The following is a 53,406-nucleotide window of genomic DNA, read 5'->3' as shown; positions in this document are numbered from 1 at the left end:
CGTGATGCCGACCAGGCGCGAATCCTTCGCCGCCATGTCGCACAGCCACTGGCCGAAGACCTGCGTGAACGTGAGCTTGCCGCTGGCGCTGGGCGTGAGGCCCACCTTGGGGTCGAACTTGCCGGGGCCGTGGTAGGCCACCGGGTCGGCCTCGGCCAGCTTGTAGCCCTGGCCCTTCTTCGTCACCACGTGCAGGAACTGTGGGCCCTTCAGGTGCTTGATGTTCTCGAGCGTGGGCACCAGCGAGTCGAGGTCGTGGCCGTCGATCGGACCGATGTAGTTGAAGCCGAACTTCTCGAACAGCGTGGCGGGCACCACCATGCCCTTGGCGTGTTCCTCGAAGCGCTTGGCCAGCTCGAACAGCGGCGGCGCGGCCTTGAGCACCGTCTTGGCGACGTTCTTGCCCGCGGCGTAGAACTGGCCCGACATCAATTGCGCAAGGTAGCGGTTGAGCGCGCCCACCGGCGGGCTGATCGACATGTCGTTGTCGTTCAGGATCACGAGCAGGTCGGCGTCGGCCACGCCGGCGTTGTTCAGCGCCTCGAAAGCCATGCCGGCGGTCATCGCGCCGTCGCCGATCACGGCGATGGCCTTGCGGTTCTCGCCCTTGCGCTGGGCCGCCAGCGCCATGCCGAGCGCCGCGGAGATGCTGGTGGACGAATGCGCGGTGCCGAACGCGTCGTACTCGCTCTCGGCGCGCGCCGGGAAGCCCGCGAGCCCGCCCAGCTGGCGCAGCGTGGGCATGCGCTCGCGCCGGCCCGTGAGGATCTTGTGCGGGTAGGTCTGGTGGCCCACGTCCCACACGATGCGGTCGTAGGGCGTGTTGAAGACGTAGTGCAGCGCGATGGACAGTTCCACCGTGCCGAGGTTGGAGCTGAGGTGCCCGCCGGTCTTCGACACGCTGTCCAGGAGGAACTCGCGCAGCTCGTCGGCCAGCGGCTTGAGTTGCGTGCGCGGCAGCTTGCGCAGCTCGGCGGGGTCGTGGATGGTTTCGAGCAGGGACATCGCGTTCAAGGGCTCAATTGTCGCGGGCGACGACCATGGTGGCGAGGGCTTCGAGCGCGCGGGTGTCGGCAAGACGACTCGCGGCCAGCGCCGCGCGCGCTTCCTCGAGCAGCTCGCGTGCATAGGCGCGCGAGCGCTCCAGCCCCAGCACGGACACATAGGTCGGCTTGTTCTGGTCGGCGTCCTTGCCCGCCGTCTTGCCGAGCGTGGCGGAATCGGCCGTGACGTCGAGGATGTCGTCCACCACCTGGAAGGCCAGGCCGATGGCGGCGCCGTAGGCCTGCAGCGCGCGCAGCGCCTCGGGCGGCGGGCTGCCGCAAGCGGCGCCCATCATCACGCTGCCTTCGAGCAGCGCGCCGGTCTTGCGGCGGTGCATCTCGCGCAGCTGGTGTTCGTCGAGGGCGAGGCCGACGCTCGCAAGGTCGATGGCCTGCCCGCCCGCCATGCCGAAGTGGCCGGCGGCGCGTGCGAGCAGGCGGCACAGCGCGGCCTGCACGCGATCGGGCACGCCGGCTTCGGGCACCAGCAATTCGAACGCGAGGGCCTGCAACGCATCGCCGGCGAGCAGCGCCTGCGCCTGGCCGAACTTCACGTGCACCGTGGGCTTGCCCCGGCGCAGCACGTCGTCGTCCATGCAAGGCATGTCGTCGTGCACCAGCGAGTAGGCGTGGATCAGTTCGACGGCGCAGCCCGCGCGCAAGGCGGCTTCGTCATGGCCGCCGACCGCTTCGCTCGCCGCCAGCACGAGCAGGGGCCGCAGGCGCTTGCCGCCATCGAGCACCGCGTAACGCATCGCTTCGCCCAGGCCGGCGGGCGCATCGGCCACGACCCAGTCGGACAGCGCCCGCTCGATGCGCGCGAGCCGCTCGCCGCTCCACGCGCCCAGGTCGAAGGGGGCCGGCACTCGCGCGTTCACTCCTGCGTCCACGGCTTGAGCACCCCGGCGTCGAGCACCTTCACCTGGTTCTCGACGGCCTGCAGCTGGTCACGGCAGTACTGCAGGAGCTGTGCGCCACGCTGGTAGCCGGTCAGGAGTTGTTCCAGCGGCAATTGCCCCGACTCGATGCGGCCCACGAGCTGGTCGAGTTCGGCCAGGGCCGCTTCGTAGCTGGCGGGGGGCTGTTGGGGAGTGGAGGACATGCGGTTGCCGGGGGAAAACGCCCGATTTTAGGCTTCGAGTTGCAACACGGCTCTGGAATTCCGCCGATGGGGCGCCAAGTGGACCCCGGGGGTACAATCGCCTTCCCTTTTTCCGGGCTCGTGGAGACCCGGTTTCCCCCCGTTCATCACCCAGTTCGCGCCCGTCTCCTCGGAACGCCAGCGCAAGCCCTGCCCCTTCATAGGGGGAGTCTCTAGGTCAGGTTCATGTCTGATTTAAGTCTTCAGCTACAGCAGGCCGCAAGCCAACTTTCGGTTTCCAGCTATTTCGACGAGGCGCTCTTCAAGCGCGAGATGGAGGTCCTCTTCCAGGGGGGGCCCCGCTACGTCGGCCATGCCCTGGCCGTCCCCGAACACGGGGACTACTACGCACTGCCCCAGGAAGGCGAAGGGCGCGCGTTGCTGCGCACGCCCAACGGCGTGGAGCTCATCTCCAACGTGTGCCGCCACCGGCAGGCCGTCATGCTCAAGGGGCGCGGCTCGGTCGCGTCCAACCGCGTGGGCGGAGGCAACATCGTGTGCCCCTTGCACCGCTGGACCTACAGCGCGGGCGCCGGCGCCCCCGCGGGCCGGCTGCTGGGCGCCCCGCATTTCGCGCAGGACCCGTGCTTGAACCTCAACAACTACCCGCTGCAGGAATGGAACGGGATGCTGTTCGAGAAGAACGGCGTCGACGTGGCGGGGCAGCTCGCGAACATGGGCCCGCGGGCCGAGCTGGACTTCACCGGCATGGTGCTGGACCACGTGGAGCTGCACTACTGCAACTACAACTGGAAGACCTTCATCGAGGTCTACCTTGAGGACTACCACGTGGGCCCGTTCCATCCGGGCCTGGGCAACTTCGTCGCGTGCGACGACCTGCGCTGGGAGTTCAAGGAAAACTACTCGGTGCAGACGGTCGGCGTGGCCAACCGCCTGGGCAAGCCGGGCAGCGACGTCTACAAGCGCTGGCACAAGGCGCTGATGAACTACCGCAACGGCGAGCCGCCGAAGTACGGCGCCATCTGGCTCACCTACTACCCGCACATCATGGTGGAGTGGTACCCGCACGTGCTCACCGTCTCCACGCTCCACCCCCTGGGGCCGGGCAAGACGCTGAACATGGTGGAGTTCTACTACCCCGAGGAGATCGCGGCGTTCGAGCGCGAGTTCGTCGAGTCCCAGCGCGCGGCGTACATGGAGACCTGCGTGGAGGACGACGAGATCGCCGAGCGCATGGACGCCGGCCGCAAGGCGCTGATGCTGCGCGGCGACGACGAGATGGGCCCTTACCAGAGCCCCATGGAAGACGGCATGCAGCACTTCCATGAGTGGTACCGCAAGAAGATGGCGTAGCCCAGGGCGTGCAAGCGCTCTGGATGATCGCCGGGTCGTTCCTCTTCTCCACCATGGCGGTGTGCGTGAAGTACGCATCCGCATGGTTCACCGCTTCGGAGCTGGTGTTCTGGCGCGGCCTGATCGGCATGGCCTTCATCTGGGCCATCGCGCGCAACCAGGGCATCCCGCTCGCCACCCACTACCCCCTGATGCACGGCTGGCGCAGCCTGATCGGCGTGGTCTCGCTGGGCGCGTGGTTCTATTCGATCGCGGCCCTGCCCATCGCCACGGCGATGACGCTCAACTACATGAGCAGCGTGTGGGTCGCGGCCTTCCTCGTCGGCGGTGCGCTGATCGCGTGGAACCCGCGCAGCGGCGAGCCCTGGCCCGCGCGCCAGGGCATGCTGGCGGTGGCGGTGATCGCGGGCTTCGCGGGCGTCGTGATGATGCTGCGCCCTTCCATCGAGCAGAACCAGGTGTTCGGCGCGATCATGGGATTGCTGTCGGGCATCACGGCCGCCTTCGCGTACATGCAGGTGATGGCGCTGGGCAAGGTGGGCGAGCCCGACACGCGCACGGTCTTCTACTTCGGGGCCGGCTCGGCGGTGGGCGGTGGCATCGGCATGCTGGCCGGCGACTTCTCGCCGTGGGAATGGGATCACGCGTGGTGGCTGCTGCCGATCGGCGTGCTGGCCGCGCTGGGCCAGCTGTGCATCACGCGCGCCTACAGCCGCGGCGCGACGCTGGTGGTGGCCTGCCTGCAGTACTTCGGCATCGTCTTCGGCGCGATCTACAGCATTGCGCTGTTCGGCGACCGCATCCCGCCGATCGGCTGGGCCGGCATGGCGCTGATCGTGGCCAGCGGCGTCGGCGCGACCATCCTGCGGGCCCGCGCCGCACCGGATGCGCCTGCGGAAGAACACTGACCGGCCGATAATTGGCGTCATGTACACGACGCTGATCTCCGCGGAAGAGCTGAAGTCACTGCACGCGAGCGGCGCGCGCCACATGGTGTTCGACTGCAGCTTCGACCTCACGAACCCCGCCGCCGGCGAAGAGGCTTATCGCAAGGCGCACATCCCGGGCGCCGTGTATGCGCACCTGGATTCGGCACTGAGCGACAAGGGCGTGGTCGAGCCCGATGGCACGCACCACCCGCATCCCGACGCGGCCTCGGGCGGCCGCCACCCGCTGCCCAGCCGCGAGAAGTTCGCGATGTGGCTGTCGAGCGTGGGCTTCGCCAACGACATGCAGGCCGTCGTCTACGACCGCAACAACAGCAACTACTGCGGGCGCCTGTGGTGGATGCTCAAGTGGGTGGGCCACGACGCGGTGGCCGTACTCGATGGCGGGCTCAAGGCCTGGCAGGCCTCGGGCGGCGAAGTGACGGACCGCGTCGAGCCTTCGCACTTCCAGAGCAACTTCGAGTTGGGGCCCGAACTGCGCAAGCTGGTGACGACAAAGGACGTGCTCGCGCACCTGCCGAAGAAGGACCAGACGATCGTCGACGCGCGCTCCGGCCCGCGTTACCGCGGCGAGACGGAGCCCTTCGATCCCGTCGCGGGGCACATCCCGGGCGCGCTGAACCGGCCCGGCACCGAGAACGTCGACGCGGATGGGAAATTCAAACCGGCGCAGCAACTGCGCGCGGATTTCGAGAAGGTGCTCGCGGGCCGCAACCCTTCGAGCGTGGTGCACCACTGCGGCAGCGGCGTGAGCGCGCTGCCCAACCTCATTGCGATGGAACTCGCAGGCTTCGGCCCCACCGCGCTGTACGCGGGGAGCTGGAGCGAGTGGTGCAGCGACCCGGCGCGGCCGGTCGCCACGGGCGCCTGATCAGCGGTTGCCGACCGATTTCTTCGGGGTCGAGTTCGTCGAGCCTTCCGACACGCCAGTCGCTTGCCCCGGCGCGGGATTCATCCCGCCCGTGAGGCCCGTTCCCGGGCCACCCATGGCGTTGGTTCCGCTGCCGCCGCCGCTCGTGCCCACCGGCGTATCCGGTGATGCCGTGGCGGACTTGTCGGCAACGCGGTGGCACGCAGCCAGCCCCAGCGACGCTGCCGCCGCCAGGACCAGGGTCCATTGACGCAAGCCCATCAGCGGCTCGTCGTGGAACTGCCCGTCGTGCCCGTCGCGCCCGTCGCGCCGGTGGCGCCGGAGTTCGGGTTGTTCGACGGCGTCGTGGACGGTGCGGTCGACGGCGTGGTGGACGATGTGCTCGAGCTCGTGCTGGGCGTCGTCGTCGACAGCGTGGCGCTGCCGCTCGTCGTGCCCGTGGCGCCCATCGACGACGTGGACGAGCCCGGCGTGGTGCTGCCGGTCGTCGTGTCGGTGGTGGTGCTGCTCGTGCTGGTGCTGGGCGTCGTGCTGCCCGAGCCGGTCGTCGTCGTGGCCGGCGTGGTGCTGCTCGAGGACGTGGCGCCGGTGCCGCTCGTGCCCGTCGTGGACGACGTATCGGCGTTGCGGTGGCAGGCGCTCAGCGAAAGGGCGGCGGCGATGGCCAGCGCGACGGCGGTGTATTGGGTCTTCATCAGAACTCCTTGTTCGGTGTGTCTTGAAAGTGGCAAGGGCAGTCGCGACTGCCCTGGGGTGACTCTAGGCCGCGTGGGTGCCGCGTTTGTCGGCTCGGGCAGCAAACGCGTGTAGGACTCAGCGGCGCTCGGGCTTGCCGCTGCCTTCCGCCGAGGTCTTGCTCGTCTGTTTCATGGCGCCTTCGGCCGCGTTGCCGCGCCCGCCCATGCCGCTGTTGCCGCTGGCCGGCGTGCCGGCGTCTTCCATCTGCACTTCGGGGCTGGGCGTCACCTTGTGCTTGGTGTCGTTCTCGTGCTGGCTGGGCTTCAGGTCGCGCCCGCCGGTGGAGGCCTGCTTGGGCTTCATGCTCATCTCCTGTGACAATGGCGATGCCGCAGTGTGGCCGCGCACCCGTGTGCACGCTGTCGGCCAACGCCTCTTTGTGAAGGACCCGCCCATGGCCTACCACTTCGGCAAGTTCGCCTGGTTCGAGCACGTGTCCAACGACGCCCCGAAAGCGCGGCAGTTCTACGAGGAACTGCTCGGCTGGAAAGTGAAGGCGATGGCGCCGGGCAGCTACGAAGTCATCCACAACGGCGCCGACTTCATCGGCGGCGTGGTTGCGGGCACGCCCCACCACTGGCGCTCGTGGCTGTCGGTCGCCGACGTGGACGACCGCTACCGCGCCGCCCTTGCCGCCGGTGCGAAGCCCGCAATGGAGCCCGTCGACTATCCCGGCATCGGCCGCGGTGCGACGGTGCTCGACCCGACGGGCGCGCGTGTGTCGATCTGGAAGGGCCTGCAGGGCGACCGCCCCGACGCCGAACACGTGGCCAGCGGCGACTTCGACTGGAACGAACTTGCCACGCCGGACCCGCAGAAGGCGCTGGCCTTCTACGAGAGCGTGTTCGGCTACACGCACATGGACTGGGACATGGGACCCATCGGCATGTACCGCGTCCTGCAGGACGCCGCCGGCAAGGCGCGCGGCGGGATCATGAAGACCGAGAAGGACGGCGACCCCGCGCAGTGGGTGCCTTACGTGAAGGTGGAGAACGCCGACGCGATCGCCGCGCGCGTGGCGCCGCTGGGCGGCACGCTCGCGCAAAAGGTCCTGGAGGTCCCGGAGGTGGGCCGCGTCGGGATCCTCGTCGACCCCGTCGGCGCGGCCCTGGGCTTCATCCAGCCCGTCGTGAAAGCCTGATCAGAGCGCGCCGAGCGCACCGGCCAGCGTCGTGCGGTAGCTGGGGTGCTTGTGCACGTCGCCGTGGCCCGCGCCTTCGAGCAGGTGCAGCGCCGCATCGGGCATCACGCCCTTCAGCGCGTGGCTGTGGTGGATGCCGATCAGGTCGTCCTGGTCGCCGTGGATCAGCATGACCGGGCCCTTCAGGCGGCTCGCGTGCTCCACGGTGTGCAGCGGGTAGCGCAGCACGCCCTTGGGCACCCACGGATAGAGTTCGTCGGCCAGCGCGCGCATGCTGCTGTACGGCGACACGAGCAGCGTCAGGTCGGGTTCGCGGCCTTCGGCGCACAGCTCGGCGCCCAGGCCCGCGGCCAGGCCCGTGCCCAGCGACTGGCCGGCGATCACGATGCGCTTGCCCTCGTATTGCGGGCCGTAGTGGTCCCAGACGTGGCGCACGTCGCGGCGCAGCTGCTGTTCGCTTTCGATGCGGCCCGAGCTCTTGCCGTAGCCGCGGTAGTCGAACATCACGACGTCGAAATTCAGTTCGCGGAAGGCGTCCAGGTCCACCAGGCAGTCGCGCAGGTTGCCCGAGTTGCCGTGCAGGAAGAACATCACGCCGCGCGGGTTGGGCAGCTTCAGCTGCGCGCACGACAGCCGGGCGCCCGGCACGTCGATCCAGCGTTCGTGGACGTCCTCGTCGTCGACGAGTTTTTCGTTCGGGTCGAGCGGCACCGGTTCGAACAGCAGGCGTTCCTGCCGCACCCACAGGTAGCCGATCGCGGCCGAATACACCGCGGCTGCCGCCGCGAGCACACCCAGAGAGAACAGCGCGTAGACCAAGTTGCCCTCCCGTTTCGGTTTCATGGTCAGCCCCGGTTGGAGCGGTCGCTGGGTCCGTTGTTGTTGGACAAGCCGGCGCCTGGCGGTCCGAGCGGTGCGCTGTCGCCGCCCTCCGCCTCCCAGGTGCCCCCGTTGGCGGTCGTCTTCCCGCGCGGGTGCTCCATGGTTTCGTCGTCGAGGTTCACCGAGCCCCCGCCCATGGGCTTGTCGTCCGCGGCGCCGTGGTCGCGCTCGTTCACGCCGCTGGGTGCGACCAGGTCGGGCTGCTCCTCGCTGAGGATCCCGACCTTCTTGTCGCTGGGTGCTTGGGGTTTCGACATGGGGCAATCGTGCGCCCCCGCCGAAGCTCATCGATGTAGGAACCGGACGGTGCGCGCGGTAGGAACCCCTTGGGACAGCGCGCAGGATGCCTGCTTGGGCGCGCTAGCCCGCTGCCAGGTACAAGTCGCGCAAACGTTGCCTTTCGCCTTCACCCAGGCCCAGGCCCACGCGCAGGTAGCCGTCCATGCCGCCCCAATGGGCGTCGATCTCGGCGAGCGCCGCCTCGAGGAACGCGGGCTGCACGCCATAGAGCACTTTCGCCGCATGTTCGGGCAGGGCCCAGTCGCCGCGGATGCGCTCGGGCTTGAGCAGCTCGTTCGTGAGCAGGTAGTCGCGCATCACCTCGTCGTCGCGCGCACCCAGCGCCCGCAGCACCAGCACCGCGGCGAACCCCGTGCGGTCCTTGCCGGCGGTGCAATGGAACACCGTGGGCTCGCTCGATTCGAGCAGGTGCGCGAAGAACTCGGCGAAGCGGTGGGTGCTCGTGCGCACGAAGCCGCGGTAGGTGTCCTGCATGTGCGCGACGACGTCGGACTCGGTGAGCGAGTGGCCGGCGTTCATCAGGTCCGACAGCACCTGCACGATGGTCGGCTCGATGGCCAGCGAATGCACCTGCACCCCGGGCAGGCGGCAGGCGGCGGCCGTGCGCTCGTGCACGCCGCGGAAGTCGAGCACGCGCTTCACGCCCAGCGACTGGATCGCCTGCGCGTCTTCCGCGTCGAGGGCGCCCAGGTGGTCCGAGCGGTACAGCACGCCGCGCCTGAGCGGCGCGCTCACGTTGGCCGCGAGGTCGCGGAAATTGGTCGCGTTCTTGAGAGCCACATCGCATTGTCGCAGGCGCGTGTGGCGGGGCCGTGTCGCCGCCGTCAACCCGAAAGGGACGCCAGCGCGCCCTGCGCCATCTGCAGGTGCATGCGCATGGTGGCCAGCGAGCGGTCGACGAACTCGCGCAGTTCGCGGTCCTTCACCTGCCCGCGCGCCTTCTCCAGCATGGCGATGGCGTTGCGGTGGTCTTCAACGCCGACGACGCGGATGTAGCCGTTGTCGAAGGCGTCGCTGCGCGGCAAGGCCGCCAGGCGGTGCAGCTTGGTGGCTTTGTCGGCGGCCAGCCCCCTAGGCGGCGCGACGCCGCGCGCGGCCATCAGCGCGATGACCTCGTTGTTCATCTGCGTGTGGTGCGTGACCATGGCTCGGGCGAAGTCGCGGATCGCCGGGCTCATGGCCTTGTCGGCGGCGAGCTTCGACACCTCCACCTCGTACATGCCCTTGGCGGCGATCTTCGTGACCAGCTCGCGCTCCACCGGCGTGAACGGCGTGGCGGCGACGACCGCCGTGGGCGCGGCGCCCATGCGCATGTCCGGCATCTGCAGGTTGCCGCAGGCCGCCAACGCGCATGCGCACAGGGCCATGAAGACGCTCCGTGTGAATCGTTCTTGCATTGCATGTCTCCCAACAAATCGATGAGCCGATTGGAACGCGCGGGCACGCTGCTGTGCCATCGCTGTTGGAAAATGTTGGATGTGTTTCAGCGCCAGGCGGCGCGCGCGCGGGCGCGCACCTGCAGCACCGGCGCCTGTGGTTGGGCTGCCGCGCCGCTTGGCGCCTCGACCTGCGGCCACGTCACTTGCTCGAACTTGTCGAGCATGGGCTCGGCGATGAAGCGCGTGCGCGCCGCATACATGTGACGGTCGCCGGATTGCTGCGTGACATAGAACCGGTGCGGCACGATGAGCTGCAGGTGTTCCTTGGCGCGCGTCATCGCCACATAGAGCAGGCGCCGCTCTTCCTCGATTTCTTCCGTCGTGCCCGTGGCCATGTCGCTGGGGATGCAGCCGTCCACGCAATTGAGCACGTAGACGCACTTCCATTCCATGCCCTTGGCGCTGTGGATGGTGGAGAGGATGAGGTAGTCCTCGTCCAGGTGCGGCACGCCGGACTGGTCGCTGGTGGACTGCGGCGGGTCGAGCGTGAGCTCGGTCAGGAAGCGCTCGCGGCTCGCATAGCCCGCGGCGAGGCGCGCGAGCTGGTCGACGTCGAGCTTGCGCACCACCGCGTCGTCGTGCAGGCGTTCGAGCTGCGGCAGGTACCAGTCCTTGGCGCGCTCCATGTCGGCGGGCCAGGCCAGGCCGGGCTCGCGCAGCTGTTCATACAGGCGCGCGAACTGCACCCACTCTTCGCGCGCGGCGGCCGGCGCTTCGAAGGTGCGCAGCGTCTCGATGGGGTCGGCGGCATCGCCCATCGCGTCAAGCAGGCGCGTGGCCGTGGCCTGCCCGATGCCCGGGATCAGGTTCAGCACGCGGAAGCCCGCCATGCGCCCGCGCGGGTTCTCGGCGAAGCGCAGGATGGCCAGCACGTCCTTCACGTGCGCGGCCTCCAGGAATTTCAGGCCGCCGAATTTCACGAAGGGGATGTTGCGGCGGGCCAGCTCCAGCTCCAGCGTGGCGCTGTGCGTGCTGGTGCGGAACAGCACCGACTGCGATTTCAATTTCGTGCCGGATTCGCGGTGGCGCAGCACTTCATCGGCCACCCAGCGCGCCTGCTGCGCCTCGTCGGGCACCAGCAGCAGTTGTGCGCGGTGGCTGGAGGCCTTGTCGGTCCACAGGTTCTTGGCATGGCGCTCGCGCGCCGCGCCGATCACGGCGTTGCTCGCCTCCAGCACCGGCTGCGTGCTGCGGTAGTTGCGCTCCAGCGTGACGATGCGCGCGGGCTGCGCGAACTGGTGCGGGAAGTCGAGGATGTTGCGCACGGTGGCGCCGCGGAAGGAGTAGATGCTCTGCGCGTCGTCGCCGACGACGGTGACGCCCTGCCCCGTGGGCTTCATCGCCAGCAGGATCTCGGCCTGCAGCATGTTGGTGTCCTGGTACTCGTCGACCAGCACGTGGTCGAAGCGTGCGCCGATCTCCTGCGCCAGCGCAGGCTCGGCCATCGTCTCGGCCCAGAAGGACAGCAGGTCGTCGTAATCCAGCACGTTCTGCTGCTGCTTGGCCTCGACGTAGGCACCGAACAGCTTCTTGAGCTCCGCTTCCCACTGCGCGCACCACGGGTAGATGTCGGCGAGCACCTTCTCGAGCGGGTCGCGGGTGTTGAGCACGCGCGAGTAGATGCCCAGGCACGTGCCCTTGAGCGGGAAGCGGTTCTTCGTCTCGGACAGGCCGATCTCGTGGCGCACCATGCCCATCAGGTCCTCGGCGTCGCCGCGGTCGTGGATGGTGAACGATTCGTCCAGGCCGATGCGCAGCGCGTACTCGCGCAGCAGGCGCGCGCCGATCGAGTGGAAGGTGCCCGACCACGGCAGGTTGGGCAGAGGCTGCGTGGGGTTCAGGCCCAGCGCCTTCTGCAGCACCGAGCCGACGCGCCGCTCCATCTCCTGCGCGGCCCGGCGGCTGAACGTGAGCAGCATGACGCGCTGCGGGTCCGCGCCGTGGCGGACGAGGTTGGCGACCCGGTGCGCGAGGGTGTTGGTCTTGCCTGAACCCGCCCCGGCAATGACGAGCAGCGGGCGGGCGTCGCCGTCGGCTACGCCGTGCTGAACGGCCGCCAACTGCTCGGGGTTCAATTCGGTCATGGAAGCTGTATATTAATCCAGTGGGTTCGATTCTCATAGGTTCGGCCTCCTGGACGGACAAGACCCTGATCGACTGCGGCCGCTTCTACCCGAAGGACTGCAAGTCGGCGGAGGCGCGGCTGCGCTTCTACGCCACGCAGTTCCCCATCGTCGAAGTCGATTCGAGCTACTACGGCATGCCCACGCCGCAGAACTCGCTGCTGTGGGCCGAGCGCACGCCGCCGGACTTCACGTTCAACGTCAAGGCCTTTCGCCTCTTCACCGGCCACCAGACGCAGCCGATGGTGATGGGCAAGGACATCGCGCAGGCCTTCGGCCCCGATGCGCCGCGGCAGGTGTATTGGCGCGACACGCCGCGGGAGATCCAGGACGAGCTGTGGCGGCGCTTCGTGCTGGCGCTTGCGCCGCTGAAGGACGCCGGCAAATTGGGCGCCGTGCATTTCCAGTTCGCGCCCTGGCTCATTCGCAACCGCGACGGCATGGCGCACGTGCGGCATTGCGTGGAACGGATGGAGGGGCACACGGTCGCCGTGGAGTTTCGCAACAAGAGCTGGTTCGAGGGCGACAACCTGGAGAAGACGATCGATTTCGAGCGCGACCTGGGCGTGGTGCACACCATGGTCGACGGCCCGCAGGGCTTCACGAACAGCGTGCCGCTGGTGTCGGAGGCCACGCACCCGAAGATCGCGCTGCTGCGCCTGCACGGCCGCAACAAGGACACCTGGAACATCAAGGCCGAGGCGTCGTCCAGCCGCTTCAACTACTGGTACTCGCCCGAAGAGCTGTCGGCGATGGTTCCCGAGATCCGCGACGTCGCGTCGCGGGTCGATGCGATGCACATCCTCTTCAACACCAACTACGAGGACCAGGGCCAGGCCAACGCGAGGCTCATGCGCCAGCTCCTCGGCTAGACTGCCCGCATGCGATTCATCACCGCGGCCCTCGCCGCCTCACTTTTCATCGCCGCGCCCGTCTTCGCGCAGACCGCGCCCGCGGCGCCGGCCTCCGACCCCGCCATCGCCCAGAAGGAAGCCGACGCACGCCTGGCCGCGCAAGGCTGGCTGGTGCTGCTGGACCGCCGCGACTGGGGCCGCTCGTGGGAGACGACGAGCTCGGTCTTCCGCGGCATGGTCCCGCTGGGCACGTGGATGGATGCGGTCCCGAAGGTGCGCGAGCCGCTCGGCGCGTTCGTCGAACGCAAGATCGTCGAGAGCGCCTACAAGACCACGCTCGCGGGCCAGCCCAACGGCGAGTACGTCACCGTGATCTTCCAGAGCAAGTTCGAGAAGCGCGAGGGCATCGAAGCCGTCACCACGGTGCTGGACCGCGACGGCAAGTGGCGCGTCACCGGATATTCGCCACCGGCTCAGTGACCTTCACGGCGACCGGGCGCACGGGGCCCAGCAACATGTTGCCCTCGCCCAGGTCGCCCGCCGTGTTCGACAGCGTCGCCGGCGGCGCACCCATGTAGCGCGTGGCGGCTTCGGGCGCCTTGATCACGGCTTGCGGCGACGGCGCGATGCGCGCGTACCTAGTGCCTCCGTTCACGATGCGCTCCGCCGCCTGCAACTGCCAGCGCAGCGTGGGCAGCACCTGCTCCACCCACGAGCGCAGCGCGGGGTCGCGCGCGGCTTGCGCGGCCCGCTCGTAAGCGACCACGCCTTCCTGCTGCGACCGCAGGCCCACCGCATCCATCCACTCGCGGTCGAATTTCGCGCCCTGCAGCTTGCCCAGGCGGTTGAGCGCCTTGCGCTGGTCGTTGGAGAGCATCGGCGGCGCCATGCTGCGCGCGCTGAGCATCTGCTGCAGGCGCGGCTGCGTGCCGCTGTGGTGGTTGACGAGCGTGGCGGCGAGCGAACGCACGCGCGCGTCGCTCGAGCGTGACAGCGCCAGTTTCGACGCGTCGAGTTCGAAGCGCCCGCCGGCCGCGGCGTCCTTCAGGAAGCGCCACTCGTCGCGCTGCTCGGGCGACAGGCGCTTGACGAAGGGGGCGGAAGCGGCGGCGAACATGCCGGGGCGCGCGATGGGCGCGCTGGCCGCCGGTGCGGCGGGCATGAGGGCGCGCGGCGCCTGCAGGGCCTGGGATTCGCTTTCGACGGCGGCGCAGGCGATTCCCGCGCACAAGGTGCCGACCAGGCCCAGACTCCAGCGCTTCATGTGAAATTCCCCCGCGGGTGGCGCACGCTACAGCTTGCGCGCGCGAGCCTCATCTTTTCACCGTGCGCCTGAGTCACGCTGTCGGACGGCGCCTCACGGCGGCGTCGGACCGCGTGCGGGCGTGCTCAGCCTCCGGTCTTTTTCCCCGTGGCTGTGTGCCCCATCGCCGCTCCGTCGGCCTTCGCACCGCCCTGGATCTTCTGCGCCATCGCGAGGTGTTCTCGCAGGTGCGGCAGCGTCTTGTCGATCCAGGCCTTCAGCTGGGCATCCTTCACGTCCTTCGAGGCCTTCTCGAACTTCGCGATGTCCTTCTCGTGGTCCTTGATGCCCACGTCCGCGATGAAGGCCTTGTCGAACGCGGCGCCGCTCTTCTTGCCCAGCTTCACGATGGCGCTGCGCTTGGCGCGCGGCGGCGCGGCGGGGAGCTCCACCTTCTTCGCGTTGGCCATTTGCACCAGCTCGTTGTTGGCCTGCTGGTGGTCGTCGGCGAGCTTGCTCGCGAAGGTCTTGACGTCGGGACTCGACGCCTTCGATGCCGCGAGTTGCGCCGCCTGCACCTCGAACATGCCGCCGCCCGCGACGTCCTGGATGAACTTGCGGTCGCCGCGCGCGAGCTGGTCGTCCTTGCGCGTTTCGGCGTTGCGCGTGCCGGCGCCCGGCTGGGCCGCCGGCGCGGCGCGCCCGCCGGTCATCGAAGAGCCCGTGCCGGTGGCGGCCGCCTGGCCGAAGGCCCAGCCGGATGAGAGTGCGAGCGCCGCCACCAGGGGCAGCGCGCGAAGGGTTGTCGTCTTCATGGGGCTACTTCGTGCGGTTGGTCGTCGAGCCGCCGGAGCCCTGCGTGCCACCGGTGTCGCTGGTGCCGCCAGAGGTGCCGGAGCCCGTCGTGGAAGCCGTCGTGTTCTGGCCCTGGCCGCCGCTGCGCGACTCGCGCCAGGTGTTGAACTCCTCGGCGAACTTGCGGTACCGGTCCTGGCGCCACGAGTGGTAGTCGTTGTCCAGCTTGCGCATCTGCTCGTCGCGCCACTGCCGGTAGTCGTGGTCGTGGTGGTCGCCCATGTGCTGGCCGCTGCCGTGCCCTTGCTGGCCGTAGCTGCCCTGCTGGCCGTAGCCGCCCTGGCCGCCGTAGTGCTGGCTGCTGCCGTAGCCGCCGCCTTGCTGGCCGTAGCCCTGCGAGCCGTATCCGCCCTGCCCGTAGCTGGCCTGCCCGTACGTGCCCTGCGCATGCTGGCCCTGCCCGCTGAAGCTGCCTTGCGAGCCGTAGCCGTAACCGCCGCCGCGCTGGCCGTAGTTGGCCTGTTCGTAGGTACCCCAGTCGCCGCCGCCGGCCTGGCCGCCCCATGAACCCTGGCCGCCGCCATAGCCCTGCCCGCCGTAACCCTGCCCGCCGAAGCCGGACGACTGCATGCCGCCCGCGTTGCGGCCATAGCCGCCCTGGCCGCCGAACTCGCCGCCGTAGCCGCCGTACTCGCTGCCGCGCGACGGGTTCTGGCCCTGTCCCCAGTCCGAACCGCCGGTGCCGCGCCCGTAGCCGTGGCTGTCGTGTTGCGTGGAATAGCCGCGGTGGCTGCCGTACGGGTCCTGCGCGCCCTGCGTGCCCTGCGACTGCTGCGAGCCCGGCGATTGCTGCGAGCCCTGCGTGCCGCCCCAGCTGCCGCGCGTCTCGCCGCCCCAGCCTTGCCCGCGTTCCTGTTGCGCACCGCTGCCCGACGAGGCCGGTTGCCCGGGGTTGCGGTTGCTGTCCTCGAAGTCACGTGATGCCATGCGTCTGCTCCTTTGAGATGGGGCCATCACGTTATGCCTGCGCCACCGACACCCCTGTCGGACGAATTTGATGGGCGTGTAGGACTGCTGTTCCGTGGCGCCGCGTGCATCGCGATACCAACTTCACCTGCGGTTCGCAAACCTTCGACGATCGGTTCACGCGCGCGGCTCAACCTTGGGGCGTCGAACGATGGAGGTTCACATGGGAATGAAGAGCATCACCTTCGCTGCCGCCGCTATCGCCGCGGCTGCATTCGCCGGCACCGCCGCGGCGCGCACCACCGTGGATGTGCAGATCGGCATGCCGGTCTACGCGGTGCCCGCGCCGGTGGTGGTGTACCAACCGGTGCGTGCCGAGCGCACCTGGGTGCAAGGCCATTGGGAATGGCAGGGCAACGGCCACGTGTGGGTGCCGGGCCACTGGCGTCCCGCGCACGGCCACTACGCGTACCGCGACCGCGACCGCGATGGCGTGCCGGACCGCTTCGACCGCTCGCCCTACAACCCGTACCGCTATTGATGCGCGATTTGGCTCGCGAGGGTGACCATCGCGATGCCCACCAGCAGCCAGGCGACCTGCACGATCGTCTCGCGTGAGGACAGGCGCCGCTGCAGCTGCGGGATCAGGTCCGCCAGCGCGACGTAGATGAAGCTGCTGCTGGCGACCACCAGGAAGTAAGGCAGCGCGCCGCGCACGTGGTCCAGCACCAGGTAGCCGGCCACGCCGCCGAGCACCGTCACGGCGCCCGCGAGCGACACCTTCACCAGCGCGACGCGGCGGCTCGCGCTGGTCATGCGCACCACCGCCAGGTCGCCGATGTGGTGCGGCACTTCGTGCGCCAGCACCGCGAGCGCCGCCGCCCACCCCAGCCGCGGATGCGCGACGAAAGCCGACGCGATCATCACGCCGTCGCCGAAGCAGTGCAGGCTGTCGCCCGTGAGCACGGCCCATGCCCCCGAACGCGGCTCGTCGTGGTCATGGTGGTGGTGATGGTCGTGTTCGCCATGCTCGTGGTGGTGCTCATGGCCGTGGTGCCACAGCTCCGCCTTGTCCAGCAGGAAGAAGAAGACGAGGCCCACCAGCAGCGTGGTGAACAGCGCGTGCGCGCGGGCATTGCTTTCGAAGGCCTCGGGCAGCAACTGCATGAACGCGGTGGCGAGCAGCGCGCCCGCCGCGAGGCTGAGGAGGTGGTGAGGCCCGACGTAGGTGGCGCGCCCGTCATCGGCGGCCATCATGCCGATGCGCGCGAGGCCCGCGGCCAGCCACACGCTGCCGATCCCCGCCGCGAGGGTCGCGATCACGATCCAGATGAATGTCATGCCAGGCGGGCACTCCCCCGCAGCCTCCTGGCGGCGATCTTAGCAACCGCGCCCCGACGGGCGCGCGGGGTCAGCGTTGCGCCGAGGTTTCGATGGCCGGCGCCTGCGACTCGGTCACGGCCCAGGTGGCCAGCGCGGCCAGGCCCAGCGTGGCGGCGACGACGAGGTTCTTGACCAGCGTGCGGGTGATGGCGTTCATGGCGACTCCTCTGGTGTGCTTGTGTGTTGCAGTGATTCTGGGCGGGGGGCGCACGGGCGCGGTAGGTGAAATGCTTAACGGCCGCCAAGGCAATTCCCCAAGCGCGGCACAATGGCGCCGATGAAATTCGCCTGCCTGGCCCCCGCCGCCCTCGCCCTCGTTGCCGGCTGCACCGTGCCACCGCCGGACGTGCCCGAAGCACCGCCGCCACCGGTGTTCGCACCCGGCGAATGCGACGCCCAGGCCGCGCAATTCGCCGTCGGGCAGCCGTACAACAACCCGCTGGGCGAGCAGGCGCGCAGCCGCGCCCGTGCCGAGCGCGTGCGCCCGCTGCACCCGGGGCAAGTCGTCACGATGGAGTTCGATGCGCGGCGGCTGTCGATCGACGTCGATGCGTCCGGAAAGGTCGTGGCCGTCCGCTGCGGATAGGCATCGTCCTACGCCGCAAGGCGGTGATCGCCCGGTTCCGCCGCTTTCACATGCGACGCACACTCGCGCCATGTTCACCGAGAACCGCCACGACCCGCGCCAGAGCGTCGAGCTGCCGATCCGCCTGGGCGACGGCTCGGAAGGCGTCGCCCGCAACGTGAGCCCGTCCGGGCTCTACCTGGAGATCCGCGGCCAGCCCCCCGAGGAGCCGATGATCTTCCTGGAGATGGACGTGCCCGGCGAGGGTTTCACGTTCCGCTCGCACGGCAAGGTCGTGCGCATGGACCACCGCGACGGCGTGACCGGCATCGCGGTGCGGCTGGAAGAGCCGCACCTCGAGCGCTGCTGACCCCGCGCGCGCTAGTGCGCCTCTTCCCAGTTGGCGCCGACGCCGATCTCGGCGAGCAGCGGCACGCGCATCTCGGCCACGCCCGCCATCAGCTTCGGGATCTCGGCCTTCACCCAGTCGACCTCGGCTTCGGGCACCTCGAACACCAGTTCGTCATGCACCTGCATGATCATCCGCGTGCCGCGCTTTTCGGCGTCGAGCACGTCCTGGATCTTCACCATCGACAGCTTGATCAGGTCGGCCGCCGTGCCCTGCATGGGCGCGTTGATCGCCTGGCGCTCGGCGCCGCCGCGGCGCGGGCCGTTGGGTGAGTTGATCTCGGGCAGGTACAGGCGCCGGCCGAACACCGTCTCCACGTAGCCCTTGCTCTTGGCGGACATGCGCGTCTCGTCCATGTAGGTCTTCACGCCCGGGTAGCGCTCGAAGTAGCGCTGGATGTAATTCGCCGCCGCGCCCTTCTCGATGCCCAGGTTGCGTGCGAGGCCGAAGCTCGACATGCCGTAGATCAGCCCGAAGTTGATCACCTTGGCGTAGCGGCGCTGCTCGCTCGTCACGTCGCCGGGCGCCACGCCGAACACCTCCGCCGCCGTGGCGCGGTGCACGTCCATGCCTTCGACGAATGCGCGTGTCAGCGCGGCGTCCTCGGAGAGGTGCGCCATGATGCGCAGCTCGATCTGGCTGTAATCGGCGCTGGCGATGCGGTGCCCCGGCGCGGCGACGAAGGCTTCGCGGATGCGGCGGCCTTCCGCCGTCTTCACCGGGATGTTCTGCAGGTTGGGGTCGTTCGACGACAGGCGCCCCGTGATCGCCACCGCTTGCGCGTAGTGCGTGTGCACGCGGCCCGTCTTCGGGTGGACCATCAGCGGCAGCTTGTCGGTGTACGTGCCTTTCAGCTTCGACAGCCCGCGGTGTTCGAGCAGCTTGGCCGGCAGCGGGTAGTCCTGCGCGAGTTCCTCGAGCACCTCTTCGTCGGTGCTGGGCGCGCCGCTGGCCGTCTTCTTCTTCACGGGCAGCCCGAGCTTGACGAACAGGATCTCGCCGATCTGCTTGGGCGAGCCCAGGTTGAAGGGCTGCCCCGCGAGCTCGTGCGCCTCGCGCTCCAGCTGCATCATGCGCTGGCCCAGCTCCGTGCTTTGCTTCGCGAGCATGGCCGAATCGATCAGCACGCCGTTGCGCTCGATGCGGAACAGCGACTCGCTGCTTTGCATCTCCAGGCCGTAGATGAAGGCGAGCTTGCTGTCGGCCTGCAGCTTCGGCCACAGCGCCAGGTGCACGTCCAGCGTCTGGTCGCTGTCCTCGCACGAATACTCCGCCGCCTTGTCGACCGACACCTGCGCGAACGGGATCTGGTGCGCGCCCTTGCCGGTGATGGTCTCGTAGTCGATGCCGCTGCGGCCCAGGTGCCTTTCGGCCAGGCTCGCCAGCGAATGCGGCTTGTGCACCTCCAGCACGTAGCTTTGCAGCATGGTGTCGTGCTCGTAGCCGCGGATGTCGATGCCGTGGTTGGCGAACACGTGGCGGTCGTACTTGATGTGCTGGCCGAGCTTCTTCTTCTGCGGGTTCTCCAGCCAGGGCTTGAGCTTGGCCAGCACCTCGTCGCGCGGCAACTGCTCCGGGGCGTCCTGGTAGTTGTGCGCGAGCGGCACGTACGCCGCCTCGCCGGGCTTCACCGAGAACGAAATGCCCACGATCTCCGCCACCATCTCGTCGAGCGAGGTCGTTTCGGTGTCGACGGCCGCGAGTTCCGCCTCGTCGAGCCGCTTCAGCCAGTCTTCCAGCTGCGCCCAGGTGAAGACCGTGTCGTAGCGCAGCGTCGTCACCTGCGACAGGCCCGACAGGTCCGGCTCCTCGAACTGCGCGCCCGGGCCGGGGCCCAGCTTCTTCTTGCTGCGTTGTTCCTCGATCAGCTCGGGCGGCACCTCGTGCGTCTCGAGCTGCCGCACCAGGCCCTTGAAGCCATAGCGCTCGTAGAAGACCTTCAGCTCCTCGACGTGCTGGCCTTCGACCACCGCGATGTCCTCCAGCTCCGGCAGGCCGGGGATGTGGTCCTTCAGGTCGCAGTCCTTCTTGATCGTGAGGATCTCGCGGCCCGTGGGCAGCCAGGGCAGCGCCTTGCGCAGGTTCTCGCCGACGGCGCCCTTGATCTTGTCGGCATTGGCCACGAGGTTGTCGAGCGAGCCCCATTCCTGCAGCAGCTTCACCGCCGTCTTCGGGCCGACCTTGTCGACGCCGGGCACGTTGTCCACGGAGTCGCCCACGAGCGTCTGGTAATCCACCATCAGCGAGGGGGGCACGCCGAACTCGGTGGTGACGCCGGCGACGTCGCGCTTGCGGTCGTTCATCGTGTCGATGACGGTGACGTGCTCGTTCACGAGCTGCGACAGGTCCTTGTCGCCCGAGGAGATGATCGTGCGGAAGCCGCGCTCCGTCGCCATGCACGACAGCGTGCCGATCACGTCGTCGGCCTCGACGCCGGGCACGTTCAGCACCTTCCACCCGAGCAGCCGCACCACCTCGTGGATCGGCTCGATCTGCGCGCGCAGGTCGTCCGGCATCGGGTTGCGCGTGGCCTTGTACTGCGGGTAGATTTCGTCGCGGAAGGTCTTGCCCGGCGCGTCGAAAATGCAGGCGCAGTAGTCGGCGCGCACGTCCTTGCGCAGCTTCTGCAGCATGTTGATCATGCCGCGGATGGCGCCGGTGGCGGGGCTGGTGGGGTCGCCGGGCACCGCGCGCAGGTCCGGCATGGCGTGGAAGGCGCGGTACAGGTAGCTCGATCCGTCCACCAGCAGCACCACCTTGGGCTCGCCGGTTTCGGCCAGGATGGGCATCGTTTCCGCTTGCGTTTCGCTCATGAAAAGGATTGTGCCTGCCCCGCCAACCCGGGCTTGGCAGCACCCTACAATCCGCCCATGCGCCTCATCGTTCCCGTCCTCGCCCTCGCCGCCTTCGCCGCGCAAGCGCAGACCGCGCCCCTGGTGCAGGAGCCGCAGCCGCTGCAGCCGCGCAAGAACCAGAAGGTCGAGCGCATCCACGTCGAGGACAGCGCCGTCGCGATCGACGAGGTGCGCTACGCGGGCCAGACGCAGAGCATCACCGTGCAGCCCAAGGGCGACATGCCCGCCTACGAGATCCTTCCCGCCAACCCCGCGCGCAGCGGGGACAGCCGCCCCGGCAACAAGGGCGGCGAGCGGGTCTGGAACGTCTTCAGCTTCTGATGGCCGTCTTCACGGAAGTCCCGGAGGAAGCGGCCGGCGCGCTGCTACGCCGCCTCGACCTGGGCGAACTCGCGTCGCTGCGCGGCATCCAGGGCGGCATCGAGAACACCAACTACTTCCTCACGGCGGAAAAGGAAGGCGTCAAGCACGAGTTCGTGCTGACGCTGTTCGAGCGCCTGTCGCACGAGCAGCTGCCGTTCTACCTGTACCTGATGAAGCACCTGGCGCGCCACGGCATCCCGGTGCCGGAGCCGCAGTGCCAGCCGGGCACCGCGTCGGCCGCGCACCCCGAGGGCGAGCTGCTCTTCACGCTCGAAGGCAAGCCCGCCGCCGTGGTGGAGAAGTTGCGCGGCCACAGCGAGCTGCAGCCCACACCCGCGCATTGCGCCGCGGTGGGCGCCACGCTGGCGCGCATGCACCTGCAAGGGCGCGACTTCACGATGGTGCAGCCCAACCTGCGCGGGCTCGCCTGGTGGAACGAGACGGTGCCGGTGGTGCTGCCCTATGTCGACCCCGACCAGGCGGCGCTGCTGCGCAGCGAGCTCGCCTTCCAGAACCACGTCGCCGCGAGTTCGGCCTATGCGGCCCTGCCGCGCGGACCGGTCCACGCCGACCTGTTCCGCGACAACGTGATGTTCGAGGACGGCAAGCTCACGGGCTTCTTCGACTTCTACTTCGCGGGCGTGGACACGTGGCTGTTCGACGTGGCGGTGTGCCTGAACGACTGGTGCATCGCGCTGGAGACCGGCGCGCACGACGAGGAGCGCGCCCGCGCCTTCCTCGACGCCTACGGCCGCGTGCGCCCCTTCTCGACGGCCGAGCGCCACCTGCTGCCGGCGATGCTGCGGGCCGGCGCCTTGCGCTTCTGGATCTCGCGCCTGTGGGATTTCCACCTGCCGCGCGAGGCCGCCCTGCTCAAGCCGCACGACCCCACGCATTTCGAGCGGGTGCTGCGGCAGCGTGTCGCTTTCGCCCCGCAAACCCTGCGTTAAATTTGTCACGCTCCCCCTGGCGCCTTGCACCCGTGGTGCAATGAAGCCGCATCCAGCCCCGACTTCCCTGCGTATCGATGAAGCTCAACATCGTCCCTGCCGCCAGAGGCTTCCAATGGGTCCAGCTCGGGTTCCGCACCTTCCTCAAGCAGCCGCTCGCGCTGGCGGCGTTGGTGTTCCTGTACGCCACGCTCGGCCTGGCGATGCTGGTGGTGCCGCTGCTGGGGCCGTTCCTGGCCTGCGCCCTGGTGCCGGTGGCCACGCTGGGGCTGATGGCGGCCACGCGCGTGGCGCAGGAAAGCGCCTTCCCGATGCCCACGGTGCTGTTCACGGGCCTGCGCGCCAGCCGCGAGCGCGTGCGGGCCATGCTGGCCCTGGGGGCGTTCTACGCGGCCGCGATCCTGGTGCTGGCCATCGTCGTCGCGCTGCTCGTGCCGGTGCCGGCGGAGGGCAAGACCGCGATGGAGATCGCGCAATCCGACGAGTTCCGGCTGCGCGTGACGCTCACGGCGGTCTTCTACATCCCGTTCTCGCTGGCCTTCTGGCACGCGCCGGCGCTGGTCCACTGGCACGGCGTGCCCGCCGTCAAGAGCCTGTTCTTCAGTTTCGTGGCATGCATCCGCAACCTGCGCGCCTTTGCCATGTACGCGCTGGCCTGGGTGGGCATAGCCATCGCCGTGCTGGCGGCCAGCGGCGTCGCGGCAGCGGTCTCGCAGGTGCTGGCGGCGGTGGTTTTCGGCGCCACCAGCACCATCGCCACCATCGCGTTCTACATCTCCCTGTATTTCACCTTTCGTGATAGCTTTCTCGACGACCCAGAGGAAACCCCCGGAGGACCCTAGATGACAAGGCACATCCTGCAAGGCCGCACCGATCAAGAAGTTCTCTGGTGGCAGCGCCGCAGCTTTTTGAAGGCCGCCGCCGCATGGACGGCCATGGGCGGCTTCGCCGCCGCATACGCGCAGCAGCGCAGCAACATCGTGGAGTACACAGGCGACGCGATGATCAACGGCGAACGCCTGCTGCGCGAGCGGTCGATCCAGACCGGCGACAGCATCGAGACAGGGCCCAACTCCAACCTGGTCTTCGTGATGGGCAATTCGTCGTTCCAGGTGCGGCAGAACTCGCGCTTCACGGTGGAGCGCGGGGCCACGCTGTTCACGGTGAGCGTGCTGCGGCTGCTGACGGGCGGCGTGGCCGCCGTGTTCGGCAAGGGCTCCAACCGCCAGGTGGTCACGCCCACGCTCACGGCCGGCATCCGCGGCACCGGCATCTACACCGAGGTGTTCGCGGAGCAAAGCTTCCGCAGCTACTTCTGCAACTGCTACGGCACCATCGACATGGGCGCCGGCCCCGACCGCGCGGTGTCGCAGTCGTCCTACCACCAGTCGTTCTGGGGCGAGGTGGAAGCCAAGAACGGCAAGTTCCTCACGCCCGCCAACGCGATCAACCACACCGACGAGGAGCTCGAGAACCTCGCCAAACTGGTGGGCCAGCGCACGGCGTGGGAGATCGAAGGCAAGCGGGGCGTGAAGGACGGGCGCGGCTACATGATGGAGCAGCCGCCCTCGATGCACCCCGCCGCGCCCGACCGGCCGGCGGTACTGCCGCCGACGTCCAACTCGCCCACATCGTCCTACCGATAGCGAGAAGTGTCGGGCCAGCACGCGCACGACGGCCACGGCCATCACCACGGGCACGGGCACGATCACGGCGGGCACGGCGGGCACGGCGGCCACGCGCATTCGCTGCCGCCCGACCCCGGCAAGGCACTCGCGATCGGCATCGCGATCAACCTGGTGTTCGTCGCCGTCGAATGGGGCTTCGGGCTGTGGTCGCATTCGCTGTCGCTGCTGGCGGATGCGACGCACAACCTCGGCGATTGCCTCGGCCTCGTGCTCGCCTGGGTCGCGGCGCGCCTGTCGCGGCGCGAGCCAACGGAGCGCTTCACCTACGGCTGGGGCGCCAGCTCCATCCTCGCCGCGCTCGCCAATGGCCTCCTGCTCATGCTGGTGACCGGCGGCCTGCTGTGGGAGGCGGTGCATCGGTGGCAAAACCCGCAGCCGATCGAAAGCACCGCCGTCATCTGGGTTGCCGCCGCCGGCATCTTCGTCAACGGCATCACGGCGTGGCTGCTCCACGCGGGGCACAAGCACGACCTGAACATGAAGGGCGCGTACCTGCACATGCTCGGCGACGCGGGGGTGTCGCTCGCCGTCGCCGTGTCGGGCGCGGCGATCCTCGCGACGGGCTGGCTATGGCTGGACCCCGCGATGACGATCGCTGTCGGCCTCGTGATCGTGTGGAGCTCGATCGGGCTGCTGCGCGATTCCACCCGCATGGCGCTGCACGCCGTGCCGGCGGACGTCGACAGCGCGCAGGTGCGCGGCTACCTCGAGTCGCTGCCAGGCGTGGCCAGCGTGCACGACCTGCACATCTGGGCCATGAGCACCACCGGCACGGCGCTCACGGCGCACCTCGTCGTGCCCGGCACGGCCCCGGGCGACGGCTTCCTGGAGATGGCGGCGAAGGAGATCGGCGAGCGCTTTCGCATCGCCCACGTCACGCTCCAGGTCGAAGCGGGCAACTGCGGCAAGGGCTGCTAGTCAGTTCGCCGGCTTCGCCTTGTAGTCGGCGATGGCCTTGAACAGCTCCTGGTACTCCGGGCAGGTCTTGTTGCCGCACACCTGCTCCAGCCGCACCAATTGCTTCTCCGCTTCGGCGGGCCGCTTGTCCATCAGGTAGGCCTCGCCCAGGTACTCCAGCGTGGCCTTGTGGTCCGGGTTGAGCTTGAGCGCCGTCTCGTAGTGCTGGAAGGACTTCTTCAGGTCGGGCTCGGGGCGTACGCGGTAGGTGTAGCCCAGGAGGTTGTGCACTTCGGGGTTCTTGGGCTCGTCGCGCAGCGCGGCGTTCAGCTCGCGCATCGCTGCTCGCCACTCCTTTGCCGCGATGGCCTTGTGAGCGTTGGCGAGACGCTCGCTGACAGGGGTGTCGTCGCTGCCGACTGCCAGCGCGAGGATGGGTGCCGCGGCGAGCACGGCGGCGATGACGGTGTGTTTCATGCCTTCATTGAAGCACCCCAAACGGGGTATCCAATCAGGAAAAACGACAACGAAAGTGATGGAATAACTAGATCGGCGTCAGTTTCGCGACAGCGAGGGCGAGCCATTTGATCCCGTGCCGCGGGAAATCCACCTGCGCCCGCGCGTCGTCGCCCTGCCCCTCGATGGCTTTCACGGTGCCTTCGCCGAACTTGGTGTGGAACACCTTCGTGCCTGCCTTCAGGCCATGCGAGGACGCCGCCTTCTGCTGGGGCACCGGCGGGCTGGCGAAGCGTTCGTGCGCCGGCGGGGAGTAGCCGCCGCGCGTGGTCGCATAGCCCTGCCCGAAACCGAAGGCGGAGCCGCCGAAGCGCTGGTCCTTCGGGGTGAGCCACTTGAGGGAAACGTCGGGCAATTCGTCGAAGAAGCGGCTGCGCACGTTGTAGCGCGTCTGCCCGTGCAGCAGGCGCGTCTGCGCGTGCGTGAGGTACAGGCGCTTGCGCGCGCGCGTGATCGCCACGTACATCAGCCGGCGCTCTTCCTCCAGGCCGTCGATGTCCTGCATCGAGCGCTCGCTGGGGAACAGGCCCTCTTCCAGGCCGCTGATGAAGACGCAGTCGAACTCCAGGCCCTTGGCCGAGTGCACCGTCATCAATTGCACGGCGTCCTGCCCGGCCTGCGCCTGGTTGTCGCCGGACTCCAGCGCGGCATGCGTGAGGAAGGCGGCCAGCGGCGACAGCGTCTCGCCCGTTTCCGCATCGGGCGGGACGTAATCGGGCGCGGGCTCGTTCACCTCCGGCAGGCTGGGGTCCAGCCCCTGGCTCGCGGGCGACTGGCGCAGCACCGCGCCGCCGAGCTCGTCGATGGGCAATGCCACGGCATCGCGGCCGAAGCCTTCCTGCGTGACGAAGCTTTCGGCGGCGTTGACCAGTTCCTCCAGGTTCGAGATGCGGTCGGCGCCTTCGCGCTCGGTGCGGTAGTGGTCGATCAGGCCCGACTCGTGCACCACGTGCTCGATGATCTCGCGCAGCGTGAGGTTCTGCGTGGCCGCTCGCATCGCGTCGATCTTCGCCGCGAAGGTGGCGAGCTTCGCGCCGGCCGCGCCCGTCGTGGCGGCCACCGAATCGTGCAGCGATGCGCCACGCGCCTTGGCGGCGTCCTGCAGCTGTTCCACCGTGCGCGCACCGATGCCGCGCGGCGGGAAGTTCACCACGCGCAGGAAGCTGGTGTCGTCCTGCGGGTTCTCCAAGAGCCGCAGGTACGCCAGCGCATGCTTGATTTCGGCCCGCTCGAAGAAGCGCAGCCCGCCGTAGACGCGATAAGGCACGGCGGCGTTGAACAGCGCCGTCTCGATCACCCGGCTTTGCGCGTTGCTGCGGTACAGGATGGCGATCTCGTGGCGCGGCACGTCGTCCCGCGCGAGCTGCCGCGTTTCCTCCACGATCCATTGCGCCTCGGCCATGTCGGTGGGGGCCTCGTACACGCGCACCGGCTCGCCCGGGCCCGCATCGGTGCGCAGGTTCTTGCCCAGCCGGGTCTTGTTGTGCGCGATCAGCGCATTGGCTGAATCGAGGATGTTGGAGTGGCTGCGGTAGTTCTGCTCCAGCTTGATCTGGTGCTTGACCGAGAACTCGCGCACGAAGTCGGCCATGTTGCCCACGCGCGCGCCGCGGAAGGCGTAGATGCTCTGGTCGTCGTCGCCCACCGCGAAGATCGCGTTGTGCTGGCCGGCGAACATCTTCAGCCACAGGTACTGCAGCTTGTTCGTGTCCTGGAACTCGTCGACCAGGATGTGGGCGAAGCGGCGCTGGTAGTGCTCGCGCAGCGGGTCGTTGTCGCGCAGCAGCTCGTAGCTGCGCAGCATCAGCTCGCCGAAGTCAACCACGCCTTCGCGCTGGCACTGGTCCTCGTACAGCTGGTAGATCTCGACCTTGCGGCGGTCGTCCTCGCCGCGCACCTCCACCATGTTGGGGCGCAGGCCTTCCTCCTTGGCGCCCGAGATGAACCACTGCATGTCGCGGGGCGGGTAGCGCTCCTCGTCGACGTTGTTGGCCTTCATCACGCGCTTGACGGCCGACAGCTGGTCCTGCGTGTCGAGGATCTGGAAGCTTTGCGGCAGGTTGGCCACGCGCCAGTGCGCGCGCAGGAAGCGGTTGCACAGGCCGTGGAAGGTGCCTATCCACATGCCGCGGGTGTTGATCGGCAGCATCGCCTGGATGCGCGTCATCATCTCCTTGGCGGCCTTGTTGGTGAACGTCACGGCCATCACGCCGCCGGGGCCGGCCTGGCGCGTGGAGATCAGCCAGGCGATGCGCGTGGTGAGCACTCGGGTCTTGCCGGAGCCCGCACCCGCGAGGATGAGGGCATGCTCGGGCGGCAGCGTGACGGCCGCGCGCTGCTCGGGATTGAGGTTGGCAAGGAAAGGCGAGTCGGCCGCAACTTCTGGGAACATCGGGCCATTGTAGGAACGCCGTGAAGAACCGACTCGTTTTGCTCATCCTGCCTCTTGCCATGACGGTGCAGGCACAGCCCTCCTCGTGCTCGAGCGACGGCGTGGCGCAGCCTGCCGCGCTGCTGGAGCGCTTCGTCAACGCCGACTGCGACAGCTGCTGGGGCAGCCCGCAGGCGCCCGAGGCCGCGGCCGGCTCGCTGGCGATCGATTGGGTCGTACCGGGCTCGCGCGGCGACGACGCCCCGCTCTCGGCCGTGGCGGTGCGGGACGCGCAGGAGCGGCTGGACAGCCTGCGGCGCAAGGTTCCGCCCGATGCGGCGACGCAGTTCACCGCGCGCACGGCCAGCCCCTACAAATTGCGCATCGCGCACGGCCTGCCGATCAACGACTACATCGGGGTGGCGATCGAGGTGTCCCCGCCCGCGCAAGGGGCGACGGCCTGGCTGCTGCTGGTCGAGACGCTCCCCAAGGGCACCGAGGGCAGCGCCGTGGAGCGCAACCTGGTCCGCAACACCTTCGTCACCACCGCGCCGGGGCGCTACGAGATCCGTTCGATGCAGATCCCCGAGGGCGCCCAGCCGAGCCGCCTGCGCGTGGTGGGCTGGCTGGAAGATTCAGGGGGGAAGATCAGGGCCATCGCCCAGAGCCGGTGCCGGAAAGGCTAGCGGAGTAGAATCAATCACCGGGCCCAAGCAATTGCGCCCGGTTTCTTTTTGCCGAAGCCGGGCCATTCCAAGCGCTCACCGTTCTTCCCAAGAATCACGGAGCCTGGCCATGGAAATCTTCGACTACGACAACGTCCTGCTGCTGCCGCGCAAGTGCCGCGTGCAGAGCCGATCCGAATGCGACCCCTCGGTCGAACTCGGGCCCCGCAGCTTCCGCATCCCCGTCGTGCCCGCCAACATGAAGACGGTGGTCGACGAGGCCATCTGCCTGAGGCTCGCGAAGGAAGGCTACTTCTACGTGATGCACCGCTTCGACCTGGACAACGTCGCGTTCGTGCGGCGCATGAAGGAAGCCGGCGCCTATGCTTCGATCTCGGTGGGCGTGAAGCAGGCCGACCACGACACCGTCGACAAGCTCGCCGCCGCGAAGCTCGTGCCCGAGTACGTCACCATCGACATCGCCCATGGCCACGCCGACACGGTGAAGGACATGATCACGCACATCAAGGACAAGCTGCCCGGCGCGTTCGTGATCGCCGGCAACGTGGGCACGCCCGAGGCGGTGATCGACCTGGAGAACTGGGGCGCCGACGCGACCAAGGTGGGCATCGGCCCAGGCAAGGTGTGCATCACGCGCATGAAGACGGGCTTCGGCACGGGCGGCTGGCAGCTGTCGGCGCTGAAGTGGTGTGCCCGCGTGGCGACCAAGCCCATCATCGCCGACGGCGGCATCCGCGAGCACGGCGACATCGCCAAGAGCGTGCGCTTCGGCGCGACGATGGTGATGATCGGCTCGATGCTGGCGGGGCACGAGGAATCGCCCGGCAAGACCGTCGAGGAAGACGGCAAGCTTTACAAGGAATACTTCGGCAGCGCCTCGGACTTCAACAAGGGCGAGTACCGCCACGTCGAGGGCAAGCGCATCCTGGAGCCGGTGAAGGGCAAGCTCGCGGACACGCTGCGCGAGATGGAAGAAGACATCCAGAGCTCGATCAGCTACGCGGGCGGGCGCAAGCTGGTGGACCTGCGCAAGGTGAACTACGTGATCCTCGGCGGCGAGAACGCCGGCGAGCACCTGCTGATGTAAGACGCTGGATCCCGGCCTGCGCCGGGACGACGGCTCACTTGTTGAAGAACATCTGCTCCGGCACGCCTTCGCCGAGCACGGCCGGGCGTGTCTTCTTCGTGGCGATCGCGGCGCTTTGCGGCACGCGCGGCGCGGTGCAGCGGCCGGTGCTGATGTAGTCCAGCGCGGTCTTCAGGCGCCCTTCCTGCGTGTCGCCCAGCGCGTGGTCGAAGTCGTCGGGCACGGTGCAGTCCGCCGCGATGCCCGCGGAGAAACCGCCGGCGCCGAGCGCGTTCACGGCCTCGAAGTTCACCGCGTTGTACGTCGTGCCGCAGGTGTTGCGCGGGATGAACCCATAAGGCTTGCCATAGGTCGTGTCGCCGACCAGCACGACCTGCATGTACGGGCGCAGGCCGTTGATCAGGAGCTCGCTGGCCGACGCCGTGCCGCCCGAGGTGATGACGAACACGCGCTTGAGGCCTTCGAGCGGGCGCGCATAGCGCTGCGCCGCGGTCATGAAGGGCACGTCGACGTCCTGGTCGGCGTTCTGCGCGTTGAACTTCAGGCGCGTGTAGACCTTGCCTTCGGCCGTGGCGCCGCTGATGAAGCTGGCGAGGTCGCGCGAGGTGGCCACGGAGCCGCCGCCGTTGTAGCGCAGGTCCAGCACCATCTCGCTGGCCCCGGCCTGCGCCATGCGGTCGATGGCGAAGCCCAGGAGCGTCACGTTGTAGAACACGAACTGGTGGTACGCGAGGTAGCCCACCTTCACGGGCTGGCCGTCGCGCACGCCGTCGAGGATCTTCCACTCGGCCAGCGGCGTCAGCACGAACAGGCGCGAGTGCACTTCGATCGTGCGCTGCGCCCCGGTGGCGTCGATGATGACGAACGTGCGCAGCACGCCTTCGGTGGTGACCACCGGCAGCGCGCCGGCCAGGACCTGCTGCGGCGTGAAGCCGTCGATGGACAGGATGCGGTCGCCGCGCTTCATGCCCAGCGCCGCGACCGGCGACAGCGGCTCGACGAAGCGCACCCGCAGGTCACCCGCCGGGTCCAGCGAGATCGAGTAGCCGTAGCCCACGCGCGTGCCGGAGTTGAACGTGGAATCGAAGCTGGCCGTGGTCTGCGCGAAGCTGTAGCGGTCCAGCGGCCGGTACAGCATCGAGTCGAAGAAACCCGCCATGTCGCGCGCGGCCAGGTCGGCCGGCGCGCGCTGGCCGTTCCACAGGTACAGGTCGTCCATCCACGCCATGAGCGAGGCGCGCTGGTCTTCCGCCGCGCACGAGGCCGATTGCGGGTTGCCGGCGACGGGCTTGGAGTCGCCGCCGCCGCAGGCTTGCAGCAGCAGGCAAAGGAAGGCCAGGGAAAGGTACTTCTTCAAGACGGGCGCCCGAACGGATGAGGTGCGACTTTAACGCCTGACCATGCCGGGGCGCGGCATCTCACCGATTGTTGCCTGCGGGCGTGAGGAAATAGCGGCCGACTGCGCCTGCTGCGCGCATTGCCCGGTGGCGATGTAGCCCAGGGCCACCTTGAAACGCCCTTCGTTCGGGTCGCCCAGCGCGTGGTCCAGGTCGTCGGGCGCCGGGCACGTGGGCGGCAGGCCCGCGGTGTAGCCGCCCACGCCGGCGGCGTTGAAAACCTCGAAGTTCACCGCGTTGTACGTGGTGCCGCAGTAGCTGAAAGGCTCGAACCCGTAGGGCTTGCCGTAAGTGGTCTCGCCAACGGTGACGACGTTGAGGAAAGGCTTGAGCCCGTTGATCACGAGTTCGCTGGCCGACGCCGTGCTGCCCGAGGCGATGACGAACACGCGCGACAGCGACGGGATGCTGGCCGAAGGCGCGATGAAGCGGTAGTCGCTGTTGCTCGCCTGGTTCTTGTCGTTGTAGCGCAGCGCCGCAAAGAGCTGGCCTGCCACACGCGCGCCGGCGACCAGGCTCGCGAGGTCGCGCGAGGTGGCGACGTCGCCGCCGCCGTTGTAGCGCAGGTCCAGCACGAGCTCGGTGGCGCCCTGCTGCGTGAAGGCGGAGATCGCGTTCTGCAGGTCGGCCAGGCTGTAGGTGACGAACTCCGAGTAGCCGAGGTAGCCCACTTTCACCGGCTGGCCGTTGCGCGTGGCGTCGACCACCTTGACGTCCTGCACCGGCGTCAGCGGGAAGGTCTTGGAGACCATCTGCAGCGTCTTCTGGTTGCCCGCCGTGTCGCGCACGACGATCGTGCGCTGCACGCCTTCGGCGGAGACCGGGCCCGCGCCGCCCGCCAGCACCTGCGCCGGCGTCAGGCCGTTGATGCTGACGATGGTGTCGCCGCGGCGCAGCCCCGCGGCATAGGCCGGGCCCTGCGGCTCCACCGTGCGCACGCGCAGGATGGCGTTGTCGGCGTCGACCACGGCCAGCGAGTAGCCGTAGCCGGTGAACGTGCCTTCGTCGAACAGCTGCTCGTACGCGGCCGTGGATTCGGAAAAGCTGAAGCGGTCCGTCGGCTGGTAGAGCATCGAGCGGAAGTACGCGTCGAGCGTGGCCGCGTTGGCATCGGGTGCGGGCATCTGCGAATACCAGTAGTACTCGCTGCGCATGAAGTCGAGCACGTGCTGCCGCTGGTCGGCCACCGTGCACGCCTGTGGGTTCCCACTGTTCGCAACCGGCGTCGTGGACCCGCCGCCACCCCCGCCACCGCACGCCTGCAACGCCGCGGCGAGCAGCAGGATCCAGAGCCTTCGCATGTCTTACCTCAATGGTTCTGGACCAATTCGAGTGCCAGGCTGTGCAGTCGGTTCCCCTGCTGCGTGAATGCCTCCAGCACGCTGAAGTGGTTGCATTCCGCGATCTTTTCGCACACCGGCACACGCTGCTTGCCCCACGCGTCGCGCATCAGTGCCATCTGCCTGTGGAATTCCGCACTCTCCAGCGCGCCGCTCACGCTGTACAGCTGCCCATGATTTGGTGAGGGAAAGTAAGCGGGGCTCGCTTTCAGCGCGTCCTTGGGCGTCAGTTGCAGCGAGTCCTTGAGGAAAGGCACCTCGACGAAGGGCTCCAGGTCGTGCAGGCCGGAGATCGACAGCGCGCCCTTCACCAGGTCGGCCGGCAATGCGCGGTCGTGCACGGGCCACAGGCACGCAGCCATCATCGCCGCGAGGTGGCCGCCGGCGGAATGCCCGGCGACGAAGATGCGGTCTCGGTCGCCGCCATGCTCGCCGATGTGGCGCCAGGTCCATGCCAGCGCGCGCACCATCTGCATCACGATGTCGGGGATGGTGACGGCCGGGCACAGCGCGTAGTTGGGCACCACCACGCACACGCCCTTCTGCGTGAACGGCGGCGCGACGAAGGCGTGGTCCTTCTTGTCCAGCGCGCGCCAGTAGCCGCCGTGGATGAACACCAGCACGGGCGCCTTCTCGCGGTCGGCGCGGAAGATATCCAGGTGCTCGTTGGGCCCCGGGCCGTAGCGCACGTCCAGCGACCGCGCGCCGCCCCGCATCGCATCGGCCGACCACGCCGCCCAGTTGCGCAGGTGCGTGGGGTAGTCGCGCACCAGCTCCCGGTTGTTGTACATGCGGTCCAGCCAGGCGGGGTCGTATCGGTTTTTCATCATGGGATTATTCCCAGCTTGCACCGGGCTGCGGGGAGGCGTATTCTGTATACAGAGTTCAGAGCCACCCATGCCCGCCCAGCTGCTCAAGATCGAAACGGCCCCCGACCTGGTCGACCGCGTCTACACGCGCCTGCTCGACGCGATCAGCGAAGGCTCGCTGGCCCCCGGCCAGCGCATCACGCAGGAGGAGATCGCCGAGCAGCTGGCCGTCTCGCGCCAGCCCGTGCTGCAGGCGCTGCGCTTGCTCAAGAAGGACGGCTTCATCCTGGACGCGCCCGGCCGCGGCGTGCTCGTCGCGCCGCTCGACGTCGCCACCATGCTGCAGGTGTACGAGATCCGCGGCGCGCTCGACGTGCTGGCGGCGCGCCTGGCCGCCGCGCGGCGCACGAAGCTCGATGCGCGCCTGGTCGAGAACGGCCGCAAGGCGGCGCGCGGGCGAAACGTCAAGGCGATGATCGAAGCCGACCTGGCCTTCCACAACGCGATCTACGAAGCGTCCGGCAACCCCCTGCTGGCGCAAAGCGCGCACCAGCACTGGCACCACCTGCGCCGCGTGATGGGCGCCGTGCTGCAGCAAAGCACCCAGCGCAAGGCGGTGTGGGACGAACACGAAGCGATCGCGAAAGCCATCGCCGCGGGCGACGGCGACCGCGCCGCGCGCCTGATCGAACAGCACAGCCAGCATGCCGGCGAGAACCTGGCGCGCGAGCTGACCCATGTCCTGAAGTTGCGAGGAGACAAATCATGAAGCTCACGAAAGAGCAGCTGGACCAGTTCGACCGCGAGGGCTACCTCTTCTTCCCCGGCCTCTTCACGCCCGAGGAGACGAAGCTTCTCACCGACGAAGTCCCGCGCCTGTACGCGTCGCGCGAGGCGTGGAACGTGCGCGAGAAAGGCAGGGACGCCGTGCGCACGAACTTCGCCGCACACATGTACAGCGACCCGTTCGCGCGCCTGGCGCGCCACCCGCGGATGGTCGAGCCGGTGATGGAGCTCTTCGGCGAAGAGGTCTACATGCACCAGTTCAAGATCAACGGCAAGATGGCATTCGAAGGCGACGTGTGGCAGTGGCACCAGGACTACGGCACCTGGCTGAACGACGACATGATGCCCACCGAACGCGCCATGAACGTCGCGATCTTCCTGGACGACGTGAACGAGTACAACGGCCCGCTGATGTTCATCCCGGGCAGCCACAAGAAGGGCGTGGTCGAGGCCAAACACGACCTCACCACCACCAGCTACCCGCTGTGGACGGTGGACGACGACCTGATCCGCAAGCTCGTGGAGCGCGCGGGCGGCAAGAACGGCGGCATCGTGTCGCCCAAGGGCCCGGCCGGCTCGATGATCCTGTTCCACAGCTGCCTGGTGCACGCGTCCAGCAGCAACCTGTCGCCGTGGAACCGCGTCAGCGTGTACCTGTCGCTGTGCGCCGTGTCCAACCACATCCGCCGCCACAAGCGGCCCGAGTTCATCGCCCACCGCGACTTCGCGCCCATCCAGTGCCTGCCGGACGATTGCCTGCTGAAGTCCTACCCCGTGAACCTCCCATGGAAGGACGGCCTGCCCGCGAGCGCGCTGCAGACGTCGCAGGTGCCCATCGCCGAAATGCGGAAGGCGGCGTGACGCGATGAGCCTGTACGCCAAGCTCCAGCAGCGCGCCGCCGACGGCAAGCCGATCCGCATCGGGCTCATCGGTGCCGGCAAGTTCGGCTCGATGTACCTCGCCCAGGTGCCCCGCACGCCCGGCGTGCACCTCGCGGGCATCGCCGACCTCTCGCCCGCCGCGGCGCGCACGAACCTCGCCCGCGTCGGCTGGAAGGACGAACGCACCCGCGCGTCGTCGATCGACGACGCGATCAAGCGCGGCACGACGCACGTCGGCGAGGACTGGCAGGCGCTCGTGCGCCATCCGGGCATCGACGTGATCGTCGAATGCACCGGCCACCCGATCGCCGCCGTCGACCACTGCCTCGAAGCGTTCGCGAACGGCAAGCACGTGGTGAACGTCACGGTGGAGGCCGACGCCTTCTGCGGGCCGCTGCTCGCGCGCCGCGCGCAGGAAGCCGGCGTGATCTATTCGCTCGCTTTCGGCGACCAGCCCGCCCTCATCTGCGACCTGGTGGACTGGGCGCGCACCTGCGGCTTTCCCGTGGTCGCGGCGGGCCGCGGCCACAAGTGGCAACCGCACTTCAGCGAATCGACGCCCGACACCGTGTGGGACAACTGGGGTCTGACTCGCGAGCAGGCCGTGCGCGGCGGCCTCAACCCGAAGATGTTCAACAGCTTCCTCGACGGCTCGAAGCCCTCGATCGAGAGCACCGCCGTCGCGAACGCCTGCGGGCTGCACGCGCCCTCGGACGGTCTGCTGTTCCCCAGCGCGAGCATCGACCGCATCCCCGAGATGACGAAACCGCGCAGCGAAGGCGGCGTGCTCGAGCGCAAGGGGATGGTCGAAGTCGTCAACTCGCTGGACGCGCAGGGGCGCCCCATCGACTACGAGATCCGCATGGGCGTGTGGGTGACGGTGGAGGGCGAGACCGAGTACATCCGCAACTGCTTCGAGGAATACAAGGCGCAGACCGATTCCAGCGGTCGCTACTTCACGCTGTACAAGCGCTGGCACCTGATCGGCCTGGAAGTCGGCATGTCGGTGGCGAGCGTCGCGCTGCGCGGCGAACCGACGGGCGTGGCCACCTGCTGGAACGCCGACGTGGTGGCCACGGCCAAGCGCGACCTGCAGCCGGGCGAGATGCTCGATGGCGAAGGCGGCTACACGGTGTGGGGCAAGCTGCAGCCGGCGGGCAAGTCGATGCAGGTGGGCGGCCTGCCACTGGGCCTGGCGCACGACATCAAGGTGCTGCGCCCGGTGAAAAAAGGCCAGTCGCTCAGCTGGGCCGACGTCGCGGTCGACCAGACGACGCGCGCTTTCCGCATCCGCAAGGAGATGGAAGACCTGTTCGCGCCCCGCGTGCTGAAAGCGGCCTGAAAACCTCTGCTAAAATCCGGCTCTTCCTCGTGGGGGGGTAGCTCAGCTGGGAGAGCGTCGCGTTCGCAATGCGAAGGTCGGGAGTTCGATCCTCCTCCTCTCCACCACGATTCGGTTTCAAAGTGGGTTCTTAGCTCAGTTGGTAGAGCAGCGGACTCTTAATCCGTAGGTCGTAGGTTCGAATCCTACAGGACCCACCACTTTTCCCCCGTCCATCCTTGCTGTCCCGCTACTGAAATCGTAGCGAAGGCCGGCGCGCGTCCACGCATGGCCGCGTCTCCTTGCTCTGACACCGGCATGCGCAGGAGACCGCCGTAGCGCTCGCCCGCGCTTGGTCACGATGGATCGATGGACTCGATGGAAGCAACGACATGCGCAAACTGAGCGGCCCGATCAAGCAAAGCGGCGATGTCCACCCGCCGGAACTGGACGACGGCTTCGATGACGACCTGGAGGTGTCCACGGTGCCGACCGCAGACGCCACCGCACGGCCGGTGACCCGGGCGGCGTCGCGACCCTCCCTGATGCCCTTGCTGGGATGGGCAGCGGCCGCGTTCCTGCTGTACCGGCTGACGCGATGAGGGTCGCGGGATGGGAACGTTGACCCGGCACGGCGACGACCCCGTACTCCGCGATCACCAGGACGGCCCGGCGAACTCGTTGGCCGGGCTCGATCGCGAGGAGCTGAAGATCTTCCGGCAATCGCTGCCCTCCGAAGCCATCACCCGCGACTTCCTGCAGGAACTGCTCGAGGAGCACCGTGGGAACACCCCGCATGGCGGGGGCTCGCACCCCGCCAAGTAACATTGTTCGCGGCCCCTTGCGCGGGCGTGCACGAACCCCATGTCGGTTTTCTCGACCGGAGGACCGTGATGTTCAAGCGATTGGCCGTTCTGTGGACCCTGCTGCGCACGGACGCGCGCGCCATGGTGCGCGCCTGGCGGCACAAGGACACGCCGCGCGCCTTCAAGGCCGGCGCGCTGATGCTGCTGCTCTACGTCCTGTCGCCGATCGACCTCGTGCCCGACTTCATTCCCTTCGTCGGCGCGGTGGACGACATCCTCGTGATCACATTCGGCATCCGCTGGCTGCTTTCGCGGCTGCCCGCGCATGTCGCGGCGGCCGTCCGCTAGACAGCGCATGGCGTGACTGCCACACTGCCCGCTTCTCGACCAGGGGAAGGGGCAGCCCCATGCCGGTGATCCCACTCGATGGTTTGCTCGGCGCGGTACCCAGCGACAGCGCCTTGCGCGAGCTTGCGCATGCGCTCGCCCGCGAAACGCCGGGCCTGGTGATAACGACCGGCCAGGCGCAAAGCGGCAAGGCCACGATGGGCGCCAGTCTCGCGGGCATGCTCGCGCGCGGGTCGGGACGCGTCGTCGCGCTGGCCGCAACGCCCCACGACATCGAGGTCTTCCGTCCGCTGCCGCAAGGATGGCGGGAAGTCATCGTCGGCACGGAAGCCGGCGCCTGGGACGCGGCGTTCGAGGCCATCGACGACGGCGAAGTGGCGTTCGTGCCGACGGTGCTCGACCGCAACGTCGCACCGGCCCTGTGGCGCTCCAGGCCGGGGCGCTGGATGGTCGTGACCATCGACTCGCCCTTGCTGGGGGCGGACATCGCCTATCCGCTCATGGAGATGGGCCTTCCGCCCGAGGACTTCGTCGCGCGAACGCGCTGCGTGTGGTCGCAGTTCCTGGTGCGGCTCCTGTGCAAGTCCTGCGCGCGGCCCGCGCGCCTCGGCGAGGCGGAACTGGAGCACCTGCTGCCAACGGGCAGGATGCCGCGGCAGCTCCTCACGTCGCCGGGATGCCCCGAATGCGGCGGACAGGGCATCAAGGACCGGCTCGCGGCGACCGAGGTGCTGCTCGTGAACGACCGCACGCGCGCGCAGGTGCTGGAAGCCTTCGAGGAAGGCCAGGCACTGCCGCCGGATCCGGCGTGGCACATCACCGTCCATGAGCAGGCGTGGCGCCTGCTGGATGACGGCGCGATCTCCGTCGAGACCTACCGCGACACGGTCCGGCGCAACCCGCTGCTGCGCGCGCAGAACCGCCTCGAGCAGGAACAGGCGCACTCGCACAAGCTCGGGACGGTGTTCGAGAAATTCGTTTCGCCCGAGGTCAAGCGCCGCCTGATGGAAAGCCGCACGCTCGATGCGATCGCCGGCGGCGAGTCGCGCGAGGTGACGTGCCTGTTCTGCGACATCCGCGGCTTCACGGCACGCGCGGAATTCCGCGACCCCGCGGAGCTGTTTGCCGAGCTGAACCTGTATTTCTCGGAGGTCGTCGACTGCGTCCTCGCGTTCGAGGGAACCATCGACAAGTTCATCGGCGACGCCGTCATGGTGGTCTGGGGCGCGCCCACGGACCAGCCGGACCATGCGCACCGCGCGATCGCCTGCGCGCTGGCGCTGCGGGAGCGCATCGCCGCGTTCAACGCGCGGCGCGGCGGCGAGCATCCCATCCTCATCGGAATCGGGATCAACAGCGGCCGCGCCGCCGCGGGATGCGTGGGCACCGACCAGCGCATGGAGTACACGGTGCTGGGCGACGCGGTGAACGTCGCCGCGCGGCTGGAGTCGCGCGCGCGGCCGGGCCAGATCCTCGTCAGCGCCGCGTCGAAAGCGCAGGCCGGCCCGGCGTTCGCCTACGGGCCGGAGCTCGACTTCGAACTGAAGGGCAAGACGGAGGCCGTGCGGGCCTGCGAAGTGCTCGCCCGCGCGTAGCGCTTCAGGCGACGGCCAGCAGTTCGACGTCGAACTTCAGTGTCGCATTTGGCGGGATCACGCCGCCGGCGCCGCGCGCGCCGTAGCCCAGTTGCGGCGGGATGACCAGCGTGCGCTTGCCGCCCACCTTCATGCCAGCCACGCCTTCGTCCCAGCCGCGGATGACCATGCCCGCGCCCAGCGCGAACTCGAAGGGGTCGTTGCGGTCGCGGCTGGAATCGAACTTGGCGCCCTGCACGCCGTTCTCGTAGAGCCAGCCGGTGTAGTGCACGCGCACGTTCTTGCCGGCGGTGGCTTCGGGGCCGCTGCCCAGTTGCTGGTCGTCGTATTGCAGGCCGGAGGGGGTCGTCGTCATCTCATTTCCTTGGTTCTGGAGCGGCCGAGGGTAGCAGGTACCACGCCTGGTTCGTGAAGCGCGCGGCGGTATCGAAGAGCTGCCCGGGTTTCGGCGTCACGACCTGCGCGCCCGCCGCCTTCGCCGCGGCCAGCGTGCGCACGATGGGCTCGTCCCACGCGTGGTACGCGAGGTTGAACGTGGCCCAGTGCACCGGCAGCAAGGTCTTCGCGCCGAGTTCCATGTGCGCACGCACGGCGGACTCCGGCGTCATGTGGATGTCCTTCCACGTCTCGTCGTAGGCGCCGATCTTCAGCATCGACAGGTCCGGCGCGCCCAGCTTCTCGCGGATTTCCTTGAAGTGCCCCGCGTAACCCGTGTCGCCGCTGAAATACACCGAGTTGCGCGGCCCCTTGATCATCCACGACGACCACAGCGTCGAGTTGTCCATGCTCTTGCGGCCCGAGTAATGACGCGCGGGCAGGCAGTGGATCGTGACGCCGCCGATGGTGGCGCTGTCCCACCAGTCCATGTCCTGCACCTGCGCCGCGGGCACGCCCCAGCGCAGCAGGTGCGCGCCTATGCCCAGCCCGACGAAGAAGCGCGTGCCGCCGCGCGCCAGCGCCTGCACGGTGTCCATGTCGAGGTGGTCGAAGTGGTCGTGCGAGATCACCACCGCGTCGACGTTCTGCAAGGCGCCGATCGCCAGCGGCGTGGCATGCAGGCGCGCGGGCCCGATGAACTGGAACGGCGAGACGCGGCGCGAGAGCACGGGGTCGGTCATCACGCGCACGCCGTCGATCTCGAGCAGGACGCTCGCATGCCCCAACCAGCGCGCGCGCAGCCCCGGCGGCACCGGGCGCTTCAGGTCGCTGCCCGCGACGGGCTCGACCGGCACTTCGAAGGGCGGCTCGCGCACCTCCTTGCCGGCATAGGCCTTGATCGTGTCGGCCAACGACAGGTTGCTCACGTAGGGCGGCGTGTTCTGGAAGCGGTCGCCGTGGAACTGCTTCGACGCGCGCATGCGCTCGCGCAGCGCGCTATCGGGCTTGCCGCCGAAGGTGGGCAGCTGGAACGTGGCCCACCCCGCGGCCGCGAGCACAGCCGCGACCGCCAGCAGGACGAGAAGGACCCGCAGCAGGCGCTTCATGGTGCGCGGAGTCGTTGGCGCGCGCGCTACTGGCGCGGCACGTTCGCTCGGGTGATGACGTCCGACCAGCGCTTCGTTTCCGACGCGAGCAGGTCGCGCAGCTGTTCCGGCGTGCCGCCGGCCGGCGACACGTTCAGCTCGGCCAGCTGCCGGCGCAGCTCGGGCGTCTGCAGCGCCTTGTTGACTTCGCGATTGAGCTGCTGGATCACGGCGGCCGGCGTCTTCGCCGGCGCGGCCAGCGCGTTCCACGACGACGCATCGAAGCCGCGCACGCCGCTTTCGGCCACCGTCGGCACGTCGGGCAGGCCCGCTGCGCGCTTGCCGCCCATCACCGCGATCGGGCGCACCGCTTTCGAAGCGATCTGTCCCATCATCGGGCCGAGGATCTCCACGCACGCATCGACCTGGCCGCCGCGCAGCGCGGTGAGCACGGCCGGCGACCCGTTGAAGGGCACCACCTGGAAGTCGACGCCCGCGCTGGTCTTGAGCAGTTCGGCTGCGAGGTGCTGCGTGCTGCCGACGTTGATGGTCGCGACGTTCAATTTGCCGGGGTTCGCCTTGGCGAAAGCCAGCATCTCCTGCATCGACTGGAACTTGCCGTTGGCCGCGGTGAGCACGGCGATGTCGAAGAAGCCCAGGATGGCGATGGGCGCGAAATCCTTCTGCGCGTCGAAAGGCAGCGACTTGAAGAGGCCCGCGCTCACCGCCGTGCCGTTGCTCATGAGGAAAAGCGTGTGGCCGTCGGGCTCCGCCTTCGCCACGGTCTCACCCGCAACCACGCCGCCGGCGCCGGGCTTGTTTTCTATGACGACGCCTTGCTTGAGGCTGTCGGAGAGCGACTTGGCGACGGCGCGCGCCGTCAGGTCCGCGATGCCGCCCGCACCGAAGGGCACGACGATGCGGATCGGCTTGGAGGGAAAGGACTGCGCGGTGGCCAGCACGGGCAGCGCGGCTGCCGCGGCAAACAGGACGTCACGACGGTTCATTCAGCCTCCATGTTCGCGCCGCAGTTGCCCGGCGGCCTCAACCATGGACTGTAGCTTGCCCTGTGCCACCTCGCGCGGCAGGTACTTCATGCCGCAATCGGGGGCCAGGATGACCTGCTCGGGCTTGATGTGCTTCAGCGCCTTGCGGATGCGGCCGGCAATGACTTCCGGCGTTTCCACGTTCATGTCCGACAGGTCGATGCAGCCGACCAGCACCTGCTTGTTGCCCAGTTGCGCCAGCACGCTGGTGTCGAGGTTGGACTGCGCGGTTTCGATCGAGACCTGCTTGCACTTGCAGCCGGACATCTCCGGCAGGAAGGAGTAGCCGCTGGGTCGCGTGTGGATGATGGCCGCGTAGCCGAAGCAGATGTGCACGCAGGTCGTTCCCTGCACGCCTTCGAGCGCGCGGTTCAGCGCGGCCAGCCCGTACTGCCGCGCCTTCTCGGGCCGCGCCTGCATGTAGGGCTCGTCGATCTGCACGACGTCGGCGCCCGCGGCGAAGAGGTCCTTGATCTCGGCGTTGACCGCATCGGCGTAGTCGCCCGCCGCCTCTTCCTCGCTCTTGTAGAAATCGTTCTGCGCCTGCTGCAGCATGGTGAACGGGCCCGGCACCGTGATCTTCGTCTTGCGCGTCGTGTGCTTCTTGAGGAACTTCAGGTCCTCCACCTCCACGGCGTGCTTGCGCCGGATCTTGCCGGTGATGCGCGGCACGGGGTTGGGGTGGCCCGAGCGGTCCAGCGCGGTGCCGGGGTTGTCCAGGTCCACGCCTTCCAGCGCGGTGGCGAAGCGGTTGGAATAGCTCTCGCGCCGGATCTCGCCATCGGAGACGATGTCCAGGCCCGCCTCCTCCTGCAGCTTGATCGCGAGCAGCGTCGCGTCGTCCTGCGCCTGCGCGAGGAAGTTCTCGGGCACGCGCCACAGCTCCTTCGCCCGCACGCGCGGCGGGAAACGGCCCGCGAGCTTGGCGCGGTCGATCAGCCACTCGGGCTGCGGGAAGCTGCCGACGATGGTGGTGGGGAACAGCATCTTCAGACTCCTAGATAGGCTTGGCGGATTTCCGGGCGTTTCATCAATTCGTCGGGCTCGCCTTCGGCCACGATGCGGCCGAGTTCGAGCACGCAGGCGCGGTGCGAGATGCGCATCGCGGTGGCCACGTTCTGCTCGACCAGGATGATCGTGATGCCGCCGGCGCTGATCTTGCGGATGGCCTCGAACATGTCGCGCACGATCAGCGGCGACAGGCCCAGCGACGGCTCGTCCAGCAGCAGCAGGCGCGGGCGCGCCATCAGCGCGCGGCCGATCGCGACCATCTGCTGCTGGCCGCCGGAGAGTTCACCGGCAGGCGCCTCCAGCTTGGCCTCCAACGCGGGGAAGAGTTGCAGCACTTCGCCGAACGTCTGCTTGCGCCGGGCCTTCGCTTCGGGCAGCAGGCTGCCGACGTCGAGGTTCTCCGCCACCGTCATGCCGGTGAAGAGGCGCCGGCCTTCGGGCACCAGCGCGATGCCGGCTTCGCACAACTTGTGCGGCGGCAGGCGCGTGATGTCGCGGCCGTCCATCGTGATGCGGCCCGAGAGCGGCCGCAGGATGCCGGCCAGTGTGTTGACGAGCGTCGTCTTGCCGGCGCCGTTGGGCCCCACGACGCACAGCAGCTCGCCTTGCCGCACGTTCATCGACACGTCCCACAGGGCGCGGGCCTGGCCGTAGGCGACGGTGACCTCGTGCAGGTCAAGCATGGGCCACCCCCAGGTAGGCGCTCATCACCGCTTCGCTTCGCATCACGTCGCGCGGCGCGCCTTCGGCCAGCATCGCGCCCTGGTCGAACACGACGATGCGGTCGGTGAGCGCCATCACCGCGTCCATCACGTGCTCGACGAAGACGATGGTGGTGCCCTGGTCGCGGATGCGGCGGATCAGCGCCACGGCGGACTGGATCTCGGTGGGCGTCAGGCCGCACAGCACTTCGTCGAGCAGCACGAGCTGCGGCTTCGACGCCAGCGCGCGGGCCAGCTCGAGGAACTTGCGCTGGTGAAGGTTCAGGTCGCCCGGCAGCGCGTCGGCCTTGCCGTCCAGGTGCGTGAACTCGAGGTAGCGCATCGCCGCGGCGCGCGCGGCCGCGAGCGTGCGCAGGTTCGTGCCGGCGTACATCGCGGGGATGGCGACGTTGTCGATCACGGTCATCTGCGCGAAGGGGCGCGGGATCTGGTAGGTGCGCGCGATGCCGGCATGCGCGATGGCGTGCGCGGGCAGGCCCGAGATGTCGCGGCCGGCCAGGACGACCTCACCGCCGTTGGAGGGGTAGTGGCCGCTGACGACGTTGATGAAGGTCGACTTGCCGGAGCCGTTGGGGCCCAGCAGGCCGAGGATCTCGCCTTGCTTGACGTCGAGGCTGACGTTGGCCAAGGCCTTTAGTCCGCGGAAGGATTTCGACAGCCCCTTCACCTGCAGCAGCGGCTCGCCCTTGGCCACCCCGGCGAAGGCCGGGGTCCCGTGGCTTTCCGCCGCAAGACGCTGGGCCCCGGCCTGCGCCGGGGCGACACGCCGGATGCGGCCCATGATCCCTTGGGGCATGAACAGGATGCCGACGACGAGGATCAACCCGATCACACCCTTCCCCAGCACGGCGTACTGCCCACCGGTGAACGCATACAGCAAGCACGTGATCGCCACGGCGCCCACCGCGGGCCCTGCCCAATGCCGCGTCCCGCCCAGGATGCTCATGAGCACCACCGTCAGCGGCACCGTGAGGTTGAACGTCTCCGCCGTCGTCACGTACGAGATGAACAGCGCATGGATGCCGCCGACCCAGCCCGCCAGCGCGCACGAGATGCCCAGCGCATAGAGCTTCCAGCGGTAGGTCGGCACGCCCATCACTTCCGCCGCTTCCTCGTCGTCGTGGATGGCGAACAGCCCGGCGCCGAAGCGCGAATGCCGCACCCACCACGAGACGAACAGCGTCACGGTGGCGGCCACCAGCATCATCAGGAACAGGCTGGACGTCGCCGACGGCCCGAGCTTCGGCACCGGCACGGCGTTGAGGTACACGCCCGGCCCGCCGTCGATGGCCGTGTTGCCGATGATGGTGGCCACCACGAAAGTGACGGCCAGCGTGAGCAGCGCGAACAGTTCGCCGCGCACGCCCTTCACGCGGAACGCCACCGCGCCCACGCCGACACCGATTGCCGCCGCGACGAGCGCAGCGACGGGCAGCGTCAAGAGGAACGGCCAGTTGAACTTCACCGCCAGCGTCGCCGACGTGTAGACGCCCGCGCCGAAGAACGCGCCGTGGCCGAACGAGAAATAGCCGGCATAGCCCGAGAGCAGGTTCCACGAGGTCGCCAGCGCGATCCAGAACAGCGCCAGGTACAGGAACGATTCGTAGAACGCCGGCAGCTTCAGGAACGGCAGCAGCGCCAGCAACACACCAGCCACGGCAATGCCGACGGGAGCCGCGCGGCCCTTCATCGCACGCGCCCCGGGCGCACCAGCAGGATCAGGATCAGGAGCGTGAAAGACACCAGCGGCGCCCACGATGGCGACGTCACCGCCATCGTCACGGCTTCACTCACGCCAATGACGAGCCCCGCGATGAGCGGCCCGAGCGCGCTGCCCAGCCCACCCATCATCACCGCCGCGAACACCACGCCGATCCACGCATACATCTGCGACGGGCTGATGCTGCTGGACAGCGCGATGCACACGCCCGCGATGCCCGCCAGCGCGGCGCACGAGCCGGCCAGGATGAAGCCGTTGCGGCGCTGGTTGATGCCGAAGGCGGCGGCCACCGGCGCGTCCTCCGCCGATGCGCGCAGGGCCTTGCCCAGGTCCGTGTAGCGCAGCGTCGCCCACACGCCGAAGCAGATGCCCACCGCGAGGATCAACGTGAGCAGCTCGGGAATCGGCACGAACAGCGGGCCGATGCGGAACTTCAGGTCGCCCCAGTGCGATTCGAGCTTGCGCGGGTCGGCCGTCCACACCGTCTGCATCACCGATTCGGCGATGCCCATGCAGCCGAAGGTGAGCAGCAGCGACGAGAACGGCGTGAGCCGGAACCGGTCGGTCAGCCAGTGCAGGCCCGCCCCCAGCGCGAACATCAGCGGCACGATGACGACCAGCGTGAGGAACGGGTCCCACTTCGCCGACGCCCCGAGCTGGTAGCAGATGTAAGCAGCCAGGAAGGCGAAGGCGAAGTGCGCCAGGTTGATCGTGCGCAGCAGCCCCCAGCTCAGGCCGAGGCCCAGCCCCAGCAAGCCGTAGAGTGCGCCCGCGAACACCCCGGACAGCACGGACTGCGCGAGCAGCGTCCAGCTCGGGAAGGACATCGCGCGCTTAGCGGGCCGTCATCTTCGCGCCGGGCGCGGCGAACTCGGGCGGGTACACCACCTTCCACTGGCCGCCTTGCACCTGCTTGATGCGCATCAGGTCGTCGCCGTAGTTCGACGGCCCGTCGAAGCGCAGCGACCCCTGGATGGTCTCCACGCGGTTCTTCTTCAGGTAGTCGGCGATGGCCTTGTCGTCCAGGCTCTTGGTGGCCGTGACGGCCGCTTCGAGGATCTGCCACGCGGTGAACGACGCGGCGGCCTGCACCTCCACCGACGTGTCGGGGAAGTTGGCGGCCTTGGCGCGCTCATGGTAGGTCTTGATGAAGTCCGCGGCCTTGGGGCGCGAGCTGAAGGGCGGGTGCTCCTCGAAGATCGTGACCGACAGCGCGCCCGCTGCTTCCGGCAGCGTGACCAGCGGCCCCGGCGCCGGGTACAGGTAGAAGTGCTGCGGCGGCACATAGTCGATCTTCTTCATCGCATCGAGCAGCAGGTTGCCGTCCAGGCCGATGGCGCCGACCCACACGAAGTCGGGGTTGGCATCCTTGACGCGGCTGGCGATGGGGCCGAAGTCGCGGTTGCCGAACTCCCATTCGAGGAAGAGGACTTCCTGCAGGCCGCGCTTCTTGATCGTCTCGCGCGCGCCCATGGACATGAAGTGGATGGACGGGAACTTGCTCGTGACCACGGCCACGGTCTTCGGCGGCTTCGGGCCCTTGGCCAGCGCCTCGAACACCGTGTTGGTCGTGGTCACGCCGGGGTCGGAGCCCAGCGACCACGCCGGGAACTGCATCTCGTACTTGGCCATGGCCGGCACGCCCAGCGTGTGGTGCACCAGCACCTTGGTGTAGCGCTGCGCCACGCCCATCGCGGAGAGGATCGCGCCCGTCGCATACGGTCCCATCAGCAGGTCCACCTTGTCGGCGGTGATCAGCTGTTCGTACAGCGTGCGCGCGAGGTCGGGCTTGGACTGGTCGTCCTTCACGATCCATTCCACCTTGCGCCCGAGCAGGCCGCCGCGCTTGTTCAGGTCCTCGACGTAGATGTCGCCGACCAGCTTGTGCACCTGCGCGGTGGCCGAGAGCGGGCCCGTCAGCGCGAGCGTGCTGCCGATGCGCACGGGTTGCGGCTGCGCCCAGCCCACCGCGGGGAGCGCGGCACTCGCGGCCGCCGCGGCCAGGAGCGTGCGGCGCTGGATCTTGGAATTCGTCATGGCTTGTCTCCTCGAATGAACTTGTCGAATGTCGCGAGCACACCGCGCAGGAATTCCTGCGTGTCCGGAACGAGCCGGCCGTCCTCGCCAAAGAGCGTGGAGATGCGGCTCAGGTAAACCTCGGGATGCGGCAGGACCAGCGCGCCCGCGCCGGCCAGCGTCTGCTTCAGCGCGAACGAGCCGGCCAGGCCGCCCAGCGGCCCGTTGCTCTGCGCGACGACGAAGGCTTTCTTGCCGGGCCACAGGTTCTGGCCGTTCGGCTTGGAGGCGACGTCGATGGCGTTCTTCACCGCGCCGGGGATCGAGCGGTTGTACTCGGGCGTGATGAAGATCAAGCCGTCGCTGGAACGCACGCCCTCGCGGAAGCGCGCCCACTCGGCCGGTGCTTCGCCTTCGCGGTCCATGTTGTAGAGCGGCAGGTCGCCGATGGCGAGCTCGTTCCACTCGAACGAGGCCGGCGCGATCTCCTGCAGGCGCTGCGCGAGCTTGCGGCTGTTGCCTTCGCGGCGCAGGCTGCCGACGATGACGCCGACCTTCACGGCAGGATCTCCGCGTTGTGCTCGCCCAGCGTCGGCGGCGGGCGCACCTTCAAGGCCCGCTCGCCGTCGAAGCTGACGGGCGGGCGCACCGTGCGGAACTCGCCCATCGTCGGGTGCGTGGCCTGCACCAGCAGCTGCAGGTGCTGCGCCTGCGGGTCCTGCAATGCTTCGTCCGTGCCGTACATCGGCGCATGCGGCACGTCTTCGGCCAGCAGGCGGTTGCACCACTGCTCGCGCGTGCGCGTCTTGAAGATGCCCGAGAGCAGGTCGATGATCGCCTCCTGGTTGTCGATGCGGGCCTCGCGCGTGGCGAAGCGCGGGTCCTGGAACATGTCGGGCTTCTCGATGGCGCTGGCCAGGCCCTGCCAGAACTTCTCGGGCGAGGACATGTGCAACGCCACCCACTTGCCGTCCTTGCACTCCAGCACGTAGGACTGCGACACGCGCGGGCGGCTGAACGGGCCCATCACCTCGTTGGCCGAGTAGTAGTGGGTGAAGGCGTCCAGGTTCCAGTGCGACATCGCCTCGAGCATCGAGACCTCGACCTTGCGGCCGACGCCCGTGCGCGAGCGTTCGTACAGCGCGCCCAGCACGCCGTAGGCCGCGTAGAAGCCCGTCACCGCGTCGGCGATGGCGGGGCCGACGACGCGCGGGTTCGCGGGATTGACCAGGAGCTTCAGGTAGCCGCTGGCCGCCTGCGCCACCGTGTCGTAACTCGGGCGCGAGGCAGCCGGCCCCGTGGGGCCGAAGCCGCTGATCGAGCAGTAGATCAGGCGCGGGTTCAGGTCGCGCAACTGCTTCTCGCCCACGCCCAGGTCTTCGGCCACGCCGGGCCGGAAGTTCTGGATGTACACGTCGGCCGTCTTGACCAGCTCGTAGAACTTCTCGCGGTCCGCGGCCTGCTTGGTGTTGACCGTGATGCTGCGCTTGTTGCGGTTGTAGGTCTGGAAGTGCGGGCTGTACAGGCCCCCCTTGAACGCGCGGAAGGGGTCGCCCGTGCCGGGCTGTTCCACCTTGATCACGTCGGCGCCCAGGTCGGCCAGCAACATGCCGCAGGCGGGGCCCGTGATGAACGTGCCTTGCTCCAGCACGCGCACGCCTTGCAGGACGGCCGCAGTCACTTCCTGGCCTCCGGTCCTTCGTAGACCAGTTCGCGCGTGGCCTGGTAGGCCAGCGCGAAGCCGCTGGGGCTTTCCGCTTCCTCGACGAGGTGCGCGATCACGCCGGCTGTCCGCGCGAGGATGGGCACGCCGCGCAGGCCGCGCAAGGGGAAGTTCGTGCCGAGCAGCACCGCGGGGATCGCGGCCGACACGTTCAATTTGAGTTCCTTGCCGACGATGGCGGGGATGGCGCTCTCCACCGCTTCGGCGATCTCGATGAAGCGCAGGCTGGTGCCGGCTTCGCGGGCGACTTCGAACAGGCGGTTCACGCGCGGGTCGCGCTCCTTGTGCAGCGAGTGGCCGTAGCCGGGGATCGGCTGCTTGGCTTCGCGCATCCGGCGCACGACCTTCTGCGCGGCGGCTTGCAGGTCGCCGCCCTTCGCTTCGGCATCGACTTCGGCGAAGAGCTTGCCCGCCGTTTCGCTCGCACCCAGGATCACGCTGCCGCAACCGAGGATGCCGGCGGCCACCGCGCCCTGCAGCGCATCGGGCGCCGCCGCATACGTCATGCGCGCCGCCTGCACGCTGGGCACCATGCCGTGGTCGGCGATGGCCACCAGGCACGCGTCCAGCACCATCGCATCGCCCCGCGAGGGCTTCTGCCCCGTCACGAGGAAGCTGAAGTAGTCGGTGAAGGAGATGCGGCCGATCAGGTCGCGGCACAGGTCCTCGCCGCGGATGGTGATGCTGTGCTCGTCGGACGTGCTGATCGCCGTGCGCGGCACCGTGGACTTGCCGATCTTGTTGATCGATGCGTCGCTCATGCCGCTGCACCGGTGGGGATCAGGCGGAAGTCGTAGTGCGCCACGTGGTACGGCTTGTTCATCTTGCGCCCGTCCATCGCCGTGCCGGGCTCGTGCTTCTCGTACTCGACGATCAGGCTTTCGCGCACGCCGAACACGGCGTCGGAATCGAGGTAGGGGCTGCCCTTGACGAACAGGTGCGTCGTCACTTCCTTGTGCCCCGGTGCCGACACCTTCATGTGGATGTGGCCGGGGCGGTTCGGGTGGCGGCCCATCTTGCGCAGCATCACGCCCACGGGGCCGTCGTCCGGAACGGGGTAGTACGTCGGCCGGATCGACCAGAACCAGTAGCGCCCTTCCGCGTCGGTGCGGATGCGCGCACGCGCCCGCATCTCGGAGCCATCGCGCTGCATGTCGTACACGCCGTCGCCGTCGCCGGACCACACGTCGAGCAGCGCGCCCTTGAGCGGCTTGCCTTCGAGGTCGGTGACGCGGCCGCTGTACAGCGCCGGTTCACCCGACACGCCTTCGGCGATGTCGCCGCCCAGAGGCACTTCGGGCGCGCCTTCCCAGAAGAACGGCCCTTGCACCGTCGCATCGGTCGGCGGTGTCGCGCCGCTGCGGCCCTTGAGCGCTCGCGCATGTTCGAGCGCCACCACCAGCATCGACACCCCGAGCGTGTCCGACAGCAGGATGAACTCCTGGCGCTTGTCGTCGCATGTCTTGCCGCAGGCGGTAAGGAAGTCGATGGCCTTGAACCATTCGTCGCCCTTCAGGTCCACGTCGCGCGCGAAGTCGTGCAGGTGGCGGATCAGGGACGTCATCACCTGCTTGAAGCGCGGGTCGTCGCACTCCGCCAGTCGCCCGATCACGGCGTCGGTGATGCTTTTCGTGTCGTATTCCAGTTGCGCCATGGCTTGTCTCCAGCAAGTTCGCGGGACTGTATCGATTGACATTGCACCGGGATAGTGAAGAATTTCGATGCATCGGATCGATGCCATCGATCATTCACCGGTAGAAACCCTAGATGGAGCTGCGGCACCTGCGCTATTTCGTGAGCCTGGCCGAGTGCCTGTCGTTCACCCGCGCGGCCGAGCGCGTGCACGTCACGCAGTCCACGCTGTCGCACCAGATCAAGCAGCTGGAAGATGAGCTGGGCCACACGCTGTTCGAACGCATCGGCAAGCGCGTGGTGCTCACCGAAGCCGGCGAAACCTTCCTGGGCTACGCGTCGAAAGCCCTGCTGGAAGTCGACCACGGCCTGTCGCACCTGAAGCGCGCGGGCGACGAGCTGACGGGGGAGGTGCGCATCGGCGCCACCGGCAGCTTCAACGTGGGTTTCGTGCCCGAGTGCCTGGCGAACTTCCTCGAGCGCAACCCGACGGTGAAGGTGACGGTGGAAGAGCTCAGCGCCGACGCGATCGGCCAGCGCCTGATCGACGGGACGCTGGACGTGGGCGTGGCCTACGAACCCGCCGACCCCACGCACCTGTGGTTCGAGCCGCTCTACACCGAGGAGATGGTGCTGGTGGTGTCGCCGCGCCATCCGCTCGCGCAACGCAAGCGCGTGCGCATGGTGGAACTGCACCGGCAGGCCATGGTGATGCTGCCGCACTCCTTCGCCACGCGCGACCTGCTCGACGAGTGCTTCAAGAGCTGCGGCGCGGAGCCTGTCGTCGTCGCCGAGATGAACACCATCGCGCCGATGATCGGCCTGGTGGCGCGCACGCAGCTGGCGACGATCATCTCGAGCCTCGCGGTCACCGGCGCCGAGGACGTGAAGACCATCCCCCTGGAAAGCCCGACACCGATGCGCACGCCGGGCATCCTGTGGAAGCGCGATGCCGCGCAGACGCCGGCCGTGCGCTCGTTCGCCGCGGCGATGCGCAAGATGGCGCTGGGCCGGAGCCTGCGCGCGGCATGAACACGCCGCGCCGCGTCCTGCCCGTCATCGTGGCCTCGCAGTTCGCGGGCACGTCGCTCTGGTTCGCCGGCAACGCGGTGCTGCCGGACATCCAGGCGCGGTGGGCGCTGCCCGCGACGGCGGTTGCCACGGTCACATCGGCGGTGCAGCTCGGCTTCGTGCTGGGCACGCTCACGTTCGCGATGCTGATGCTGGCCGACCGCTTGCGGCCCACGCGCGTGTTCATGGTGTGCAGCCTGCTGGCAGCGGCGTGCAACGCGGCGATCGCTCTGCTGGACGGCCAGTTCACCGTGCTGGTCGTGCTGCGCTTCGTGGTCGGCTTCCTGCTGGCGGGCATCTACCCCGTGGGCATGAAGATCGCCGCCAGCTGGTACCGCGAAGGCCTGGGCGCCGCCTTGGGCGTGTTGGTCGGCGCATTGGTCCTGGGAACGGCGCTGCCGCATGGGTTACGCGCCCTGGCGGGCAGCGGCAGCGTGCTGCCCTCGTGGCAGGCCGTGCTGGTGGCCGTCTCCATCCTCGCAGCCATCGGCGGCATCGCAACGGCGCTCTTCGTGCCCGAGCGCGAACGTGGGCCGGGCGTGCCCATCGACGTGCGGGCCTTGCGGACGATCGTGACGCAGCCCAACCTGCGCGCGTCCGTCTTCGGCTATTTCGGCCACATGTGGGAGCTGTATGCGCTGTACGCGCTGGTGCCGCTCATCGCGGCGACGCGCTTCACGGGCACCGACATCAGCGCCCTCGCCTTCTGGGCGATCGCCGCGGGCTTCCTCGGCTGCGCGGTGGGCGGAGGGATGTCGCGCCGCTTCGGCAGCGCGCGCATCGCGGCCTGGCAGCTCGCAACCAGCGGCGTTTGCTGCCTCGCGGCCCCGTGGCTGCTCGAGGCGCCGGCGCCGCTGTTCGTCGCGTGGCTGCTCGTGTGGGGCCTGACCGTCGTCGGCGACTCCCCGCAGTTTTCGGCACTTACCGCACGCAACGCGCCGCCCGAGGTGGTGGGCAGCGTGCTGACGCTGACCAACTGCATCGGCTTCGCGATCTCGGTGGTGAGCATCGAGGCGTTCGTGCGCCTGTCGCAGGCGTATCCGCTGGCGGGTGTGCTGCCGTGGCTGGCCGTGGGGCCCGTCCTGGGACTCTTCGCGCTGCGGCCGCTGCTGGCTCGGCCGCGCTGATCAGGCTTCTTCGGCCTCTTCGGCGGCGGTCTTGAGCACCGACCAGCCCGACTCGATGTGCTTGCGCATCGCGAGCATTGCCGCCGACACGTCGCCGGTGGTCAGCGTGTGCAGGATCTCGTCGTGCTCCTTCACAGCTTCGCTGCCGCGGCCCTTCACGGCGTTGATCAGGTCGAAGGGGTAGCGCGCCCACAGGATCTGCACGAAATGCAGCGTCTGCGGCATCTTGGCGACGTCGTACAGGCGCCGGTGGAAGCGGTAGTTGACACCGCGCGCGGTGGCGCGGTCGCCGCTGTCGAAAGCCTTCTCGAACTCGTCGGCCAAGGCGCGCAGCTCCGTGATGTCCTGCGCCGTGACCTTCTCCACCGCGCCGCGGACCAATTGCGATTCCAGCAGCAGGCGAAGCTGCAGGATTTCGGCGGATGAGGATGCGTCGAAGGGCACGACGCGTGCGCCGCGGTAGGAGTCGCCGCTGATGTAGCCCTCGGCCTCGAGCAGCTTGAGCGCCTCGCGCACGGGCGTGATGCTCAGGTGGAGTTGCTCGGCGATCTCGGCCTGCTTCAGGCGCGAGCCGCGCGGGTACACGCCGGAGATGATCCGCTCGCGCAGGTAGTCGGCGACTTGTTCTTCCTTGGTGCGGTAATCCATGGGGCGGCTGGTGTGCCAGCCAATTCTATGCGGCGGTAGCTGCTGCGATGCGCCTGGCGCGCTCCACGACGGGCTTGTCGATCATCTTTCCGTCCACCGCTGTCGCGGCGCCGCCACTGGTCTCGAACGCCGCGAGCACGCGCTGGGCCCATTCGCGCTCGGCCTGCGACGGCATGAAGGCGTTGTTCACGGCAGCAACCTGCCTGGGGTGGATGCAGAGCTTGCCGCCGAAGCCCAGCTGGCGCGAACGCTGGGCGTCCTGCGTCATGCGGGCCGGGTCGTTGAATTCCAGGCTCACGCCGTCGATGGGCGCATGCAGCCCCGCATGGCACGAAGCCAGGACGATGGCCGTGCGCACCGAAGTCAGGGCCTCGCC

The 53,406-nt window shown here is 68.6% G+C and carries 61 protein-coding genes and 2 tRNA genes (2 of these 63 cut by a window edge); 28 read left to right on the top strand and 35 right to left on the bottom strand.

Annotated elements, in window-relative coordinates; translation table 11 throughout:
- The 3 genes in view from dxs to WG903_RS09820 are tightly spaced (at most 13 nt apart) and all read right to left on the bottom strand, a layout consistent with a single transcriptional unit that may run on beyond the window.
- Positions 1–1,005 carry the 5' portion of a 1-deoxy-D-xylulose-5-phosphate synthase gene (gene dxs, locus WG903_RS09830; protein WP_340078221.1) on the bottom strand. Its footprint begins 873 nt before the window's first position, so only the first 1,005 of its 1,878 coding nucleotides appear in the window; its start codon is at positions 1,003–1,005; its stop codon lies beyond the left edge, outside the window.
- A gap of 13 nt (positions 1,006–1,018) precedes the next feature.
- Complete coding sequence (locus WG903_RS09825) at positions 1,019–1,909, bottom strand: polyprenyl synthetase family protein (protein ID WP_340074760.1); 891 nt, start codon at positions 1,907–1,909, stop codon at positions 1,019–1,021.
- An 8-nt stretch (positions 1,910–1,917) separates the two neighbouring features.
- The gene (locus WG903_RS09820) at positions 1,918–2,145 is read right to left on the bottom strand and encodes an exodeoxyribonuclease VII small subunit (RefSeq protein WP_340074758.1); all 228 of its coding nucleotides are present in this window, start codon (positions 2,143–2,145) and stop codon (positions 1,918–1,920) included.
- A gap of 225 nt (positions 2,146–2,370) precedes the next feature.
- Between WG903_RS09820 and WG903_RS09815 the strand changes: the two genes are divergently transcribed.
- Genes WG903_RS09815 through WG903_RS09805 form a run of 3 tightly spaced genes read left to right on the top strand, consistent with a single transcriptional unit; the run spans position 2,371 to position 5,316 of the window.
- Positions 2,371–3,498, top strand: a complete 1,128-nt coding sequence (locus WG903_RS09815) for an aromatic ring-hydroxylating oxygenase subunit alpha (protein ID WP_340074756.1) — start codon at positions 2,371–2,373, stop codon at positions 3,496–3,498.
- An 8-nt stretch (positions 3,499–3,506) separates the two neighbouring features.
- Positions 3,507–4,406 carry a DMT family transporter gene (locus tag WG903_RS09810; RefSeq protein ID WP_340074754.1) on the top strand — a complete coding sequence of 300 codons (900 nt, stop codon included), beginning with the start codon at positions 3,507–3,509 and terminating at the stop codon, positions 4,404–4,406.
- A gap of 19 nt (positions 4,407–4,425) precedes the next feature.
- Positions 4,426–5,316, top strand: coding sequence for a sulfurtransferase (locus WG903_RS09805; RefSeq protein WP_340074752.1), 891 nt, complete (start codon positions 4,426–4,428; stop codon positions 5,314–5,316).
- Here the strand turns inward: WG903_RS09805 and WG903_RS09800 are convergent, their stop codons facing one another.
- Complete coding sequence (locus tag WG903_RS09800; RefSeq protein WP_340074750.1) at positions 5,317–5,577, bottom strand: hypothetical protein; 261 nt, start codon at positions 5,575–5,577, stop codon at positions 5,317–5,319.
- Between WG903_RS09800 and WG903_RS09795 the strand changes: the two genes are divergently transcribed.
- On the top strand, positions 5,563–6,126 hold the full coding sequence (locus tag WG903_RS09795; RefSeq protein WP_340074748.1) for a hypothetical protein: 564 nt from the start codon (positions 5,563–5,565) through the stop codon (positions 6,124–6,126). The genes WG903_RS09800 and WG903_RS09795 overlap by 15 nt on opposite strands.
- A 3-nt stretch (positions 6,127–6,129) precedes the next feature.
- Here the strand turns inward: WG903_RS09795 and WG903_RS09790 are convergent, their stop codons facing one another.
- Positions 6,130–6,357: a hypothetical protein gene (locus tag WG903_RS09790; protein ID WP_340074746.1), complete on the bottom strand. Its 228-nt coding sequence runs from the start codon at positions 6,355–6,357 to the stop codon at positions 6,130–6,132.
- 91 nt (positions 6,358–6,448) lie between these two features.
- Here WG903_RS09790 and WG903_RS09785 point away from each other — a divergent pair, with 91 nt between their 5' ends.
- Positions 6,449–7,195 (top strand): VOC family protein, encoded by a 747-nt coding sequence (locus tag WG903_RS09785; protein ID WP_340074744.1) that lies wholly within the window; start codon positions 6,449–6,451, stop codon positions 7,193–7,195.
- On the opposite strand, the gene WG903_RS09780 is transcribed toward WG903_RS09785, so the two are convergent.
- The 5 genes from WG903_RS09780 to WG903_RS09760 form a co-directional block, all read right to left on the bottom strand.
- Entirely contained in the window at positions 7,196–8,038 is an 843-nt protein-coding gene (locus WG903_RS09780; RefSeq protein ID WP_340074742.1) for an alpha/beta hydrolase, read from the bottom strand.
- Positions 8,039–8,040: 2 nt separating this feature from the next.
- Positions 8,041–8,334, bottom strand: a complete 294-nt coding sequence (locus tag WG903_RS09775) for a serine/threonine protein kinase (RefSeq protein WP_340074740.1) — start codon at positions 8,332–8,334, stop codon at positions 8,041–8,043.
- Positions 8,335–8,437: 103 nt separating this feature from the next.
- Positions 8,438–9,157: a tyrosine-protein phosphatase gene (locus WG903_RS09770; RefSeq protein ID WP_340074738.1), complete on the bottom strand. Its 720-nt coding sequence runs from the start codon at positions 9,155–9,157 to the stop codon at positions 8,438–8,440.
- A gap of 44 nt (positions 9,158–9,201) precedes the next feature.
- Complete coding sequence (locus tag WG903_RS09765; RefSeq protein WP_340074736.1) at positions 9,202–9,744, bottom strand: DUF4142 domain-containing protein; 543 nt, start codon at positions 9,742–9,744, stop codon at positions 9,202–9,204.
- Between the two features lie 116 nt (positions 9,745–9,860).
- A complete protein-coding gene (locus tag WG903_RS09760; protein ID WP_340074734.1) occupies positions 9,861–11,900 on the bottom strand; it encodes an ATP-dependent helicase in 2,040 nt (679 codons plus the stop codon).
- A 20-nt stretch (positions 11,901–11,920) separates the two neighbouring features.
- On the opposite strand from WG903_RS09760, the gene WG903_RS09755 reads away from it, so the two are divergent.
- On the top strand, positions 11,921–12,811 hold the full coding sequence (locus tag WG903_RS09755) for a DUF72 domain-containing protein (RefSeq protein WP_340074732.1): 891 nt from the start codon (positions 11,921–11,923) through the stop codon (positions 12,809–12,811).
- A 9-nt stretch (positions 12,812–12,820) separates the two neighbouring features.
- Positions 12,821–13,273: a DUF4019 domain-containing protein gene (locus tag WG903_RS09750; RefSeq protein WP_340074730.1), complete on the top strand. Its 453-nt coding sequence runs from the start codon at positions 12,821–12,823 to the stop codon at positions 13,271–13,273.
- Here WG903_RS09750 and WG903_RS09745 read toward each other — a convergent pair.
- The 3 genes from WG903_RS09745 to WG903_RS09735 form a co-directional block, all read right to left on the bottom strand.
- Positions 13,245–14,057 (bottom strand): DUF4142 domain-containing protein, encoded by an 813-nt coding sequence (locus WG903_RS09745; RefSeq protein WP_340074728.1) that lies wholly within the window; start codon positions 14,055–14,057, stop codon positions 13,245–13,247. The two genes, WG903_RS09750 and WG903_RS09745, sit on opposite strands and share 29 nt — an antisense overlap.
- A gap of 125 nt (positions 14,058–14,182) precedes the next feature.
- Positions 14,183–14,851, bottom strand: coding sequence for a DUF4142 domain-containing protein (locus WG903_RS09740; RefSeq protein ID WP_340074726.1), 669 nt, complete (start codon positions 14,849–14,851; stop codon positions 14,183–14,185).
- Positions 14,852–14,855: 4 nt separating this feature from the next.
- On the bottom strand, positions 14,856–15,818 hold the full coding sequence (locus WG903_RS09735; protein ID WP_340074724.1) for a hypothetical protein: 963 nt from the start codon (positions 15,816–15,818) through the stop codon (positions 14,856–14,858).
- Between the two features lie 202 nt (positions 15,819–16,020).
- Here WG903_RS09735 and WG903_RS09730 point away from each other — a divergent pair, with 202 nt between their 5' ends.
- Positions 16,021–16,338 carry a hypothetical protein gene (locus WG903_RS09730; protein ID WP_340074722.1) on the top strand — a complete coding sequence of 106 codons (318 nt, stop codon included), beginning with the start codon at positions 16,021–16,023 and terminating at the stop codon, positions 16,336–16,338.
- Here WG903_RS09730 and WG903_RS09725 read toward each other — a convergent pair.
- Both WG903_RS09725 and WG903_RS09720 read right to left on the bottom strand, forming a co-directional pair.
- Entirely contained in the window at positions 16,332–17,138 is an 807-nt protein-coding gene (locus WG903_RS09725; RefSeq protein WP_340074720.1) for a ZIP family metal transporter, read from the bottom strand. The genes WG903_RS09730 and WG903_RS09725 overlap by 7 nt on opposite strands.
- A gap of 70 nt (positions 17,139–17,208) precedes the next feature.
- A complete protein-coding gene (locus WG903_RS09720) occupies positions 17,209–17,337 on the bottom strand; it encodes a hypothetical protein (RefSeq protein ID WP_340074718.1) in 129 nt (42 codons plus the stop codon).
- A 120-nt stretch (positions 17,338–17,457) separates the two neighbouring features.
- Here WG903_RS09720 and WG903_RS09715 point away from each other — a divergent pair, with 120 nt between their 5' ends.
- Entirely contained in the window at positions 17,458–17,766 is a 309-nt protein-coding gene (locus WG903_RS09715) for an I78 family peptidase inhibitor (protein ID WP_340074716.1), read from the top strand.
- Between the two features lie 70 nt (positions 17,767–17,836).
- A complete protein-coding gene (locus WG903_RS09710) occupies positions 17,837–18,115 on the top strand; it encodes a PilZ domain-containing protein (protein ID WP_340074714.1) in 279 nt (92 codons plus the stop codon).
- A gap of 11 nt (positions 18,116–18,126) precedes the next feature.
- Here WG903_RS09710 and polA read toward each other — a convergent pair whose 3' ends face one another.
- Complete coding sequence (gene polA / locus WG903_RS09705) at positions 18,127–20,967, bottom strand: DNA polymerase I (protein ID WP_340074713.1); 2,841 nt, start codon at positions 20,965–20,967, stop codon at positions 18,127–18,129.
- Between the two features lie 57 nt (positions 20,968–21,024).
- On the opposite strand from polA, the gene WG903_RS09700 reads away from it, so the two are divergent.
- From WG903_RS09700 to WG903_RS09680, 5 genes are all read left to right on the top strand, one after another.
- Positions 21,025–21,330 (top strand): hypothetical protein, encoded by a 306-nt coding sequence (locus WG903_RS09700; RefSeq protein WP_340074712.1) that lies wholly within the window; start codon positions 21,025–21,027, stop codon positions 21,328–21,330.
- The gene (locus WG903_RS09695; RefSeq protein WP_340074711.1) at positions 21,330–22,322 is read left to right on the top strand and encodes a homoserine kinase; all 993 of its coding nucleotides are present in this window, start codon (positions 21,330–21,332) and stop codon (positions 22,320–22,322) included. Before WG903_RS09700 ends, WG903_RS09695 begins: the two co-directional genes overlap by 1 nt.
- A 77-nt stretch (positions 22,323–22,399) precedes the next feature.
- Positions 22,400–23,164, top strand: coding sequence for a BPSS1780 family membrane protein (locus WG903_RS09690; RefSeq protein WP_340074709.1), 765 nt, complete (start codon positions 22,400–22,402; stop codon positions 23,162–23,164).
- A complete protein-coding gene (locus tag WG903_RS09685; RefSeq protein ID WP_340074706.1) occupies positions 23,165–23,968 on the top strand; it encodes a twin-arginine translocation signal domain-containing protein in 804 nt (267 codons plus the stop codon).
- A 6-nt stretch (positions 23,969–23,974) separates the two neighbouring features.
- Positions 23,975–24,928 carry a cation diffusion facilitator family transporter gene (locus tag WG903_RS09680; RefSeq protein WP_340074704.1) on the top strand — a complete coding sequence of 318 codons (954 nt, stop codon included), beginning with the start codon at positions 23,975–23,977 and terminating at the stop codon, positions 24,926–24,928.
- Here the strand turns inward: WG903_RS09680 and WG903_RS09675 are convergent, their stop codons facing one another.
- Positions 24,929–25,384, bottom strand: coding sequence for a tetratricopeptide repeat protein (locus WG903_RS09675; protein ID WP_340074701.1), 456 nt, complete (start codon positions 25,382–25,384; stop codon positions 24,929–24,931). It abuts the gene before it with no gap.
- 67 nt (positions 25,385–25,451) lie between these two features.
- The gene (locus WG903_RS09670) at positions 25,452–27,815 is read right to left on the bottom strand and encodes a UvrD-helicase domain-containing protein (protein ID WP_340074699.1); all 2,364 of its coding nucleotides are present in this window, start codon (positions 27,813–27,815) and stop codon (positions 25,452–25,454) included.
- Between the two features lie 59 nt (positions 27,816–27,874).
- On the opposite strand from WG903_RS09670, the gene WG903_RS09665 reads away from it, so the two are divergent.
- Both WG903_RS09665 and WG903_RS09660 read left to right on the top strand, forming a co-directional pair.
- Complete coding sequence (locus WG903_RS09665) at positions 27,875–28,480, top strand: hypothetical protein (protein ID WP_340074697.1); 606 nt, start codon at positions 27,875–27,877, stop codon at positions 28,478–28,480.
- Positions 28,481–28,589: 109 nt separating this feature from the next.
- Positions 28,590–29,567, top strand: a complete 978-nt coding sequence (locus tag WG903_RS09660; RefSeq protein WP_340074695.1) for a GMP reductase — start codon at positions 28,590–28,592, stop codon at positions 29,565–29,567.
- A 34-nt stretch (positions 29,568–29,601) separates the two neighbouring features.
- Here WG903_RS09660 and WG903_RS09655 read toward each other — a convergent pair whose 3' ends face one another.
- From WG903_RS09655 to WG903_RS09645, 3 genes are read right to left on the bottom strand one after another with little or no spacing between them, the layout of a single operon-like run.
- A complete protein-coding gene (locus WG903_RS09655) occupies positions 29,602–30,924 on the bottom strand; it encodes a S41 family peptidase (RefSeq protein ID WP_340074693.1) in 1,323 nt (440 codons plus the stop codon).
- Between the two features lie 30 nt (positions 30,925–30,954).
- Positions 30,955–32,265 (bottom strand): S41 family peptidase, encoded by a 1,311-nt coding sequence (locus tag WG903_RS09650; RefSeq protein ID WP_340074691.1) that lies wholly within the window; start codon positions 32,263–32,265, stop codon positions 30,955–30,957.
- Between the two features lie 8 nt (positions 32,266–32,273).
- Positions 32,274–33,131 carry an alpha/beta hydrolase gene (locus WG903_RS09645; protein ID WP_340074689.1) on the bottom strand — a complete coding sequence of 286 codons (858 nt, stop codon included), beginning with the start codon at positions 33,129–33,131 and terminating at the stop codon, positions 32,274–32,276.
- A 70-nt stretch (positions 33,132–33,201) separates the two neighbouring features.
- On the opposite strand from WG903_RS09645, the gene WG903_RS09640 reads away from it, so the two are divergent.
- The 9 genes from WG903_RS09640 (at position 33,202) to WG903_RS09600 (ending at position 38,851) form a co-directional block, all read left to right on the top strand.
- On the top strand, positions 33,202–33,882 hold the full coding sequence (locus WG903_RS09640) for a GntR family transcriptional regulator (RefSeq protein ID WP_340074687.1): 681 nt from the start codon (positions 33,202–33,204) through the stop codon (positions 33,880–33,882).
- Positions 33,879–34,760, top strand: coding sequence for a phytanoyl-CoA dioxygenase family protein (locus WG903_RS09635; RefSeq protein ID WP_340074685.1), 882 nt, complete (start codon positions 33,879–33,881; stop codon positions 34,758–34,760). The genes WG903_RS09640 and WG903_RS09635 overlap by 4 nt, the downstream gene beginning before the upstream one ends.
- Before the next feature lie 4 nt (positions 34,761–34,764).
- Entirely contained in the window at positions 34,765–36,123 is a 1,359-nt protein-coding gene (locus WG903_RS09630) for an NAD(P)H-dependent oxidoreductase (RefSeq protein ID WP_340074683.1), read from the top strand.
- Positions 36,124–36,154: 31 nt separating this feature from the next.
- Positions 36,155–36,230 (top strand) — tRNA-Ala (locus WG903_RS09625).
- Between the two features lie 17 nt (positions 36,231–36,247).
- A tRNA-Lys gene (locus WG903_RS09620) sits at positions 36,248–36,323 on the top strand.
- Between the two features lie 171 nt (positions 36,324–36,494).
- Positions 36,495–36,704, top strand: coding sequence for a hypothetical protein (locus WG903_RS09615; protein WP_340074681.1), 210 nt, complete (start codon positions 36,495–36,497; stop codon positions 36,702–36,704).
- A 10-nt stretch (positions 36,705–36,714) separates the two neighbouring features.
- Positions 36,715–36,927 carry a hypothetical protein gene (locus WG903_RS09610; protein WP_340074679.1) on the top strand — a complete coding sequence of 71 codons (213 nt, stop codon included), beginning with the start codon at positions 36,715–36,717 and terminating at the stop codon, positions 36,925–36,927.
- A gap of 68 nt (positions 36,928–36,995) precedes the next feature.
- Positions 36,996–37,256, top strand: coding sequence for a YkvA family protein (locus tag WG903_RS09605; protein WP_340074677.1), 261 nt, complete (start codon positions 36,996–36,998; stop codon positions 37,254–37,256).
- A gap of 59 nt (positions 37,257–37,315) precedes the next feature.
- Positions 37,316–38,851, top strand: a complete 1,536-nt coding sequence (locus WG903_RS09600) for an adenylate/guanylate cyclase domain-containing protein (RefSeq protein ID WP_340074675.1) — start codon at positions 37,316–37,318, stop codon at positions 38,849–38,851.
- Between the two features lie 4 nt (positions 38,852–38,855).
- On the opposite strand, the gene WG903_RS09595 is transcribed toward WG903_RS09600, so the two are convergent.
- The 12 genes from WG903_RS09595 to WG903_RS09540 are packed head-to-tail and all read right to left on the bottom strand — an operon-like array spanning position 38,856 to position 50,206.
- On the bottom strand, positions 38,856–39,206 hold the full coding sequence (locus WG903_RS09595; protein WP_340074673.1) for an FKBP-type peptidyl-prolyl cis-trans isomerase: 351 nt from the start codon (positions 39,204–39,206) through the stop codon (positions 38,856–38,858).
- Between the two features lies 1 nt (position 39,207).
- Positions 39,208–40,335, bottom strand: a complete 1,128-nt coding sequence (locus WG903_RS09590) for an MBL fold metallo-hydrolase (RefSeq protein ID WP_340074671.1) — start codon at positions 40,333–40,335, stop codon at positions 39,208–39,210.
- Between the two features lie 26 nt (positions 40,336–40,361).
- Entirely contained in the window at positions 40,362–41,321 is a 960-nt protein-coding gene (locus WG903_RS09585; RefSeq protein WP_340074669.1) for a Bug family tripartite tricarboxylate transporter substrate binding protein, read from the bottom strand.
- Positions 41,322–42,347, bottom strand: a complete 1,026-nt coding sequence (locus tag WG903_RS09580; RefSeq protein WP_340074667.1) for a uroporphyrinogen decarboxylase family protein — start codon at positions 42,345–42,347, stop codon at positions 41,322–41,324.
- 2 nt (positions 42,348–42,349) lie between these two features.
- Positions 42,350–43,054 carry an ABC transporter ATP-binding protein gene (locus WG903_RS09575; RefSeq protein ID WP_340074665.1) on the bottom strand — a complete coding sequence of 235 codons (705 nt, stop codon included), beginning with the start codon at positions 43,052–43,054 and terminating at the stop codon, positions 42,350–42,352.
- Entirely contained in the window at positions 43,047–44,783 is a 1,737-nt protein-coding gene (locus WG903_RS09570) for a branched-chain amino acid ABC transporter ATP-binding protein/permease (RefSeq protein ID WP_340074663.1), read from the bottom strand. Before WG903_RS09570 ends, WG903_RS09575 begins: the two co-directional genes overlap by 8 nt.
- Entirely contained in the window at positions 44,780–45,640 is an 861-nt protein-coding gene (locus tag WG903_RS09565; protein WP_340074661.1) for a branched-chain amino acid ABC transporter permease, read from the bottom strand. The genes WG903_RS09570 and WG903_RS09565 overlap by 4 nt, the downstream gene beginning before the upstream one ends.
- Positions 45,641–45,647: 7 nt before the next feature.
- Positions 45,648–46,850, bottom strand: coding sequence for an amino acid ABC transporter substrate-binding protein (locus WG903_RS09560; protein ID WP_340074659.1), 1,203 nt, complete (start codon positions 46,848–46,850; stop codon positions 45,648–45,650).
- On the bottom strand, positions 46,847–47,389 hold the full coding sequence (locus tag WG903_RS09555; protein WP_340074657.1) for an NADPH-dependent FMN reductase: 543 nt from the start codon (positions 47,387–47,389) through the stop codon (positions 46,847–46,849). Before WG903_RS09555 ends, WG903_RS09560 begins: the two co-directional genes overlap by 4 nt.
- Entirely contained in the window at positions 47,386–48,510 is a 1,125-nt protein-coding gene (locus WG903_RS09550) for a CaiB/BaiF CoA transferase family protein (protein ID WP_340074655.1), read from the bottom strand. The genes WG903_RS09555 and WG903_RS09550 overlap by 4 nt, the downstream gene beginning before the upstream one ends.
- Complete coding sequence (locus WG903_RS09545) at positions 48,507–49,313, bottom strand: citryl-CoA lyase (protein ID WP_340074653.1); 807 nt, start codon at positions 49,311–49,313, stop codon at positions 48,507–48,509. The genes WG903_RS09550 and WG903_RS09545 overlap by 4 nt, the downstream gene beginning before the upstream one ends.
- The gene (locus WG903_RS09540; RefSeq protein ID WP_340074651.1) at positions 49,310–50,206 is read right to left on the bottom strand and encodes a dioxygenase family protein; all 897 of its coding nucleotides are present in this window, start codon (positions 50,204–50,206) and stop codon (positions 49,310–49,312) included. Before WG903_RS09540 ends, WG903_RS09545 begins: the two co-directional genes overlap by 4 nt.
- A 113-nt stretch (positions 50,207–50,319) precedes the next feature.
- On the opposite strand from WG903_RS09540, the gene WG903_RS09535 reads away from it, so the two are divergent.
- Complete coding sequence (locus tag WG903_RS09535) at positions 50,320–51,216, top strand: LysR substrate-binding domain-containing protein (protein WP_340074649.1); 897 nt, start codon at positions 50,320–50,322, stop codon at positions 51,214–51,216.
- The gene (locus WG903_RS09530) at positions 51,213–52,382 is read left to right on the top strand and encodes an MFS transporter (RefSeq protein WP_340074647.1); all 1,170 of its coding nucleotides are present in this window, start codon (positions 51,213–51,215) and stop codon (positions 52,380–52,382) included. Before WG903_RS09535 ends, WG903_RS09530 begins: the two co-directional genes overlap by 4 nt.
- Here WG903_RS09530 and WG903_RS09525 read toward each other — a convergent pair whose 3' ends face one another.
- Positions 52,383–53,030 carry a GntR family transcriptional regulator gene (locus WG903_RS09525; protein ID WP_340074645.1) on the bottom strand — a complete coding sequence of 216 codons (648 nt, stop codon included), beginning with the start codon at positions 53,028–53,030 and terminating at the stop codon, positions 52,383–52,385.
- Positions 53,031–53,055: 25 nt separating this feature from the next.
- Positions 53,056–53,406, bottom strand: the 3' end of a protein-coding gene (locus WG903_RS09520; RefSeq protein WP_340074643.1) for an HpcH/HpaI aldolase/citrate lyase family protein. 465 nt of this gene lie beyond the right edge of the window; 351 of the gene's 816 nt are visible here — the last part of the coding sequence; the start codon falls outside the window, past its right edge — the gene reads right to left on this strand; the stop codon is at positions 53,056–53,058.

The sequence above is a fragment of the Ramlibacter sp. PS4R-6 genome, assembly GCF_037572775.1.
GTDB lineage: Bacteria > Pseudomonadota > Gammaproteobacteria > Burkholderiales > Burkholderiaceae_C > Ramlibacter.
Note: the sequence above shows the minus strand (reverse complement) of the source record. Positions and strands in the feature narration are given on the sequence as shown.

Bases quoted from the DNA above. Each gene is read 5' to 3' on its own strand.
- WG903_RS09820 (WP_340074758.1), bottom strand. From the start codon at position 2,145: ATGTCCTCCACTCCCCAACAGCCCCCCGCCAGCTACGAAGCGGCCCTG.
- WG903_RS09815 (WP_340074756.1), top strand. From the start codon at position 2,371: ATGTCTGATTTAAGTCTTCAGCTACAGCAGGCCGCAAGCCAACTTTCG.
- WG903_RS09805 (WP_340074752.1), top strand. From the start codon at position 4,426: ATGTACACGACGCTGATCTCCGCGGAAGAGCTGAAGTCACTGCACGCG.
- WG903_RS09800 (WP_340074750.1), bottom strand. From the start codon at position 5,577: ATGGGCTTGCGTCAATGGACCCTGGTCCTGGCGGCGGCAGCGTCGCTG.
- WG903_RS09790 (WP_340074746.1), bottom strand. From the start codon at position 6,357: ATGAAGCCCAAGCAGGCCTCCACCGGCGGGCGCGACCTGAAGCCCAGC.
- WG903_RS09785 (WP_340074744.1), top strand. From the start codon at position 6,449: ATGGCCTACCACTTCGGCAAGTTCGCCTGGTTCGAGCACGTGTCCAAC.
- WG903_RS09780 (WP_340074742.1), bottom strand. From the start codon at position 8,038: ATGAAACCGAAACGGGAGGGCAACTTGGTCTACGCGCTGTTCTCTCTG.
- WG903_RS09775 (WP_340074740.1), bottom strand. From the start codon at position 8,334: ATGTCGAAACCCCAAGCACCCAGCGACAAGAAGGTCGGGATCCTCAGC.
- WG903_RS09765 (WP_340074736.1), bottom strand. From the start codon at position 9,744: ATGGCCCTGTGCGCATGCGCGTTGGCGGCCTGCGGCAACCTGCAGATG.
- WG903_RS09760 (WP_340074734.1), bottom strand. From the start codon at position 11,900: ATGACCGAATTGAACCCCGAGCAGTTGGCGGCCGTTCAGCACGGCGTA.
- WG903_RS09750 (WP_340074730.1), top strand. From the start codon at position 12,821: ATGCGATTCATCACCGCGGCCCTCGCCGCCTCACTTTTCATCGCCGCG.
- WG903_RS09745 (WP_340074728.1), bottom strand. From the start codon at position 14,057: ATGAAGCGCTGGAGTCTGGGCCTGGTCGGCACCTTGTGCGCGGGAATC.
- WG903_RS09740 (WP_340074726.1), bottom strand. From the start codon at position 14,851: ATGAAGACGACAACCCTTCGCGCGCTGCCCCTGGTGGCGGCGCTCGCA.
- WG903_RS09735 (WP_340074724.1), bottom strand. From the start codon at position 15,818: ATGGCATCACGTGACTTCGAGGACAGCAACCGCAACCCCGGGCAACCG.
- WG903_RS09730 (WP_340074722.1), top strand. From the start codon at position 16,021: ATGGGAATGAAGAGCATCACCTTCGCTGCCGCCGCTATCGCCGCGGCT.
- WG903_RS09725 (WP_340074720.1), bottom strand. From the start codon at position 17,138: ATGACATTCATCTGGATCGTGATCGCGACCCTCGCGGCGGGGATCGGC.
- WG903_RS09720 (WP_340074718.1), bottom strand. From the start codon at position 17,337: ATGAACGCCATCACCCGCACGCTGGTCAAGAACCTCGTCGTCGCCGCC.
- WG903_RS09715 (WP_340074716.1), top strand. From the start codon at position 17,458: ATGAAATTCGCCTGCCTGGCCCCCGCCGCCCTCGCCCTCGTTGCCGGC.
- WG903_RS09710 (WP_340074714.1), top strand. From the start codon at position 17,837: ATGTTCACCGAGAACCGCCACGACCCGCGCCAGAGCGTCGAGCTGCCG.
- polA (WP_340074713.1), bottom strand. From the start codon at position 20,967: ATGAGCGAAACGCAAGCGGAAACGATGCCCATCCTGGCCGAAACCGGC.
- WG903_RS09700 (WP_340074712.1), top strand. From the start codon at position 21,025: ATGCGCCTCATCGTTCCCGTCCTCGCCCTCGCCGCCTTCGCCGCGCAA.
- WG903_RS09695 (WP_340074711.1), top strand. From the start codon at position 21,330: ATGGCCGTCTTCACGGAAGTCCCGGAGGAAGCGGCCGGCGCGCTGCTA.
- WG903_RS09690 (WP_340074709.1), top strand. From the start codon at position 22,400: ATGAAGCTCAACATCGTCCCTGCCGCCAGAGGCTTCCAATGGGTCCAG.
- WG903_RS09685 (WP_340074706.1), top strand. From the start codon at position 23,165: ATGACAAGGCACATCCTGCAAGGCCGCACCGATCAAGAAGTTCTCTGG.
- WG903_RS09675 (WP_340074701.1), bottom strand. From the start codon at position 25,384: ATGAAACACACCGTCATCGCCGCCGTGCTCGCCGCGGCACCCATCCTC.
- WG903_RS09670 (WP_340074699.1), bottom strand. From the start codon at position 27,815: ATGTTCCCAGAAGTTGCGGCCGACTCGCCTTTCCTTGCCAACCTCAAT.
- WG903_RS09665 (WP_340074697.1), top strand. From the start codon at position 27,875: ATGACGGTGCAGGCACAGCCCTCCTCGTGCTCGAGCGACGGCGTGGCG.
- WG903_RS09660 (WP_340074695.1), top strand. From the start codon at position 28,590: ATGGAAATCTTCGACTACGACAACGTCCTGCTGCTGCCGCGCAAGTGC.
- WG903_RS09650 (WP_340074691.1), bottom strand. From the start codon at position 32,265: ATGCGAAGGCTCTGGATCCTGCTGCTCGCCGCGGCGTTGCAGGCGTGC.
- WG903_RS09645 (WP_340074689.1), bottom strand. From the start codon at position 33,131: ATGAAAAACCGATACGACCCCGCCTGGCTGGACCGCATGTACAACAAC.
- WG903_RS09640 (WP_340074687.1), top strand. From the start codon at position 33,202: ATGCCCGCCCAGCTGCTCAAGATCGAAACGGCCCCCGACCTGGTCGAC.
- WG903_RS09635 (WP_340074685.1), top strand. From the start codon at position 33,879: ATGAAGCTCACGAAAGAGCAGCTGGACCAGTTCGACCGCGAGGGCTAC.
- WG903_RS09630 (WP_340074683.1), top strand. From the start codon at position 34,765: ATGAGCCTGTACGCCAAGCTCCAGCAGCGCGCCGCCGACGGCAAGCCG.
- WG903_RS09615 (WP_340074681.1), top strand. From the start codon at position 36,495: ATGCGCAAACTGAGCGGCCCGATCAAGCAAAGCGGCGATGTCCACCCG.
- WG903_RS09610 (WP_340074679.1), top strand. From the start codon at position 36,715: ATGGGAACGTTGACCCGGCACGGCGACGACCCCGTACTCCGCGATCAC.
- WG903_RS09605 (WP_340074677.1), top strand. From the start codon at position 36,996: ATGTTCAAGCGATTGGCCGTTCTGTGGACCCTGCTGCGCACGGACGCG.
- WG903_RS09600 (WP_340074675.1), top strand. From the start codon at position 37,316: ATGCCGGTGATCCCACTCGATGGTTTGCTCGGCGCGGTACCCAGCGAC.
- WG903_RS09595 (WP_340074673.1), bottom strand. From the start codon at position 39,206: ATGACGACGACCCCCTCCGGCCTGCAATACGACGACCAGCAACTGGGC.
- WG903_RS09590 (WP_340074671.1), bottom strand. From the start codon at position 40,335: ATGAAGCGCCTGCTGCGGGTCCTTCTCGTCCTGCTGGCGGTCGCGGCT.
- WG903_RS09585 (WP_340074669.1), bottom strand. From the start codon at position 41,321: ATGAACCGTCGTGACGTCCTGTTTGCCGCGGCAGCCGCGCTGCCCGTG.
- WG903_RS09580 (WP_340074667.1), bottom strand. From the start codon at position 42,347: ATGCTGTTCCCCACCACCATCGTCGGCAGCTTCCCGCAGCCCGAGTGG.
- WG903_RS09575 (WP_340074665.1), bottom strand. From the start codon at position 43,054: ATGCTTGACCTGCACGAGGTCACCGTCGCCTACGGCCAGGCCCGCGCC.
- WG903_RS09570 (WP_340074663.1), bottom strand. From the start codon at position 44,783: ATGAAGGGCCGCGCGGCTCCCGTCGGCATTGCCGTGGCTGGTGTGTTG.
- WG903_RS09565 (WP_340074661.1), bottom strand. From the start codon at position 45,640: ATGTCCTTCCCGAGCTGGACGCTGCTCGCGCAGTCCGTGCTGTCCGGG.
- WG903_RS09560 (WP_340074659.1), bottom strand. From the start codon at position 46,850: ATGACGAATTCCAAGATCCAGCGCCGCACGCTCCTGGCCGCGGCGGCC.
- WG903_RS09545 (WP_340074653.1), bottom strand. From the start codon at position 49,313: ATGAGCGACGCATCGATCAACAAGATCGGCAAGTCCACGGTGCCGCGC.
- WG903_RS09540 (WP_340074651.1), bottom strand. From the start codon at position 50,206: ATGGCGCAACTGGAATACGACACGAAAAGCATCACCGACGCCGTGATC.
- WG903_RS09535 (WP_340074649.1), top strand. From the start codon at position 50,320: ATGGAGCTGCGGCACCTGCGCTATTTCGTGAGCCTGGCCGAGTGCCTG.
- WG903_RS09530 (WP_340074647.1), top strand. From the start codon at position 51,213: ATGAACACGCCGCGCCGCGTCCTGCCCGTCATCGTGGCCTCGCAGTTC.
- WG903_RS09525 (WP_340074645.1), bottom strand. From the start codon at position 53,030: ATGGATTACCGCACCAAGGAAGAACAAGTCGCCGACTACCTGCGCGAG.